This window comes from Mesorhizobium sp. DCY119, from assembly GCF_003590645.1.
Classification (GTDB): domain Bacteria; phylum Pseudomonadota; class Alphaproteobacteria; order Rhizobiales; family Rhizobiaceae; genus Mesorhizobium_M.
In genome coordinates, this window is the sequence record NZ_CP031834.1 from 2,546,387 (window position 1) to 2,603,594 (window position 57,208).

The 57,208-nt window shown below is 60.6% G+C and carries 49 protein-coding genes and 2 tRNA genes (2 of these 51 cut by a window edge); 33 read left to right on the plus strand and 18 right to left on the minus strand.

What is annotated here, in order from left to right:
* Window positions 1-1,087, plus strand: the 3' portion of a protein-coding gene (locus DZG07_RS12335) for an MFS transporter (protein WP_119817455.1). It extends 128 nt beyond the left edge of the window; only the last 1,087 of its 1,215 coding nucleotides appear in the window; its start codon lies beyond the left edge, outside the window; the stop codon is at window positions 1,085-1,087.
* On the opposite strand, the gene dgcA is transcribed toward DZG07_RS12335, so the two are convergent.
* A complete protein-coding gene (gene dgcA / locus DZG07_RS12340; protein WP_119821671.1) occupies window positions 1,058-2,041 on the minus strand; it encodes an N-acetyl-D-Glu racemase DgcA in 984 nt (327 codons plus the stop codon). The two genes, DZG07_RS12335 and dgcA, sit on opposite strands and share 30 nt — an antisense overlap.
* A gap of 78 nt (window positions 2,042-2,119) precedes the next feature.
* On the opposite strand from dgcA, the gene DZG07_RS12345 reads away from it, so the two are divergent.
* The 4 genes from DZG07_RS12345 to DZG07_RS12360 all read left to right on the plus strand — a co-directional run bounded on the left by DZG07_RS12345 (window position 2,120) and on the right by DZG07_RS12360 (window position 6,203).
* A complete protein-coding gene (locus tag DZG07_RS12345; RefSeq protein WP_119817457.1) occupies window positions 2,120-3,295 on the plus strand; it encodes an ABC transporter permease in 1,176 nt (391 codons plus the stop codon).
* 3 nt (window positions 3,296-3,298) lie between these two features.
* On the plus strand, window positions 3,299-4,123 hold the full coding sequence (locus tag DZG07_RS12350) for an ABC transporter ATP-binding protein (protein ID WP_162931610.1): 825 nt from the start codon (window positions 3,299-3,301) through the stop codon (window positions 4,121-4,123).
* Between the two features lie 14 nt (window positions 4,124-4,137).
* Window positions 4,138-5,511 (plus strand): MlaD family protein, encoded by a 1,374-nt coding sequence (locus tag DZG07_RS12355; RefSeq protein WP_091912682.1) that lies wholly within the window; start codon window positions 4,138-4,140, stop codon window positions 5,509-5,511.
* A 110-nt stretch (window positions 5,512-5,621) separates the two neighbouring features.
* On the plus strand, window positions 5,622-6,203 hold the full coding sequence (locus DZG07_RS12360) for an ABC-type transport auxiliary lipoprotein family protein (RefSeq protein WP_119817460.1): 582 nt from the start codon (window positions 5,622-5,624) through the stop codon (window positions 6,201-6,203).
* Between the two features lie 81 nt (window positions 6,204-6,284).
* Here the strand turns inward: DZG07_RS12360 and DZG07_RS12365 are convergent, their stop codons facing one another.
* The gene (locus DZG07_RS12365; RefSeq protein ID WP_119817463.1) at window positions 6,285-13,097 is read right to left on the minus strand and encodes a kinesin; all 6,813 of its coding nucleotides are present in this window, start codon (window positions 13,095-13,097) and stop codon (window positions 6,285-6,287) included.
* Window positions 13,098-13,374: 277 nt separating this feature from the next.
* Between DZG07_RS12365 and DZG07_RS12370 the strand changes: the two genes are divergently transcribed.
* From DZG07_RS12370 to DZG07_RS12380, 3 genes are all read left to right on the plus strand, one after another.
* Window positions 13,375-13,749: an Hpt domain-containing protein gene (locus DZG07_RS12370; RefSeq protein WP_091912872.1), complete on the plus strand. Its 375-nt coding sequence runs from the start codon at window positions 13,375-13,377 to the stop codon at window positions 13,747-13,749.
* A 110-nt stretch (window positions 13,750-13,859) separates the two neighbouring features.
* Window positions 13,860-14,180: a 2Fe-2S iron-sulfur cluster-binding protein gene (locus DZG07_RS12375; RefSeq protein WP_091912688.1), complete on the plus strand. Its 321-nt coding sequence runs from the start codon at window positions 13,860-13,862 to the stop codon at window positions 14,178-14,180.
* An 82-nt stretch (window positions 14,181-14,262) separates the two neighbouring features.
* Window positions 14,263-15,288 (plus strand): NAD(P)/FAD-dependent oxidoreductase, encoded by a 1,026-nt coding sequence (locus DZG07_RS12380; protein WP_119817466.1) that lies wholly within the window; start codon window positions 14,263-14,265, stop codon window positions 15,286-15,288.
* Window positions 15,289-15,295: 7 nt separating this feature from the next.
* Here the strand turns inward: DZG07_RS12380 and DZG07_RS12385 are convergent, their stop codons facing one another.
* A complete protein-coding gene (locus DZG07_RS12385) occupies window positions 15,296-15,928 on the minus strand; it encodes a DUF922 domain-containing protein (protein WP_119817468.1) in 633 nt (210 codons plus the stop codon).
* A gap of 126 nt (window positions 15,929-16,054) precedes the next feature.
* Between DZG07_RS12385 and folP the strand changes: the two genes are divergently transcribed.
* The gene (folP, locus tag DZG07_RS12390; protein ID WP_245429481.1) at window positions 16,055-16,900 is read left to right on the plus strand and encodes a dihydropteroate synthase; all 846 of its coding nucleotides are present in this window, start codon (window positions 16,055-16,057) and stop codon (window positions 16,898-16,900) included.
* Window positions 16,901-16,926: 26 nt separating this feature from the next.
* On the plus strand, window positions 16,927-17,442 hold the full coding sequence (gene folK / locus DZG07_RS12395) for a 2-amino-4-hydroxy-6-hydroxymethyldihydropteridine diphosphokinase (protein ID WP_119817471.1): 516 nt from the start codon (window positions 16,927-16,929) through the stop codon (window positions 17,440-17,442).
* Between the two features lie 13 nt (window positions 17,443-17,455).
* On the opposite strand, the gene DZG07_RS12400 is transcribed toward folK, so the two are convergent.
* Both DZG07_RS12400 and DZG07_RS12405 read right to left on the minus strand, forming a co-directional pair.
* Entirely contained in the window at window positions 17,456-18,004 is a 549-nt protein-coding gene (locus DZG07_RS12400) for a DUF924 family protein (protein WP_091912694.1), read from the minus strand.
* On the minus strand, window positions 18,004-19,854 hold the full coding sequence (locus DZG07_RS12405) for a monovalent cation:proton antiporter-2 (CPA2) family protein (RefSeq protein WP_091912695.1): 1,851 nt from the start codon (window positions 19,852-19,854) through the stop codon (window positions 18,004-18,006). Before DZG07_RS12405 ends, DZG07_RS12400 begins: the two co-directional genes overlap by 1 nt.
* A 309-nt stretch (window positions 19,855-20,163) precedes the next feature.
* Between DZG07_RS12405 and DZG07_RS12410 the strand changes: the two genes are divergently transcribed.
* Window positions 20,164-20,430: a hypothetical protein gene (locus DZG07_RS12410; RefSeq protein WP_091912697.1), complete on the plus strand. Its 267-nt coding sequence runs from the start codon at window positions 20,164-20,166 to the stop codon at window positions 20,428-20,430.
* A 61-nt stretch (window positions 20,431-20,491) separates the two neighbouring features.
* Here DZG07_RS12410 and DZG07_RS12415 read toward each other — a convergent pair whose 3' ends face one another.
* The 4 genes from DZG07_RS12415 to DZG07_RS12430 all read right to left on the minus strand — a co-directional run bounded on the left by DZG07_RS12415 (window position 20,492) and on the right by DZG07_RS12430 (window position 24,323).
* The gene (locus tag DZG07_RS12415; RefSeq protein ID WP_119817474.1) at window positions 20,492-21,046 is read right to left on the minus strand and encodes a hypothetical protein; all 555 of its coding nucleotides are present in this window, start codon (window positions 21,044-21,046) and stop codon (window positions 20,492-20,494) included.
* A 125-nt stretch (window positions 21,047-21,171) separates the two neighbouring features.
* Complete coding sequence (locus DZG07_RS12420) at window positions 21,172-22,263, minus strand: TIGR01620 family protein (protein WP_119817477.1); 1,092 nt, start codon at window positions 22,261-22,263, stop codon at window positions 21,172-21,174.
* Window positions 22,260-23,735, minus strand: coding sequence for a YcjX family protein (locus DZG07_RS12425; protein ID WP_119817480.1), 1,476 nt, complete (start codon window positions 23,733-23,735; stop codon window positions 22,260-22,262). Before DZG07_RS12425 ends, DZG07_RS12420 begins: the two co-directional genes overlap by 4 nt.
* 81 nt (window positions 23,736-23,816) lie before the next feature.
* Window positions 23,817-24,323 (minus strand): histidine phosphatase family protein, encoded by a 507-nt coding sequence (locus DZG07_RS12430; RefSeq protein ID WP_091912703.1) that lies wholly within the window; start codon window positions 24,321-24,323, stop codon window positions 23,817-23,819.
* Window positions 24,324-24,626: 303 nt separating this feature from the next.
* On the opposite strand from DZG07_RS12430, the gene dksA reads away from it, so the two are divergent.
* On the plus strand, window positions 24,627-25,043 hold the full coding sequence (gene dksA / locus DZG07_RS12435; protein WP_091912705.1) for an RNA polymerase-binding protein DksA: 417 nt from the start codon (window positions 24,627-24,629) through the stop codon (window positions 25,041-25,043).
* Between the two features lie 69 nt (window positions 25,044-25,112).
* Here dksA and DZG07_RS12440 read toward each other — a convergent pair whose 3' ends face one another.
* On the minus strand, window positions 25,113-25,907 hold the full coding sequence (locus DZG07_RS12440; RefSeq protein WP_119821677.1) for a flagellar biosynthetic protein FliO: 795 nt from the start codon (window positions 25,905-25,907) through the stop codon (window positions 25,113-25,115).
* 225 nt (window positions 25,908-26,132) lie between these two features.
* On the opposite strand from DZG07_RS12440, the gene DZG07_RS12445 reads away from it, so the two are divergent.
* The 5 genes from DZG07_RS12445 to DZG07_RS12465 all read left to right on the plus strand — a co-directional run bounded on the left by DZG07_RS12445 (window position 26,133) and on the right by DZG07_RS12465 (window position 34,233).
* Window positions 26,133-28,721, plus strand: a complete 2,589-nt coding sequence (locus DZG07_RS12445) for a PAS domain-containing sensor histidine kinase (RefSeq protein WP_119817483.1) — start codon at window positions 26,133-26,135, stop codon at window positions 28,719-28,721.
* A 144-nt stretch (window positions 28,722-28,865) separates the two neighbouring features.
* The gene (clpP, locus tag DZG07_RS12450; protein WP_091912709.1) at window positions 28,866-29,507 is read left to right on the plus strand and encodes an ATP-dependent Clp endopeptidase proteolytic subunit ClpP; all 642 of its coding nucleotides are present in this window, start codon (window positions 28,866-28,868) and stop codon (window positions 29,505-29,507) included.
* A 295-nt stretch (window positions 29,508-29,802) separates the two neighbouring features.
* Complete coding sequence (gene clpX / locus DZG07_RS12455) at window positions 29,803-31,077, plus strand: ATP-dependent Clp protease ATP-binding subunit ClpX (protein ID WP_091912880.1); 1,275 nt, start codon at window positions 29,803-29,805, stop codon at window positions 31,075-31,077.
* 279 nt (window positions 31,078-31,356) lie between these two features.
* A complete protein-coding gene (lon, locus tag DZG07_RS12460; protein ID WP_091912882.1) occupies window positions 31,357-33,771 on the plus strand; it encodes an endopeptidase La in 2,415 nt (804 codons plus the stop codon).
* Window positions 33,772-33,960: 189 nt separating this feature from the next.
* Window positions 33,961-34,233, plus strand: a complete 273-nt coding sequence (locus DZG07_RS12465; protein ID WP_091912711.1) for an HU family DNA-binding protein — start codon at window positions 33,961-33,963, stop codon at window positions 34,231-34,233.
* A gap of 184 nt (window positions 34,234-34,417) precedes the next feature.
* Here the strand turns inward: DZG07_RS12465 and DZG07_RS12470 are convergent.
* Window positions 34,418-34,493, minus strand: a tRNA-Val gene (locus DZG07_RS12470).
* Between the two features lie 213 nt (window positions 34,494-34,706).
* Here DZG07_RS12470 and DZG07_RS12475 point away from each other — a divergent pair.
* The 3 genes from DZG07_RS12475 (at window position 34,707) to DZG07_RS12485 (ending at window position 36,787) form a co-directional block, all read left to right on the plus strand.
* Window positions 34,707-34,783, plus strand: a tRNA-Asp gene (locus tag DZG07_RS12475).
* Window positions 34,784-35,115: 332 nt separating this feature from the next.
* Window positions 35,116-35,970 (plus strand): D-amino-acid transaminase, encoded by an 855-nt coding sequence (locus DZG07_RS12480; protein WP_091912713.1) that lies wholly within the window; start codon window positions 35,116-35,118, stop codon window positions 35,968-35,970.
* Window positions 35,971-36,097: 127 nt separating this feature from the next.
* Entirely contained in the window at window positions 36,098-36,787 is a 690-nt protein-coding gene (locus tag DZG07_RS12485) for an invasion associated locus B family protein (protein ID WP_244537819.1), read from the plus strand.
* Window positions 36,788-36,805: 18 nt separating this feature from the next.
* Here the strand turns inward: DZG07_RS12485 and DZG07_RS12490 are convergent, their stop codons facing one another.
* Together DZG07_RS12490 and DZG07_RS12495 are read right to left on the minus strand one after the other, a co-directional pair.
* Entirely contained in the window at window positions 36,806-38,083 is a 1,278-nt protein-coding gene (locus DZG07_RS12490) for a M23 family metallopeptidase (protein WP_119821679.1), read from the minus strand.
* Window positions 38,084-38,407: 324 nt separating this feature from the next.
* Window positions 38,408-38,875, minus strand: coding sequence for a peroxiredoxin (locus DZG07_RS12495; RefSeq protein ID WP_119821681.1), 468 nt, complete (start codon window positions 38,873-38,875; stop codon window positions 38,408-38,410).
* Between the two features lie 251 nt (window positions 38,876-39,126).
* Between DZG07_RS12495 and DZG07_RS12500 the strand changes: the two genes are divergently transcribed.
* The gene (locus DZG07_RS12500) at window positions 39,127-42,360 is read left to right on the plus strand and encodes a DUF3971 domain-containing protein (protein WP_245429482.1); all 3,234 of its coding nucleotides are present in this window, start codon (window positions 39,127-39,129) and stop codon (window positions 42,358-42,360) included.
* 20 nt (window positions 42,361-42,380) lie between these two features.
* On the opposite strand, the gene tyrS is transcribed toward DZG07_RS12500, so the two are convergent.
* Entirely contained in the window at window positions 42,381-43,634 is a 1,254-nt protein-coding gene (gene tyrS / locus DZG07_RS12505) for a tyrosine--tRNA ligase (protein WP_119817489.1), read from the minus strand.
* Window positions 43,635-43,739: 105 nt separating this feature from the next.
* Between tyrS and DZG07_RS12510 the strand changes: the two genes are divergently transcribed.
* Window positions 43,740-44,879, plus strand: a complete 1,140-nt coding sequence (locus tag DZG07_RS12510) for an anhydro-N-acetylmuramic acid kinase (protein ID WP_119817492.1) — start codon at window positions 43,740-43,742, stop codon at window positions 44,877-44,879.
* Window position 44,880: 1 nt separating this feature from the next.
* Here DZG07_RS12510 and DZG07_RS12515 read toward each other — a convergent pair whose 3' ends face one another.
* Complete coding sequence (locus DZG07_RS12515; RefSeq protein WP_119817495.1) at window positions 44,881-45,537, minus strand: FMN-binding negative transcriptional regulator; 657 nt, start codon at window positions 45,535-45,537, stop codon at window positions 44,881-44,883.
* An 18-nt stretch (window positions 45,538-45,555) separates the two neighbouring features.
* Window positions 45,556-46,230: an alpha/beta hydrolase gene (locus DZG07_RS12520; RefSeq protein WP_091912724.1), complete on the minus strand. Its 675-nt coding sequence runs from the start codon at window positions 46,228-46,230 to the stop codon at window positions 45,556-45,558.
* A 231-nt stretch (window positions 46,231-46,461) separates the two neighbouring features.
* Here DZG07_RS12520 and DZG07_RS12525 point away from each other — a divergent pair, with 231 nt between their 5' ends.
* The 9 genes from DZG07_RS12525 (at window position 46,462) to sufA (ending at window position 54,131) form a co-directional block, all read left to right on the plus strand.
* Window positions 46,462-47,625, plus strand: a complete 1,164-nt coding sequence (locus tag DZG07_RS12525) for a cysteine desulfurase family protein (protein ID WP_119817498.1) — start codon at window positions 46,462-46,464, stop codon at window positions 47,623-47,625.
* Between the two features lie 176 nt (window positions 47,626-47,801).
* On the plus strand, window positions 47,802-49,325 hold the full coding sequence (gene sufB, locus DZG07_RS12530; protein WP_091912726.1) for a Fe-S cluster assembly protein SufB: 1,524 nt from the start codon (window positions 47,802-47,804) through the stop codon (window positions 49,323-49,325).
* Between the two features lie 27 nt (window positions 49,326-49,352).
* A complete protein-coding gene (sufC, locus tag DZG07_RS12535; RefSeq protein WP_091912728.1) occupies window positions 49,353-50,108 on the plus strand; it encodes a Fe-S cluster assembly ATPase SufC in 756 nt (251 codons plus the stop codon).
* A 9-nt stretch (window positions 50,109-50,117) separates the two neighbouring features.
* The gene (sufD, locus tag DZG07_RS12540) at window positions 50,118-51,386 is read left to right on the plus strand and encodes a Fe-S cluster assembly protein SufD (protein ID WP_119817501.1); all 1,269 of its coding nucleotides are present in this window, start codon (window positions 50,118-50,120) and stop codon (window positions 51,384-51,386) included.
* A gap of 3 nt (window positions 51,387-51,389) precedes the next feature.
* Window positions 51,390-52,634, plus strand: a complete 1,245-nt coding sequence (locus DZG07_RS12545; RefSeq protein WP_119817504.1) for a cysteine desulfurase — start codon at window positions 51,390-51,392, stop codon at window positions 52,632-52,634.
* A gap of 2 nt (window positions 52,635-52,636) precedes the next feature.
* On the plus strand, window positions 52,637-53,035 hold the full coding sequence (locus DZG07_RS12550; RefSeq protein ID WP_197716906.1) for an SUF system Fe-S cluster assembly protein: 399 nt from the start codon (window positions 52,637-52,639) through the stop codon (window positions 53,033-53,035).
* A 67-nt stretch (window positions 53,036-53,102) separates the two neighbouring features.
* The gene (locus DZG07_RS12555; protein ID WP_119817507.1) at window positions 53,103-53,348 is read left to right on the plus strand and encodes a type II toxin-antitoxin system ParD family antitoxin; all 246 of its coding nucleotides are present in this window, start codon (window positions 53,103-53,105) and stop codon (window positions 53,346-53,348) included.
* Window positions 53,348-53,659, plus strand: a complete 312-nt coding sequence (locus DZG07_RS12560; protein ID WP_119817510.1) for a type II toxin-antitoxin system RelE/ParE family toxin — start codon at window positions 53,348-53,350, stop codon at window positions 53,657-53,659. The genes DZG07_RS12555 and DZG07_RS12560 overlap by 1 nt, the downstream gene beginning before the upstream one ends.
* Before the next feature lie 82 nt (window positions 53,660-53,741).
* On the plus strand, window positions 53,742-54,131 hold the full coding sequence (gene sufA / locus DZG07_RS12565) for a Fe-S cluster assembly scaffold SufA (protein ID WP_091912737.1): 390 nt from the start codon (window positions 53,742-53,744) through the stop codon (window positions 54,129-54,131).
* Window positions 54,132-54,136: 5 nt separating this feature from the next.
* Here sufA and DZG07_RS12570 read toward each other — a convergent pair whose 3' ends face one another.
* Complete coding sequence (locus DZG07_RS12570; RefSeq protein WP_119817513.1) at window positions 54,137-54,634, minus strand: GFA family protein; 498 nt, start codon at window positions 54,632-54,634, stop codon at window positions 54,137-54,139.
* Window positions 54,635-54,749: 115 nt separating this feature from the next.
* Between DZG07_RS12570 and DZG07_RS12575 the strand changes: the two genes are divergently transcribed.
* Complete coding sequence (locus tag DZG07_RS12575) at window positions 54,750-55,073, plus strand: TfoX/Sxy family protein (RefSeq protein ID WP_119817516.1); 324 nt, start codon at window positions 54,750-54,752, stop codon at window positions 55,071-55,073.
* Here DZG07_RS12575 and DZG07_RS12580 read toward each other — a convergent pair.
* A complete protein-coding gene (locus DZG07_RS12580; protein WP_119817519.1) occupies window positions 55,043-55,909 on the minus strand; it encodes a PfkB family carbohydrate kinase in 867 nt (288 codons plus the stop codon). The two genes, DZG07_RS12575 and DZG07_RS12580, sit on opposite strands and share 31 nt — an antisense overlap.
* A gap of 285 nt (window positions 55,910-56,194) precedes the next feature.
* On the opposite strand from DZG07_RS12580, the gene recA reads away from it, so the two are divergent.
* Window positions 56,195-57,208: the 5' portion of a recombinase RecA gene (gene recA / locus DZG07_RS12585; protein ID WP_091912745.1), read on the plus strand. 81 nt of this gene lie beyond the right edge of the window; only the first 1,014 of its 1,095 coding nucleotides appear in the window; its start codon is at window positions 56,195-56,197; its stop codon lies beyond the right edge, outside the window.

The window sequence follows — 57,208 nt, forward strand, 5'->3', positions numbered from 1 at the left end:
GGAGGCAAAAGGCTTCGACGCGGAGAAGATCGCCATCATCCTTGCCGCACCGATGTTCCTGCGCGTCGTCACCACGCCGTTCATCTCGGCCATGGCCGATGAGGCGAAGGATCGCGCCAATGTGCTGATCGTGATGGTTGCGGCGGCGCTGCTGATCTCGGCGGGCTATTTTTTGCCACCCACCTATGTGACCGTGCTCGGCGTTTCGCTTGCGCTGGCGGTGGCATGGACGCCGCATGCGCCTCTTACCGATTCATTGGCGCTTTCAGGCGTCAGGCGTTTCGGTTCTACCTATGCCAATATGCGAATCTGGGGCTCGGCGGCCTTTCTCGGCGCCAATCTTGCCGGTGGGGCGATCCTGTCGTTTACGGGTGCTGAGGCCGTGCCGGTGATGATTTCCATCGGGTTGGTTGGAATCCTGGCAGTATCGTTCATTGCTCCCCGTATCGGGCGGCCACGGCGCGCATCCCCGCTCTCTGCGGTCGATATTCAGGAATCGGCGCCAAAGCTTCTCAACCGCTATTTCGTGTTCTTCGTCGTTGGAGCCGGCATCATCGTTGCCAGCCACGGCTTTCTCTACAGCTTCATCTCCATTTATTGGAAATCGATCGGCATCAACGACACGGTGATCGGCTTGCTGTGGGCCTCTGCGGTTGTGGCCGAAGTCGGCATGTTCATGATCTTCACGCGCATCTTCGGCAGGATGCGGCCGCCGACGCTGCTTCTGATGGCGGGGTTGGCGGCGATTGTCCGCTGGCTTGCCTTTCCGCTGATCTGGCCGCTGGGGCTTGGCGTCGGCGGCTTCTTCGCCGTCCAGTCGCTTCATGCCTTTTCCACGGCTCTCATCCTGATCGGCGTGCAAAAGCTGATTGCCGAAACCGTGGCGGAGGAGCGCACCGGGGCCGCCCAGGGCATTGCCTTCTTCGCAAACGGCCTTTCGATGGCGACAGTGACGCTGGTTTCCGGACCGCTTTACGGACGCCTCGGCATTGGCGGCTTCTACGTTATGGCTGCGGTTGCGATGGTTGGACTGGTCTTCATAGCGCTTGCGGCAAAATCAGCCCCAGAGCGCCGCATCCGGCGGTGAGACCTCAGAACCCCGGTAAAGCAGTCCGGGCTCCCGGTCGCGCGCCAGAAGCAGGGGACCGTCGAGGTCGACGAAGTCTGCGCTCTGCGCCAGAAGCACAGCCGGCGCCATAGCCAGCGATGTTCCGACCATGCAGCCGACCATGATCGAGAAGCCCAGGTCCTTGGCGCGGTCGCGCAGCGCCAATGCAGCGGTCAGGCCGCCGGCCTTGTCGAGCTTGATGTTGATCGCGTCGTAGAGGCCGGCGAGTTTTTCGAGATCGTCGACGCCATGCACGCTCTCATCGGCGCATAGCGGGACGAGGTGAGGAACCTGGCGCAAAATGCCATCCTTGCCGACCGGTAATGGCTGCTCGATTAGCGCGATACCGAGTTTGGCTGCAGCGGCAAGGTTTTCGCGGATGTTCTCGTCCGTCCAGCCTTCATTGGCATCGAGGATGATTCGGCTGTTGGGTGCTGCTTCGGTGACGGCGCGAATGCGGGCAATGTCGTTGTCGCCGCCGATCTTGACCTTTAACAGCGGTCGGCCGGCATTCTCGCGCGCCTGCGCCGCCATGGCTTCGGGCGTTCCGAGAGACAAAGTGTAAGCGGTTTCGAGCGATGTCGGCGGGGTCTGAGAAAGCTCCCGCCACACCGGGTTGCCCGACGTCTTGGCCTCCAGATCCCACAGCGCGCAATCCACCGCATTGCGGGCGGCACCTGCCGGCATCGCATCGATAAGTGCCTTGCGACCCATGCCTGCCGCTATTGCGGGCGCGATTGCCTCAATAGCATCACGAACGCCTTCCATGGTCTCGCCATAACGCTTGTAGGGAACGCATTCGCCCCGCCCGACGAAACTACCATCCGATATCGTGCAGACGATGACTTCCGCTTCGGTCTTTGAACCGCGCGAGATTGTGAAGGTGCCGGCGATCGGAAATCGCTCGGCATTGACCGAAAGGACACGCGCCATATTTTTCTTCTCCGCCAGTCGGTGCAGCACAGTTCGAGAAAGTGACAGACTCTGAATGACGGGATAAGACAGGCCGCAATGTTGTTCAATGGCGGCAAGGAAACGAGCGCAATAGAGGAGGCCGGTCCCCGCATCACGGAGACGGGGAAAGGCGACGCATTGTCCTACGCCTTGTCCGGAGCCTGGACAACGCGCACCGTCGCCTTGATAGACGCCGATGTGCGAAAGATCGAAGCCCGGAAGGGCGCGGGCGCAATGACGCTCGATCTTTCCGGCATCGAAAGGATCGATACCGCCGGTGCCTGGCTGGTCGACCGGCTTATCAGATCGGCTGAGGCGCAAGGCACGAGCGCGAAGCTGGAAGGCGAGAGCGAAGTCGCGTCCATCCTGCTCGGGGCGATCCGCGAGGCCTCCGACAAGGCCGGTGACGATGCCGTAGCAACCCGCCCGAACTTTATCATCGCGATACTCGAAAACATCGGCCGCGGCGTCTACGCCATGCTGGACGATTTCCTTGCGGCGATGAGCATTCTCGGCTCGACGATCCGCGGCGCCCAGATGAAGCTCGGGCGCGGGCATGGCGTCAATCTGGCGGCGATCTTCAACCAGATCGATCGCATGGGCGTGGGCGCGATCCCCGTCGTGGTGCTGATGTCTGCCATTGTCGGCGCCATCGTCGCCCAGCAGGGCGCGTTCCAGCTTCGCTATTTCGGCGCCGACATCTTCGTCGTCGATCTGGTCGGCATCCTGGTCTTGCGCGAGCTGGGCGTGCTGATGACGGCGATCATGGTCGCTGGCCGCTCCGGCAGCGCGATTACCGCCGAAATCGGCTCCATGAAGATGCGCGAGGAAGTGGACGCGCTGAAGGTGATCGGCCTCAATCCGGTCGGCGTGCTGGTGTTTCCGCGCCTGGTCGCGCTCGTGATCGCCTTGCCGTGCCTGACGATCGCCGCGAATTTCGCGGCACTCGGCGGTGCCATTCTCGTGTCGTGGCTCTATTCCGATATTTCACCGGCCGCGTTCGTTGACCGGCTGCGTCTCAGCATCGACCTCAGCACCATTTTTGCCGGGCTGATCAAGGCGCCGTTCATGGCGATGATCATCGGCATTCTCGCGTCGGTCGAAGGTCTGAAAGTCGGCGGCAGCGCCGAATCGCTCGGCCAGCACGTAACTGCCTCTGTGGTGAAATCCATCTTCATCGTCGTCATTCTTGACGGGATGTTCGCGATCTTCTTTGCGGCCATCGATTTTTAAGGGATGGCGATGACGCGCGAAAACTCGACCAGGGAGAACGGGGACGCTGCGGCGCCGACCGACGATATCGTGCTGTCGGCGCGCGACATCACCGTCGGCTTCGGCGACAAGATCGTGCTTGAAAATCTGTCGCTCGACATAAGGCGCGGCGAGATTCTTGGCTTTGTCGGCGCTTCGGGCGCGGGCAAGTCGGTTCTGCTGCGCACCGTGCTGGGGCTGAACCAGAAGCGCTCAGGAACGATCAAGCTTTTCGGCGTCGACGTCGACAAGGCAAGCGATGCCGATCGCATGAAGCTGGACATGCGCATGGGCGTGCTGTTCCAGCAAGGCGCGCTGTTTTCGGCGCTTACGGTGCTGGAAAATGTACAGGTGCCGATGCGTGAATATCTCGACCTGCCGAAGCGGCTGATGGACGAACTGGCGCTGCTCAAGATCGAGCTTGTCGGCCTGCCGCGGGACGCAGCAGGCAAATTCCCGTCCGAACTTTCTGGCGGCATGATCAAGCGGGCAGCACTCGCGCGTGCATTGGCGCTGGACCCGGATCTCGTCTTCCTCGACGAGCCGACCTCCGGACTTGATCCTATTGGTGCTGCCGATTTCGACGAACTTGTCGCCAAATTGCGCGACACGATGGGCTTGACCGTCTACATGGTGACTCACGATCTCGACAGCCTGTTTGCGGTGTGTGACCGAATTGCCGTACTTGGCAAGAAAAGGGTTCTGGTGGAAGGGACGATCCAGAACATGCTTGAAAGCGACGAGCCGTGGGTCAAGTCTTACTTTCGAGGCAAGCGCGCACGGCAGATCGATATGGCTGCAAGGGCATAAAGTAAAAGGCGGGAATGGAAACCAGAGCCAACTACGTCGTCGTCGGAATTTTCACGCTTGTTGCGGTGCTCGCGGCCTTTGCATTCGTCTATTGGACGGCGGCGGTCGGCGATCGCGGCGAGACGTCGATGCTGCGCGTGCGCATTCCGGGTTCGGCTTCCGGGCTGGGCCGCGGAAGCCAGGTGCTGTTCAACGGCGTGAAGGTTGGCGACGTGCGGCGGGTGTTTCTCGATGTCGATAATCCAACGGTTGCCATTGCCGATACTGAAATCGATAGGGCAACGCCGATCACAAAGTCGACCCAGGCCGATATCGGTCTCGCCGGCCTTACCGGCCAGGCCAATATCGAGCTGAAGGGAGCGGACAAATCGGAAGCGAACCTGCTTGACGAGGCGGAAGCCTCTGGAAAGATGGCCGAAATCACCGCCAATCCTTCTGCGGTGACCAATCTGCTTCAGACGGCGCAGGATATCTTCAAGCGCGCCGACAATGTGCTGTCCCAGCTTGAGGGCTTCACCAGCGACGTGCGCGGTCCGTTGACCGATACGGTGAAAAACGCGCAGAAATTCTCGGACGCGCTCGGGCGCAACGCCGCTGGGGTCGACAAGTTTCTCGACAGCGTTTCCAAGCTCTCGGAAGAACTGGCCGGCGTTTCAGGCAAGCTGGACGGTACGCTCAAGGCTGCCGAAGACATACTGAAGGCCGTCGACAAGGACAAGGTTTCGTCCATTGTCGCCAATGTGGAGACCTTCACCAAGAGCCTTAGCGAGAACAGCAAGCAGTTCGACAAGATCATTGCTGGCGTCGACACTGCGGTCGCTTCGATCAATGATTTCGCGCAGAAGACCAGTGGCACGGTGGGCAAGGTCGACAAGATTCTGGAGGGCGTAGACCCGGCGACCGTACGCTCGGCACTCGGCAATATCGAGATGGCCAGCCGCGACGCGAAGACCGCGGCGGCGGACGTGTCGAAGGTGACCGAGAGGTTCAGCCGCCGCACCGACGATATCGACCAGATGATCAGCGATGCCGGCCAGTTGACGCAGCGCCTCAACGCCGCCTCCGTGCGCATCGACGGCGTCCTGGCCAAGGTCGACAGCCTGTTGGGCTCGGGTGAGGCTCAAGGCGTGATGGCTGATGCCAGCGCGACGCTGAAATCCTTCCGCCAGGTAGCCGACACGCTGAACGCACGCCTCGGCGTCATCACCGAAGGGCTCGCACGGTTTTCGGGGCAGGGATTGCGGGATGTCGACTCGCTGGTGCGCGACAGCCGCCGCTCCATCAATCGGATCGAGCAGGCCATCAGCGATCTGGAAAAGAATCCGCAGCGCATCATTACAGGTGGCGACGGGGCTGTCCGTCAGTACGACGGGCGGACACGACGTTGAGATCGGTGAGCGTATATGATGAAACAGTTCGCCGAAGGGAAGAAATCCGCCGATCGCGGCAAGGGTTGGGGAAATTTCGGACAGGATCTGCCGTGAAGACAGTTAAGCTGATGTCTGGTGCTGCCATTATCGCCGCGGCACTTTCGGGATGCGCGCTCCTGCCCGGGGGAGGCCCTGCGCCGCTTGATACCTATGAATTGTCCGCACCGGCCAGCCAAACGCAGAAAGCGCGCAACCGCACGCAAATTCTGATTGCCGAGCCATCGGCCCTGAAGGCGCTGGATGGCGAAAACATCGTCATAAAGCCGGCTCCCGGCGTGATCCAGTTTCTGAAAGGCGCGCAATGGGCCGATCGGCTGCCGAAGATCGTGCAGGCCCGGCTGGCTGAGACGTTCCAGCGTTCGGGCAGTTTTGCCGGCGTCGGATTGCCGGGCGAGGGACTGGCGATTGACTATCAGGTCATAGCCGAGGTTCGGGCCTTCGAAGTGCGCGTTGACGGTGGATCGCACGCCGAGGTCGAGCTTTTCGTGCGACTGCTCAACGACCGCAACGGCACTGTGCGGGCTTCGCGGATATTCGAGGCCAGCGCACCGGTTTCGGGTAGCGGCAACGACGCCTATGTCCGGGCATTGAACAGCGCTTTCGGCCAGGCCGCGAGCGATATCGTCAAATGGACCGATTCCGAGATCTGATCACCGGTATGCGGGTGTCTCAGGACAAATAAAAGGGCGGGAAATTCCCGCCCTTTTATTTGTCTGTATGCCTCTGTCGGCTTAGCGCAGCCGCCCGCCTGCATGGGCAAGCATGGTGTAGACCTTGCCGGTATCCGAAGACAGATAGGTCTGGGCCATGACGTTGTCACGATCGTTGCGCGAAACGTCCTTCAGTAGCTTTTCGAAGTCGTCGCAGTAACGGTCGACGGCGGCGCGAAACTCGGCGTCAGCCTGATATTTGCGGCGGATTTCGTCAAAAGTCTGCTGGCCCTTGAGCGTGTAGAGGCGACGCGTGAACACGTCGCGCTCGCCGCGCCTGTAGCGATCCCACAACTCGATCGACGCCTCATGATCGATCGCTCGCGCGATGTCGACCGAGAGCGAGTTCAGCGATTCCACCACATGGGCGGCTGAACGCGGGCTTGCTGCCGGACGCGAGGCGTTGGCGGTGCCTTCGGGGCGGGCCTCTTCACGCGATGCGCCGCTCAGCAGGTCACGGACCCAGCCGCCGGGTTGTGCACGCGAATTGCCTTCACGCGGACGCGGGGCCGGATCGGGCGTGCGTTCCATCTCCAGCGTCCCGCGCAGCGGCAGGTGAGGAGCAGGAGGCTGCGGCGCGGCCGGCGCCTGCGGGGCTGGGGCCGGCGCGCGACGCTGCGGTTCCGGTGCACGCGCCTGGGGTGCTGCTGCCGGGCGCTGTGCCGTACGGTCGGAAACGTCGACGGTACGGCCGGACTTCGCAACGATCTCGGAGAGTTCCTTGAGGGCGTTGATCTGTTCGGTAACAGCACGGCGCATGGCGGTGGTGGACTGCTTTGCTTCCTCGGGCATGTCGAGCACGCCCTTCTTGAGCTCGGCGCGGGTGTCGTCGAGCTCGCTCTTGATGGAGCTTGCCGTGCGGCGCATGTCCTCGGTGGCGTCGGCGAAGCGCTTCGTCGCGGACTCGACAACATCGGAAATCGCGATGCGGATCTTGTCGGTCGAGGCGAGGGTGCGATCCTCGGCCTTGTCCAGCGCCTTGCCGACGAGGTCTTCGAAGGAGCGCATGACCCGCTCGAGGTCTTCCGACTTCTTGACCAGACCAACCGCCAGATCCTCCAGCGACGACTGGCGCTCGAGCGTGTGCTCGAGATTGCTCTGGGCCGAGCTCAGCAGTTCCGAAGCGCTCGTCAGCAGGCGGCTGTGCTCGTCGAAGCGGGTGGCGATGGAAGCCACTTCCTTGAGCGTGTTGGACGACAGTTCCGTGAGGCGGGTGGTGTTGGAATCCACCAGCCGTGCCGAACTTGCGAAGGTCTGTGCGGCCTTCTCCGTCGTTGCGGCGAAGCTCTGCGTGCTGCCGGCCAGACGATCATCGACATTGGCGAGGTTTGTGGCTGCCCTTTCGATGAGATCGTTGAGCTGTGAACTGGACGCTCCAAGCCGGACGATAAGATCGGTGACGCCTTCGGATAGATTGTTGCGCGCGCCCTCGACCGCAGACAGGGTCTCGGCGGTGCGGTTGGCGAGCGCATTGACCAGAGCGGCGTTTTCGGAACGAAGACGATCCGTTGCCTTCTGGGTGGCCAGTTCGAGGCTCTTCTGCAGCTCGTCGCCGCTTTCGGAGAAGCGTTCGACAAGCGGGCGGGCGGTTTCGTCGAGGATCTTGGTGATCTCGGCGGAACGCTCGGCAAGCATCGTGTTCAGTTCGCGGGTGTTGGCGCCGATGGTGCGTGCGGCGTCGTTGGTGCTCTGGCCGATATGCTGGCCGACCGCGGTGAAGGTCTCGGCGATGACGTTAGCGCGGGAAACGAGTTGCGCCTCGGCCTGCGATATCTGCTCGTTGAGCTTCTGTCCGACATTTTCGGCGCTCGAAGCGAGGCGGATTTCGGCGTTAGCAACGTGCTCGTCCACCCGTGCGGCAACGGCTTCGACACCCGACGCAAGACGCTGATCCGCATTGGTGAGCGTTTCTTCGATGGCGCGTGCACGAGCGTCCAGTTCTACCGCGGTCTGCTTGGCCCGATCAGCAACACGCTGCTCGGTCTCGGCAAAGACGTTGGCGATCTCGGTCGCGTGCGTTCCGATCGCAGACGAAGACTCGCTGAGCCTTGCAGCAAGACGCTCGTCGGCGGTGTCGAACACACGGCCAATATCGGCGGCACGTCCGGCCAGGGTTTCGGCGGTCTCTCCGACGCGGGCGGCGAGGCGGGCGTCTGCTTCCTCGAAGTTGCGCACGATTTCGATAGCGCGCGAACCGAGCGTGGTTGCGCCATCGGAAATGCGGGAGATGAACTGCTGGTCGGCTGCATCGAAGATGCGGCCGAGCTCGGCAGCACGCGCGGCCAGTGCATCGGCCGATTCACCGATGCGCATGCTGAGGCGTTGGTCGGCGTCGTCGAAGTTGCGCAGGATGTCGCCAGCGCGAACCGCGAGCGAGCTCGCGGTCTCGACAGCGCGAGCCACCAGCTTCTGGTCCGCATCGTCGAAGGTCCGGACGATATCGCCGGCGCGCAGCGCCAACGTATCGGCGGTTTCCTCGGCGCGTGCGATCAGCGAAGACGACGTTTCCTGCGCACGGGCGGCGAGGCGGCCGTCGGCTTCCTCGAAGGCGCGGGTGATGTCGTCGGCGCGGGCAAGCAGCGCCGCCGAGGTCTGCTCGGCGCGATCCGCGATCTGGCGGTCGGCATCCGTGAAGGCCTTGCCGGCTTCTTCGTTCAGCGCGGCGGTGACTTCCAGAACCTTCTCGCGAAGTGCCCCGGCCACGAAGACGGCGCTCTTTTCCAACACGATACGAACATTGTCGATGCCGGTCGAAAGCGCACGCTCCATGGTGCCGGTGCGTTCCTCGATGACACCGGTCTGGCGGCGGAAGGCTTCCTCGATCTTCTCGACATCGGCAGACAGGGCATCGGCGATGTCGGCGCGCTTGCCGGCGATCGTCTCGATGTGACCGGAAACGGCTTCGTCGATCTCCCTGCGGGTTTCGGCGAGCCTGTTCAGATCGTCGTCAAGGGCGCGGGAAAGCATATCCCTGCCTTCCGAGAGCTTGCCGATGTGGGCGGCGATGATGCCGTCCACGTCCGCGCGGCTGTCGGTGACTTTCTGCAGGTCGGCTTCAAGCGCCTGCGAGAGGATGTTGCGGCCCTCGGCCAGCTTCTCGACCTGTCCGGCAACGATGTTGTCGATGTTCGAGCGGCTGTCGGCGAGCTTCTGCAGGTCGACTTCCAGGGCGCGGCGGAGAATGTCGCGGCCTTCGGCGAGCTTTTCCACCTGTCCGGCGACGAGACCGTCGATGCCTGAACGGCTCTCGGCGAGCTTCTGCAGATCCTCTTCCAGCGTGCGGGCCAGCATGGCGCGGCCCTCGGCCAGACGCTCGGTCTGGCTGGCAATGAGGTTTTCGATGCTCTCGATATCCTGCTCCAGGGCGCGGGTGAGCACGCTGCGGCCTTCGCCAAGCTTTTCAGCCTGTCCGGCGATGACGCCTTCGATGCTGGCCACATCGGCCTCAAGTGCGTTCGACAGAACCTTGCGGCCTTCCACGAGCTTTTCCACCTGTGCTGCGACGAGGCCCTCGATATTGGCCATATCCGCTTCCAGGGCGCGCGAGAGGATATCGCGGCCATGCGCGAGCTTCTCGACATGCGTCGACACGATGCCGTCCAGCCCCGAGCGCGTCTCAGCGAGCTTGTTGAGGTCCTCTTCAAGCGCGACGGTCAACTGCTGGCGGTGACCGCTGATCTTGTCAGCGTGCTGGGAGACCATGCGGTCGATGTTTGACAGATCGGCTTCCAGGGCGCGACGGAGAATGTCGCGGCCTTCGGCCAGCTTCTCGACCTGACCGGCGACCAGCCCGTCAATGCTGGAGCGGCTTTCGGCCAGCTTGCCGAGGTCGTCTTCCAAAGCACGCGTCAGATTTGCGCGACCCTCACCGAGCTTGTCTGCGTGGGCAGAGACCATATCGCCGATGGTCGTCAGGTCTTCCTGCAGCGCCCGCTTGAGGATATTGCGGCCCTCGGCCAGCTTCTCGACCTGACCCGCGACGAGGCCGTCAATGCTTGAGCGGCTTTCGGCCAGCTTGTTGAGGTCGTCCTCAAGAGCCCGGGTGAGGCGCAGGCGGCCTTCGTCCAATTTTTCGAGCTGCCCATCGATCAGGTTGTCGACGCTCGAACGGCTGTCGGCGATCCTGTTCAGATCGGCTTCGAGGGCACGGGAGAGAACGTCGCGTCCTTCGGCGAGCTTCTCGACCTGACTTGCCACGAGACCGTCTATGCTTGAGCGGCTATCGGCAAGCTTGGCAAGGTCGGCTTCCAGCGCGCGCTTGAGAATATCGCGGCCTTCGGCCAGCTTTTCCACCTGTCCGGCGACCAAACCGTCGATGCCGGAGCGGCTTTCGGCGAGCTTGTTGAGGTCGTCTTCAAGAGCGCGGGTGAGGCGCAGGCGGCCTTCGTCGAGCTTTTCGAGCTGGCCGTCGATGAGATTGTCGATGCTCGAGCGGCTGTCGGCGATTTTGCCCAGGTCCGATTCCAGAGCGCGGGAGAGAATGTCGCGGCCTTCGGCCAGCTTCTCGACCTGGCTGGAAACGAGATTGTCGATGTTGCTGCGGCTTTCAGCAAGCTTGGCAAGGTCGGCTTCCAGCGCGCGCTTGAGAATATCGCGGCCTTCGGCCAGCTTTTCCACCTGTCCGGCGACCAGTCCGTCGATGCCTGAGCGGCTTTCGGCGAGCTTGTTGAGGTCGTCTTCAAGGGCGCGGGTGAGGCGCGAACGGCCTTCGTCGAGCTTTTCGAGTTGCCCGTCGATGAGGTTGTCGATGCTTGAGCGGCTCTCGGCAAGTTTGCCGAGATCGGCTTCGAGGGCACGCGAAAGAATGCTGCGGCCTTCGCTCAGCTTGCCGACATGGAGGGCGACCATTTCGTCAATGCCGGCGCGGGTTTGGGTAAGTTTCTGCGAATCCTCCATGAGCGCGCGGGTGAGGCTTGCACGGCCTTCGGCCAGCCGTTCCAGATGATCGCCAAGGGATGCATCGATGGTGGCGCGGGATTCGTTGATCTTGCGCAAATCCTCATCGAGCGCCTGCGAGATCAGGGTGCGGCCCTCGGCCAGCTTCAGCACCTGGAGGCTGACGGCCTCCTCGATGCCTGCACGGCTTTCCTCGAACTTGGTCAGATCGCCACGAAGCGTTGTTGCGATGCGTTCGCCGCTCTCAGCAAACTTGCGCGACTGATTTTCGACGGCCTCGTCAATGCCGGCGCGGGCTTCGCTGAGCTTCTGGATGTCGGCGTCGAGTGCGTCGGAAACGACATTGCGAGCCGATTCCAGCCGGGTTGCGAAGTCGTCGGCGCGGGCTTCCAGCATGGAAGAGGTCGACATGACGATATCGGCCATTTCGGAGCCGATCCGCGCCCGGCCTTCGTCGATGACGGTCGAAAGGCTCTGCTTGCCTTCTGAGAAGGTGTTTGCGATCTCGCGTGCGCGGTCGACCAGCGTTTCGTTGATCTGCCGTGCGCGGGCTTCAAGGGCGGCATTGAGCTTCTGAGTGCCGGTGTCGAGCGCTTCGGCGCGCGTCTGGAACTCGCTGATGAGGACCTGGCCGCGTTCGGCCAGCGTGCGCTCGATGCCCTGGAGGCTCGCCTCGAAGTCGGCATTCAGCGTGCGGGCAGCGCCGCCCAGCAGGGAAACCATGCCGGAGGTGCGGTCGTCCAGCAGGTCAGAGAGCGACCGCGTCATGTCGTCGGTGCTCTGGGTAAGCTTGGCGATGCGCGTGTCGAGAAGGCTGGCGAAAGCCTCGCCGGACGTGGTGATGCGGTCGCCGATCGTGTCGAGGCGCTGGTCGATCGATTCGAAGATCGAAGCGCCGCTTTCATTGATGCGATCGATCAGCGTGTCGCCGGAATTGTTGATCGTCATCGACAGCTTGGTCGAGGCGTTCAGAATATTGTCGCGAATGACCTCGCTGGCGGAACCCAGTTCGTCGCGCAGTGTCTCATGCGCGCCGGTGATCGACGCGCGCACGCGTTCGGCGTGGGTCACCACGGCTTCACGCTCGCTGCCGAGCCCGTCGACGAGCGAGCGGATGCGGGCCTCATTCTCCGAATAGGAGCGTTCGATCTGGTTGACTTCGGTGTGGACCAGGGTTTCGAGTTCGACAGCGCGGGCCAGCGTGCGTTCGATACCTTCGCCCATGGCCGCCACTTCGCGGCGCACAGCCTGGCCAACGGTCATGACGCGATCCTGTGCCAGATTCTCCGGCTCGGCAAGGCGGAAAGCCACTTCCGTCATGGACTGGGCGGCAATGCGCATGTCCTGCGCGCGGCGGATCATGAGTGCGAACGCCCAGAAAAGGATTATCGGCGTAAAGGTGAGGACGCCGAGCAGAATAAGGTACGGGCGCGCCAGGACCTGATCGATCGATCGGATCTCAAGGATGCTTGGCGTAAACAGCATGTTGGCGAGAAGAAAGCCGCCACCGATCCACAGCAGCGAGAGAATTGCCACGACCCAATAGACGCCGTTCGACGAACGCCGGTTTATGCCGTGCATAACCGATCTGTAGTCGCGCTGCTGGTCGTCATTGGCCGGCGAAAAGCCGGAAGGGCGTCCGTTCGGCTGCTCGACCGGGCGAAGCTCGGCAGCGGGAGCAGCTGTCTTTTTAGAATTGGAATTGGAACTCGAGGGCTTCGAGGGCGCATTCTGTACAGCAGGCTGAGCGGCTTTTTCAGCCCGGCTCTCGCGTGCGAGCTCGTCAGCGGCTTGTGATATCTGCGCCTCCAGATCTTCCATCGAGGCTGCTATATCCAGCTCATCGGCGCCTGCCGATAGGTCGAAGTCGAGGGCTTCCTCGAGCTCTTTTGCGACTTCGCTGTCGAGGTTCTTCGTTGTCGAAGTTTTTTTCGCCATTTCGCCGTTACCCTGTACTACTGCCGCGAGGTCGCCAAATTTCGGCGCTTATATGCCCGCGTGCGAGGCTTATTATGGACCGCCCGTATCGTAGTGGCACAGCCGGGTAAAGGAAACTTGAATCCGGCCAGATACGTAAAACTTTAAACATAAGGTTAACGAAGCCACGATTTGGGCGGCTTTGCGACGGATTTCCGCGCTCTCGCACATTAACCCGTTATCCACATGATTACGCTAGCCTGGTTGATCTAGCCGGGTGCATGACAAGAAGGTTGAAATGGCACTGCATACATCCAACGCCGTCGCATTTTCGATGCCGGGCGGCGAAAGCTGCGGCTCAGCGCGGTCTCGCCCGGTCGATCTGGTTCATCTCGCCCGGCAAACGATGGGCGATCGTGCGCTCGAGCAGGAAGTGCTGGCATTGTTCGTGCAGCAGGCCTTGCAGGTTCGCGATCAGATTTCTGCTGCCAGCACAAATGAGCGTCTTCGTTTGGCCCACGGCCTGAAGGGTTCGGCGCGCGGCGTCGGTGCATTCGCCATTGCCGACTGTGCCACCGAGATCGAAAAGCAACCCGAAGATCGCAATGTTTTGAAGCGGTTGTCGGGGCTCATTGACGAAGTCCGCGAATTCGTCGCCGCCATAAACAGGTAGGCATTTTCTCCACTTGTTCTCGAATACGTCATGCGAGGCCGCTTTTGCGACGCAGTTGACTTGCGCGGCGGAGTGATTATCTCGGCTTGGTATTCATTTCAGGGGCTGTAATGACCAAGCTTTCCTTTCTCGCCTTCGATGGCACGCGCTTCGACGTGGAAGCCGAAAACGGCTCGACCGTCATGGAGAACGCCATCCGCAATGCGGTGCCGGGCATCGAGGCGGAATGCGGCGGCGCCTGTGCCTGCGCTACCTGCCACGTTTATGTCGATGAGGCCTGGACCGATATCGTCGGCGAGCCGGAGGCGATGGAAGAAGACATGCTCGACTTCGCCTATGACGTTCGGCCGAATTCGCGCCTGTCCTGCCAGATCAAGGTTCGCGATGAACTGGACGGCCTCGTGGTGCAGGTTCCTGAGCGCCAGGGATAATTCCGCTGTTACCGGCTAAGCGCATCCATTCCTGATATCCTGCTAGGGAAATTTTCAACACATCACAGTCGAGGGCAGGAATATGGAGAGCAGCAAGACGGACGTTCTGATCATCGGAGCAGGGCCGGTCGGGCTGTTCGCCGTGTTCGAACTCGGCCTGTTCGATATAAAATGCCGTCTGATCGACATTCTCGATCGGCCCGGCGGCCAATGCGCCGAACTTTATCCTGAAAAACCCATCTACGACATTCCTGCATGGCCTTCGATCTCGGCCCAAGGCCTCGTCGACAAGCTGATGGAGCAGATCGCTCCGTTCAAGCCGGAGTTCAGCTTCAACCGCATGGTTTCCGGGCTCGAAAAGCTCGAAGACGGCACGTTTCGCGTCACCACGGACGAAAACGAGGTGATCGAGGCCAAGGTTGTGGTGGTCGCCGCCGGTGGCGGCTCGTTCCAGCCAAAGCGGCCGCCGATACCGGGTATCGAAGCCTATGAAGGTACCAGCGTCTTCTATTCCGTCCGGCGCATGGAAGAATTCCGGGGCCATGATCTTGTCATCGTCGGCGGCGGCGATTCCGCGCTCGACTGGACGCTCAACCTGCAGCCTGTCGCCAAAAGCGTCACGCTGGTTCATCGCCGACCCGAGTTCCGCGCAGCGCCCGACAGCGTCAACAAGATGTACGCGATGCAGGAGATGAAGCAGCTTGATTTTCAGGTCGGGCAGGTGACGGGTCTGAAGGGCGGCGACGGGCAACTCTCATCCGCAACCATCAAAGAGCCCGATGGCGACGTCGAAATCCCTTGCACGCGCATGCTGCCGTTCTTCGGCCTGACGATGAAGCTCGGGCCGATCGCCGATTGGGGCCTCAATCTGCATGAAAACCTTATTCCGGTTGATACGGAGAAGTTCGAGACCTCGGTGCCGGGGATTTTCGCCGTTGGCGATATCAACTGGTATCCGGGCAAGCTGAAGCTGATTCTCTCCGGCTTTCACGAAGTGGCGCTGATGGCGCAGGCTGCCAAGAAGATCGTCAGCCCCGGCGAGCGCATCGTGTTCCAGTACACGACGTCGTCTTCCAGCCTGCAGAAGAAACTTGGCGTGGCCGACTAGGCTGCGTTCAGCCGGCGCGGCGTGCTGCTTCCATGCGCTCGAGGCGATATCCCAGAAGGCGCATGATGCGCCTTTCGAAATTCACGCTTTCAACCCGGTCGAATTGTTCCTGCGCCTTGTCGTGCTTTTCGAGAATCCTGGAACGGATCTCCTTAGCCTTGGCCAGAACCGTCTCGCAGTCCTTTTGCCGGCCCATCGCCTTCATGGCCCGTTCCATTTCGCGGGCGTAATTCTTGGCGATGACGACATGGCCTTCCTCATGCCGCTTGATGTCGGAAGCCAAAGTATCCCAGATCAGTCTGACATCCTGTTCCGCCTTGCGAGGGCGGCTCCATCTGGGAAGGATGATTTTTACCTTCAAGGTCACCTTCGCCTCGGCGAGCTGGCAAAAGCTTGAAGCGAACGTCGTTGTTCCCTTGGCGTAGCCGAGGCGTGTGGTGAATTCCATCTGCGTGGCGCCGGGGTGGCGCTTGTTGGAGGTTTTCACCTGTGGTCCGTGGCGGGCCAATTCGTTTTCGATCTGATCCAGCGTGTTACCGCCGACCGAAAAGTAGCTGTAGGTCTTCGAAAGGCTGACAGCGCCGGCGGGAATGGCCGAAGCGGCGATCAAGCCGAGGGCCAGCAGGATACGTTTGTTCATATTGCCTCTTGCTGTACCTTGCTTTACGCGCACTTTGGTGTGCAACCGAAATCGCCACCAAACCAGTCTTGCTGCAACAAGTGTTGATTTTTTGTGCCTTCGCCTGATGAAAAAGAGCAATCGACCGTGACGACACGATGGCAGCTGGCCCACGGCCGGCACCTCGACATCGGTGACAAGGCGCTGGTGATGGGGATTTTGAACGTCACGCCGGACAGTTTTTCGGATGGCGGCCTCTTCAATGCGCCTGACAGGGCCATCGAGCAGGCGCAGCGCATGGCGAGCGAAGGCGCATCGATCATCGATGTCGGCGGGGAATCGACCCGTCCCGGCGCGACGCCGGTGTCGCCGGCAGAGGAGCAGGCAAGGGTATTGCCGGTCATCGAGGCGCTTGCGAAGGCCGGCGATATGCTGATCTCGGTCGATACCTATCGCGAGGAGACGGCTAGGCTTGCGGTGGCTGCCGGCGCGCATATCGTCAACGATGTATGGGGCCTTCAGCGTGAACCGGGCATTGGCAAGCTTGCAGCCGAGACCGGAGCGGGGCTCGTCATCATGCATACCGGCCGGGAACGCGAGAAGAACCCCGACGTCATCGCCGACCAGTTCGAGTTTCTCGAGCGATCCTTGCAGATCGCAAATCAGGCTGGCGTGCGTGACGAACAGATATTGCTCGATCCGGGCTTCGGTTTTGCAAAGGACTCTGAAGAAAACCTGCAGCTCATGACGCGGTTCTCGGAACTTCATGCGCTCGGCTTTCCATGGCTGGTAGGCACGTCGCGCAAGCGGTTCGTGGGGTATGTCTCCGGCAAGGACTCCGAGGCCCGCGATGCGGCCACTGCGGCCACGAGCGTCGTCCTTCGCCTGAAAGGGGCGGCACTATTTCGGGTGCACAATGTCGCGATAAACGCCGATGCGCTTGCCGTCGCGGATGCTATCTTCGCTCGCGAAACTGCCAGATCTTTGCCTTAAGAATTCCGGTCAAGCCGAGGTTACGATTGTCTAATCCCAAAAAAGAGCGTGTTTATCTCAGCCTCGGCGGAAATCTCGGCGATCCGGCGAAAGCCATGGCCGCCGCTCTGCGCATGCTGGACGATGATCCACAGACCGAGGTTCGTGCCGTCTCGTCGCTCTACCGCACGCCGCCGTGGGGCAAGCTCGACCAGCCGGATTTCCTCAACGCAACGGCTGAGATCGCGACTGCGTTGCCGCCGCGCGAATTGCTCGAGCTTTGCCTGGAATCGGAACGGAAACTCAAGCGCGTTCGCGAAGAGCGCTGGGGCCCGCGTCTTGTCGACATCGACATATTGGTGTTCGGCGACCGCACGATCCACGAAGCCGGGCTTGAGGTTCCGCATCCCCGCATGCTGGAGCGCGCCTTCGTTCTCGTGCCGTTGTCGGAGATAGCGCCGGATTTTTCCGTTGGTGGCGTAAGCCTGGGTGAGCGCCTCAAACAGATCGATCGCGCCGGGATCGAGAGACTTCCCTCGGGCAGGGACTGGTGGCGGGGCTGAGGCTGCGCCTGCATCAGCCCGCAAATCCGCCGCTGTCGAGAAAAGCCTGCTCCTCCGGCGTCGTTTCGCGGCCGAGAGCCCGGTTGCGATGCGGAAAGCGCCCGAAACGCTGAATGATATCACGGTGTTCGATCGCGAATTTCATGAAAGACTCGGGCAGAAACCGCGCCAGTTCCACCGATCGATATTGATCGTCCAGATGCTCTGAGTGCTCGAAGGGCAAATAGAGGAAGACGCGCAGTTCCGGGTCGATGGCTTCGTCGTGGCCAAGCTCCACGGCCTTGCGGGCAAAATGCCGTGCGAGAGGGTCGGTCGCGAACATATGCGCCGTGCCGCGAAAGCAGTTGCGCGGGAACTGGTCGAGCAGGATCAGCAGTGCGAGGCAGCCTTCCGGCTGGTCGGCCCAGTGATCCAGTTCACGCCTTGCAGCGGCAAAATGCAGCTCGCGGAAGCGATCATGAAAAGAACTGTCGAACGTGGCGTCCTTGGTGAACCACTGGTCGGGGCCGGCCTTGCGCCAGAATTCGAGGATTTCGAGCGCGTTCCGGTCCAATTCCGCCATCAATTCTGACTTCCTTCTGCTGTAACCGATTGTCCGAGAACGGTTGCCGTTCCCTCGTCCATGGCTCGCCCAGGGCGTCGCGGCGGCGTGAGCGGTGCCGGCACCGGCATGTTGCCTTTCATGAAGCCGCGGCCGGCCTGCAGGCCGCCGGCAAGCTGCGCGTCGAGGCGAGCGGCGTCGCGCTGGCGCACGTCCTGGATGACTTCTGCCGCTTCTTCCTCGTCTACGCCCAGCTTTTCGAGCGTCGACTGGCCGAAGGCGAGGGCGGATTCGAAAGTCTCACGAAGCTGGTAGTCGACGCCGGCCTGTATCAGATCCATCGCAATGCCGCGGTCATAGGCCCGCGCCAGAACCGGCACGAGCGGGAATTCGGCGCGCATGTGCTCGGCGATGCGGACGGCAACATCGCCCTTGTCCACGCATATGAGAACGGCGCGGGCGCGGCCGGCACCTGCGGTGTGCAGAATATCCAGCCGGGTGCCATCGCCATAATAGACCTTGAAACCGAAAGTCGCGGCGGCCTGGATCATCTCGACATCGTTGTCGATGATGGAGACGTCGATGCCGCGCAGCAGCAATGGCTGGCTTGCTATCTGGCCAAAGCGCCCGAAGCCTATGACAAGCACGCTGCCTTGCAGATCTTCCGCCAGATCGACGCCATCCAGCGCCTGTTCCGTAGCTGGCGTGAGGTAACGCAAGGCGATTATCGCGAGCGGCGTCAGAACCATGGAAAGGATGATGACGGCAGTCAGCAGAGCGTTTGCCTGCCCGTCGATGATGCCCACGGCCATGGCTGAGGAGTAGAGAACGAACGCAAACTCGCCGCCCTGCGCCATGATCACCGCGCGCTCCAGCGCTACGCGATGGCTCGATTTCAGGAAACGAGCGACCAGATAGATGCCCAGCGCCTTAACGAGCATGTAGGCGACGACGTAGAAGGCCACGATCTGCCAGTTGGCGGCGACGATCCGCAAATCCAGCGACATGCCGACGGCGAGGAAGAACAGGCCGAGCAGGACACCGCGGAATGGCTCAATATCCGCTTCGAGCTGGTGGCGGAATGTCGATTCGGACAGCAGCACGCCGGCCAGGAAGGCGCCCATCGCCATCGAGAGACCGCCGAGTTGCATGGCAAGCGCAGAACCGAGGACGACAAGCAGGGCGGCTGCCGTCATCACTTCCCGGGCCTGCGAATCGGCGAGAATGCGAAACAGGGGGTTGAGCAGGTAGCGTCCCGCTATCACGAGGCCGAGGATCGACCCCAGGCCTATGCCGATATCAATCAGCCGGGTCGACCATGTCGTCTCCGCGTGCCCCGCCGCGACAGGCGCGAGAAACGCCACCGCAGCCAGAAGCGGGACGATGGCAAGGTCTTCCAGAAGCAGGATGGAGACCATGCGCTGCCCGTTGGGCGACGACATCTCGCCGCGCTCTTCCAATATCTGCATGACGATCGCGGTCGAGGTGAGCACGAAACCGGCTCCGGCGACGAAGGATACCGAAACCGAAAACCCGGTCAGGAGACCAACCCCGGTAAGCAGCATTGCGCATACGCCGACTTGAAGCACGCCGAGGCCGAATATCTGTTTTCGCAAGCCCCAAAGCCGCGATGGCTGCATTTCAAGCCCGATGATGAACAGGAACATCACCACGCCAAGCTCGGCGACGTGCAGGATGGCAGCCGAATCGGAAAAAATCTTGAGCCCGAAGGGGCCGATCGCAAGGCCGGCGGCAAGATAGCCGAGAATCGAGCCCAGGCCCAAGCGCTTGAAGATCGGAACGGCTATTACGCCGGCACCGAGCAATGCCACCACCTGAATGAGATCGCTGTTCGAAGCTTCCGCCGCCATAAACTGTCCTGATTGTTCGCGCCGGACGTTTGCACGGCGAAAGGGGGATCGATCGTCAGGATAGAAGCTTACGCCTCGCGCGAAAAGCCCGGAAAGGGAGGGGAACCCGACGATGTATGCCCATCATTCTTCGCAAGACAGGTAAGTCCACCAAAAAGCGCCTGGCTCATCGAATTTTCCTTCCAGGTTTTCGCGTTGCAGTTGCAAACCGTCACAAACGGACGCTAAAGCACGATTGGCTACTGGCCAAGCGGGGGGCTTGAGACATGCGGCTGTCATTTTTGCTGCTATTTCAAGGAGAGGACTACAATGAAGAAATTTTTGCTCGTCGCGGTCGGCATCGCGGCGCTGGCCGGCTCGGCCTGTTCCAAGGCACCGGAATGCACGTCTGAGGTGCTGGGCCAAAAGGCACAGGAGCTGACGACGGCACTGCAGGCCGCTATCACGAAGGACCCCGCAAAAGCTGCTGAACTGACCACAAAGGTGCAGGAGATCGGCACGAAATATCAGGGTTCCACGACCTCAGCCGATGCCTGCAAGGCCTATGACGAACTGATTGCAGTGATCAAGAGCTGATATTTTTTTGATTATTGCCGAAAGGCGGTCGTCGTGAGGCGGCCGCTTTTTTCGTTATCGGCTATTTTCGCGCGATCGTGCCGACGGCAGTTGCGTCGACGCGTTTCAAGCTCATGCCGATGACCGGCACCATCTGCTCATCGACGCGCACCGAAACGGTGACATTCATCGTGTTGTCATCGGGAATGCGCGCCTGCATCACGCCCTTGAGCTGGTTGCGGTTGAGCGCGAACACGACCTTGCGGCCATCGACGACATTGCCGGAGATGATATCCAGGCCTTTGCCGGCGGCGCCATCGAGGAAGGTGCCCTTGTAGCCCCTGCTGCCCTTGTGCTCGACGGTGGCCGACATTTTCTGCGTGAAGACGCCGACACGGCAGCCGCCATCCAGCGTCATCCCGACTTTGCCCGAAGGCGTCGAGCCGGTGAAGGTGCAGTTGAATTTCGTACCTTTGTATTTGCCGGCGACGATTTCGCCCGGGCCGACCCAGTCGCCTTCAACGCTCTGGAAGAACTTCTTGTCGCGCTGAGGTCCCTGAACGGTATCTGCGAAGCTTGGTGTTGCTGCGGCAAATGCCATGATCGGCAACACGGTGGACAGAACTGCGCGTTTCATCAAGGGACACCCGGAGACAAAGAAAACGTGGTTACGATTTCCTGAACCATGACCAAGATTGGTTAATGCTTCGTCACCTTGGGCATCCCATGCAATCGCTTCGAGGTCAATTTCGAAGTTCCCGATCAGTCTTCCGCTGTCGTCTTTTCCGTTTGTTTCTTTGTCGCAAACGAAGTCAGCGCCGATAGGAAGTCGCCCATTCCCGGTCGCTTTTGCGCGATGAAGGGCAGGGGGCGGGCGGTTTCCATCGCGGCGATGCCGATTCGCGCGGTCATCATGCCATTGACCACGCCTTCGCCCAGCTTGGCCGAAAGCCGCGCCGCGAGGCCGTGACCGACGATCTGCTGCACGAAACTGTCGCCGACGGCGATCGAACCCGTAACGGCCAGATGAGCCAGCACGCTGCGGGCAAGGCGAAAGAAGCCAAGCGTTCCCGGCCTGCCGCCGTAAAGCTCCGACAAGCGCCGAATGAGTCGGCCTGCCTCGAACACGACATAGGCGACATCGACCAGCGCACGGGGACTGACGGCGGTCACCAGCGATACGCGCTTGGCCGCATCGAGGATCAGCACCTTGGCGCGGGCGTCGAGCGGGCTCAGGATTTCGGTTTCGGCAAGCTTCACCAGATTGGCGCCGTCGATGATCTCGTCGCGCAGTTCGTCGAGCGCGCGCCGGCCGGCTGCGGTGTCGGGCTTGCCGGCCACGAATGCGGAAAGTTCCTCCACCACCGACCGTGCAGCCTTCGGATCATCGCGGGCAACCGCATCCAGCGCCTTCGTTTGCAGCTTTTGAACCGAAGCAAGACGCCGAAGCGCCAGCATTTCCCGCAGAAGCATGACGACGAGCGCGAGCGCGGCGATGACCGCCACGCCTGCCGCAAGCCAGCCCAGCCATTCGGCACGCTCGAACAGGTCTCGAATGAGCTGGTCGGTCCACAAGCCGACGGCGAGCGAAACCAGTATCCCCAGCGCGCCGAGGAAGATCGACGCGAGTTTTGAATGACGCTTTGGCGCGGATGCGGGCGGCGGCTCGCTCGCAATGATGTCGGGTTCGTCGAAGACGTCGATCTCTGCGGGCGTGACGATTGCTACATCCGTTTTCAACGCACGGGGTTTGCGTTGTGCTTCGGTGGCTGTGCGCTTTGAGGGCGGAGCAGCTTTTTCCTCGGCTGCTTCCGGTTCGATGCGGAAGGCGGCCGGCTTTCGGGGCGCGTTCATGCGAGATGGTCTCCGATCAGGAACTGCAGCGCCCGGTCCAGCCTTATATGCGGCAACGACAGGGTGACGCCCTCGGCAGTCTTTTCCAGCTTCGGCGGACGGAAGCGCACGAAGCGGATGGCGGGGTCGCCATTGGCCTGATTTCCGCTGGCGCCGCCGGCTTCAAAAACTGAATCCGCTTTTGCCGGCAAGTCACCGGGAAATATGGCTGTTTCGGTCTTGCCGTCGAATGTCTCGCCGCCGATGGTTTCGCCTTCGAGCGGCGTTCCAATGATGACTGGAAGCGTTTCGCGACCTTGCTTGACCGTGCCTTCGCGTGTCGCGCGCACTGCCGCCATGGCCAGCACATCCACTTCGGCGCCCGACAGATTGGCACGGGCGACGGCACGCTCCGTGAGGCGGCGCACGATTGCCTGCAGCCTGTCATGGCTTTCGTGGTGAAGGTGATCGGCCTTGGTGGCGGCGACGAGGATGCGGTCTATGCGCCGCGAAAACAGGTCAGTCAGGAAGCTGCCGCGTCCTGGGCGAAAGCAGGCAAGGATTTCGGTGACTGCGCGCTCAAGATCTGCGATTGCGCCTGGACCTGCGTTGAGCGCCTGCATGGCGTCGATCAGCACGATCTGACGGTCGAGCCTTGCGATGTGCTCACGAAAGAACGGCTTGATGACGTGGGTCTTGTAGGCCTCGTAGCGACGCTCCATCATGGCATGGAGCGAGCCGGGGCGGGGGCGGGCATTTTCGAGGCCGGGCAGGGGCGCGAAGGTCAGCGCCGGCGAGCCTTCGAGGTCGCCGGGCATGAGGAACCTGCCGGGCGGCAAGGTCGACAATGCCCGTTCGTCAAGTTTGCAGGCTTTCAGGTAGGCCGCGAAACTCTCGAACAGCTTTCGAGCCGTCATCTCGTCGGCATCGGCATTGGGGTCGATCGTTTCGGAAAGCTTTCGCCAGTCTTCCGACAGGTCGGTGCGAACCGGCAATGCCGCCATCTCGAATGCGTCGTGGGAGAATTCACTGTAGGATTTGCCGAGAAGCGGCAGATCCAAAAGCCATTCTCCGGGATAGTCGACGATATCGACTGACAGGCGACCCGCCGAAAACATCCGGTTCCAGCCGGAAGCGGATTCATATTCGATCGTCAGCCTCAGTTCCGAGATTGCACGCGTTGAGTCCGGCCATGTCCGCGCGTTCACCAGCGCATCGATATGATCCTCATACTGAAAGCGCGGCACGGCATCGTCGGGCTGCTCTTCCAGGAAAGCACGCGAAATGCGGCCGGACTTCTGCGCCTCGAACAGCGGCAGGCGTCCGCCCTGGATGAGGTTGTGCACGAATGCGGAGATGAAAACGGTCTTGCCGGCGCGTGAGAGGCCGGTGACGCCCACCCGCATAGACGGCGCGAACAGGCCTGTTGTCCGTTCCGCAATCGTGTCCAGCGCTATTCGCGCCTCGTCGGTGAAAGTGGTCAGAGACGCCAAAGGCCAAACCTCGTCTGTGGATGCCTCCCGATATAGGCAATGCGATTCCGATTTGAAGCGCCGGGAGGGATTTGGAGCGACTTACGCATCCGCCGGCGTTATGAACGCTTCGAGAAAACCCTTGCCGGGAGCGGCCTCGCAGAGACCTTCGTCGAACCGGATCACGGCAAGGCCGGAAGTCGGGAAACCGGCATGCAACGTGGCGCGAGCGTCTTCATCGCCGTCGGTGGCGACCGCCATGGCGAGATCTTCCATCATCGGATTATGGCCAATGACGAGGATCGAGCCAAGGCAGCCGTTTTCCCGGATGATCTTCAGGTAGCCTGCTGCATCCTCGCGATAGAGATCGTCGAAGAACAGAACTTTGCCGGTATCGGCATTGCCGGCGATGCCTTCCAGTGTCTGGCGGGCACGCGCCGCATTGGAGCACAGCGTCAGGTCCGGCACATAGTCGTGGGCGCGCATCGTTACCCCGGTCGTTTCGGCATCGGTAATGCCGGACGGATCAAGGGGGCGGTCGAAATCGCGCATTCCGGGCAAGGCCCATCCGGCTTTGGCGTGTCTGAGTAGATACAGCCTGCTCGCCACGCCAACCCTCCCTTGAACGGCTTTTTCGTGTTGCCGATTGCTTGAGAGGATTTAGCGACGGGCCATCAATTGCGCAACCGAATGATGAGAAAGCAGTTGTTTCTCGGTCTGTCGCAGTAGTGATCTACTGCTTTTGATATAGGCCGATTGTCTGAATTGCGTGATTTCAGGAAAGCCTCCGTGGCGCGAAACTTGACGGACGTTGCGACTGACAATTGCGTGAAGGGGATGTCGATTGCGCTTGTGCGGTTACCGGGCGGCGAATATATAGGCGCAAAAAAACGGGTAATGGGGTGAGTCGAAATGAACGAACTCGTTGATGCCGCTTACGTTCCCACGGAAGACGAACCGTTTATGAACGAGCGGCAGAAAGCCTACTTCCGTCTCAAACTTGTCACCTGGAAGAATGACATTTTGCGCGAAGCGCGTGAAACACTCGAAATTCTTCAACAGGAAAACGCCAATCACCCCGATCTTGCAGATCGCGCTTCGTCCGAAACGGACCGCGCTATCGAGCTCAGGGCGCGCGACAGGCAGCGGAAGCTTATTTCCAAAATAGACTCTGCACTTCAACGCATTGACGAAGGCACTTACGGTTTCTGCGAGGAGACCGGAGAGCCGATAGCGCTCAAGCGGCTTGATGCGCGTCCGATCGCCACTTTGTCGATCGAGGCGCAGGAGCGCCATGAACGGCGTGAAAAGGTCTATCGCGACGACTGATAGCGTTCGCGGCAAACAAAATGAAAAAGGCGGCTCAGGCCGCCTTTTTTCTTGTCTGAATCGGCAGACCTATCTTTTGTGGCTGGAGAGTTCGCCGAGCAGCTTGGTCATCTCATCGTCAAGCGACACTTCAGGCGCTTTGGGGCTTGCAGGCTTCGGGGCATCGTCGAGCGAGAACTCAAGCTCCTTCAGCAGGGATTCATCGAGCTCATCGCTCTGAACGGCCGGCTGGGATGGCACGACAGCCGGAGCCTGGTATCGCGAGGCAGCCTGGACTGGTGGTTCATGGCGCGGTGCGGGCGATGAAAGCGGCACGCGTGGCGGCTCCACTCTGGCAACAACCGGCGCCGGCGTCGGTGCCGGTGCGGGTCTTGGTGCAGGCGCCGGCGCGGGTCGAACAGCGGATGCGAGCGCCTGGGCGCGCGCAATCTGCGTTGGCTGAGGCGCATGGGCGGGCTCCGGCGGGCGAGGCTGCGGTGCCGGACGTGCCGGAATCTGCTGCTCAAGAGAGCGCGGTCTTGCCGGTGCTTCCTGCCCGCCGTCACCGGTGAGCGCAGGCCGCCGCTGCTGGGTCAGCCGGATATCGCGTTCTACGACGACGTCTGTGGGCCCGCCGATCAAAAGCAGGTGCTCGATATCGTCGCGGCGAACGAGAATCAGCCGCCGATGGCTGTCGACGGCGGTGGCGTCCATCACAGCCAGCCGCGTCTTGCGGTTGCGCCCGCCTGCAACGAACGTGCCGAACGTCATGCTGCGCACGAGCTTGATGATGATGAGGACGATGACGAGCAGAATGAGGGCGGCGAAGGTCCAGAGGATGGCTGCCGAATAGCCCGGCCCTGCAATGTTATCCAACCATTCCATCATCGACGTCCCCAGCTCATTTCGCCCGCGCGACACTAGACCGTGGACGGCAATATTCGCAAGTTGCCTTTCACGCTCCGGATGTTGGAAATGCCCTGGCTGACAACGAGCCCGGTTTTTCCCTGCGCTTTTTCAGGCTAGGCCTATGCGCGTTGGGAAGAATGTGATTCAACCGGTTCCACGCCCGCAGGGGGAATCTGGGGAAAACAGGCAAGAGACGGACGTATGGCCAAGGAAATGCGCGGCGATTTTTATCCCGTACCGATCGTCGACCAGAATACGCGCCCGGGCGCGATCACGCGCCTGATCGTCTTTATCGTCGTGCTTACGGGTGCGGCGATCGTCTTTGGCATTTTCCGCGAACGTCTGGGCGATCCCTTCCTTCTGGGCATGCTCGGCGTGCTGGCGATGATCGGCGTCGGCTATCTCTTCGCCACGGCCATCGGCTTCGTTCAGATCGCACCACGCTCCACGACCGACGAGCTGTCGAAGGCTTTCGTCGATTCCATGTCACAGGGCCTCATCGTCACGGACAACAAGGGCCGCGTTGTCTATGCCAACCGTGCCTATGCCGACATGACGGGTGCTGCAAATGCTCCCGACCTGAAGACGGTGGAGGGGTTGCTTTCGGATATCCCCGAGGCGTCGCCGACAATCTACCGCCTGGCTTCCGGGCTCCGGGACGGGCAGGCAGGCGATGGCGAATTTCGCCTGTCTCAGGCGGTGCGTCCCGGTGCTGAGCCTGGCGCGCGCTGGTACCGGGTGCAGGCGCGTACCTTCAAGGTGCCCGGTCAGCGCCAGCCGCTGCTGGCCTGGCAACTGGCTGATATCTCGACCGAGCGGGCCGAGCAGGAGCGTTTCTTTCTCGATCTGCAGAAGGCCATCGATCATCTCGATCATGCGCCCGCCGGGTTTTTCTCGGCCGACCAGGAAGGCCGCGTCACCTACATCAACGCAACGCTCGCCGAATGGCTCGGCATCGATCTGGCAAGCTTCACGCCAGGCGCAACCACGCTGCATGAGATCGTCGCCGGCGACGGCATGGCGCTCGTGCGGTCGGTGAAGGCCGACCCGGGCACGACCCGCAATGCGGTGATCGATCTCGATCTCGCAACCGTAACGGGCGAGGCGCTGCCGGTGCGCTTCATGCACCGCGTTTCGGCCAGCCGTGACGGCCTGAACGGCCCGACGCGCACCATCGTGCTGAACCGCATGCAGGGCGAGGATTCTTCGGCCGACCTGCGCGCCTCGGAGGTGCGGTTCACGAGGTTCTTCAACTCCACGCCGATGGCGATTGCCGGTGTCGACCAGGAAGGCCGCATCCTGCGTACCAACGCGCCGTTCCTGTCGCTGTTCTCAAGCGTGGTCGACCGGGATGCCGTGGACCGCCATGTCAGGCTCGACACCGTAATCCACGAACGCGACCGTCCCGCTCTGGCCGCAGCGCTTGAAAAGGCGCGGCAGCACCAGGTGGACATATCGCCCATAGAAACCGTTCTGCCGGACAATGAGGAGCGCCATATGCGCTTCTACGTCAATGCGGTTGCCGACGGCACCGGCGGAGAGGGTGCCGAGGAAGCGGCCATCGTCTATGCCGTCGAAACCACCGAGCAGAAGGCGCTCGAGGGCCAGATGGCGCAGAGCCAGAAGATGCAGGCTGTCGGCCAGCTTGCCGGCGGCATCGCGCATGACTTCAACAACGTGCTGACAGCCATCATCATGGCGTCGGACCTGCTGCTGACCAATCACCGGCCGTCCGATCCGTCCTTCCCCGACATCATGAACATCAAGCAGAACGCCAACCGCGCCGCATCGCTTGTGCGGCAGCTGCTGGCGTTCTCGCGCAAGCAGACGCTTCGGCCCGAAGTGTTGAACCTGACCGACGTGCTCGCCGACCTGCGCATGCTGCTTGCACGTCTTGTCGGCAACTCGGTCAAGCTCAAGGTCGATCACGGCCGCGATCTCTGGCCGGTGAAGGTCGATCTCGGTCAGTTCGAGCAGGTTGTCGTCAACCTAGCCGTCAATGCGCGTGACGCCATGCCGGACGGTGGCGATCTCACTGTGCGGACGAAGAACGTCACGGCAGAAGAGTGCAAGGCCTACAGCTATCGCGAACTGGTTCCGGCGGATTATGTCGTCGTCGAGGTCGAGGATACCGGCAGCGGCATCGCGCCGGACGTGCTGAAGAAGGTGTTCGAGCCGTTCTTCACAACGAAGGAAGTAGGCAAGGGGACCGGCCTTGGCCTCTCGATGGTCTACGGCATCATCAAGCAGACCGGCGGCTTCATCTATTGCGATTCAGAGGTCGGCAAGGGTTCGGTGTTCCGCATCTTCCTGCCGCGCCACATCGCCGAGGTGAAACCCGCGACCGACGCGGGCGGCCAGCCGACCGAAGCCGCCAGCGCACCTGCCGCGAAGGTGTCGGACGCTGCTCGCGATCTGTCCGGCTCCGCCACCGTGCTCCTGGTCGAGGACGAGGACGCGGTGCGCATGGGCGGCATGCGGGCGCTGACTTCGCGCGGCTACACGGTGCACGAAGCCTCATCCGGCGTCGAGGCGCTGGAGGTCTATCACGAGCTTGGCGGCAAGATCGACATCGTCGTCTCGGACGTTGTCATGCCCGAAATGGACGGTCCGACGCTGCTCGGCGAGTTGCGCAAGCTGCGGCCGGACATCAAGTTCATCTTCGTTTCGGGCTATGCCGAGGACGCATTTGCGCGAAATCTGCCGGCCGATGCGCAATTCGGATTCCTGCCAAAACCCTTCTCGTTGAAGCAGTTGGCGACCGTCGTGAAGGAAGTTCTCGAAAAATAGCGCGGAATGCCTGCAGACGGCACTTCAAGCTATTCGAACCCGCACTTGCGCAAAGGTGAGGCGGCATCCTATTTAACAAGAGACATTCAATAGCAGATTCTGCCCGTCCGGTGCCGGAATCCAATCCTGACAAAGGGACATTTAATGAGAAACCCCGTCGAAACCGCAATGAACCTCGTTCCGATGGTGGTCGAACAGACCAATCGCGGCGAGCGCGCCTATGACATCTTCTCGCGGCTTCTGAAGGAGCGCATTATCTTCATCACCGGTCCGGTCGAAGACGGCATGGCGACGCTGGTCTGCGCGCAGCTGCTCTTCCTGGAAGCGGAAAACCCGAAGAAAGAGATCAATCTCTACATCAACTCGCCGGGCGGCGTGGTCACCAGCGGCATGGCGATCTACGATACGATGCAGTTCATCAAGCCTGCCGTTTCGACGCTTTGCATCGGCCAGGCCGCTTCGATGGGCTCGCTGCTGCTGTGCGCCGGCCACAAGGACATGCGCTTTGCCACGCCCAACGCCCGCATCATGGTTCACCAGCCGTCAGGCGGCTTCCAGGGCCAGGCTTCGGACATCGAGCGCCATGCCCAGGATATCATCAAGCTGAAGCGCCGCCTCAACGAGGTCTACGTCAAGCACACCGGCAAAACCTACGAAGAGATCGAAAAGACGCTCGATCGCGATCATTTCATGACCGCCGACGAGGCCAAGGATTTCGGCCTTATCGACAAGGTGATCAGTTCGCGCGAAGTTGTGGAAGCACCGGAGTCAGCGGCGACGAAGTGACGCTTTGCCGCCAAGACTGTGGGAATGACATACTTTTGACTCGGCTTGCGGCATTTCGGTCACAATTAGCTGTTTCCTCGGCGAGAGCAACGACCTACGTTAAGCCTATGTTGAATTTCGGCGGCTTAACTTTCAGTGGGGGCGCCGCGAATCGATTGCCACGTTTTCTGACTTGTGTTTCGTATGGAATACGTTGGAAATGCTGGAATGCCAGCAGCGGTGGATTCCCGCGACCAACGGCGTAAGAGGTTCAGCCAGTCTATCGGCCGGGCAGTACTGAAAGGACTTGGACAAGATGAGCAAGGTCAGCAACGGCGGCGGCGATTCCAAGAATACGCTCTATTGCTCGTTCTGCGGCAAGAGCCAGCATGAAGTGCGCAAGCTGATCGCCGGCCCCACGGTTTTCATCTGCGACGAATGCGTCGAACTTTGCATGGACATCATCCGCGAGGAAAACAAAACCTCGATGGTGAAGTCGCGCGAAGGCGTGCCGACGCCGCAGGAAATCCTGAAGGTTCTGGACGACTACGTGATCGGGCAGCCCTACGCCAAGCGCGTGCTGTCGGTGGCCGTCCACAATCACTACAAGCGGCTCGCCCACGCATCGAAGAACAACGATGTCGAACTGGCGAAGTCGAACATCCTTCTGATCGGCCCGACCGGGTGTGGCAAGACGCTGCTCGCGCAGACGCTTGCCCGCATCATCGACGTGCCCTTCACCATGGCTGATGCGACGACGCTGACCGAGGCAGGCTATGTCGGTGAGGACGTCGAAAACATCATCCTGAAGCTGCTCCAGTCGGCCGACTACAATGTCGAGCGGGCCCAGCGCGGCATCGTCTATATCGATGAAATCGACAAGATTTCCCGCAAGTCGGACAATCCGTCGATCACCCGTGACGTTTCGGGCGAGGGTGTGCAGCAGGCGCTTCTGAAGATCATGGAAGGCACCGTTGCCTCCGTGCCGCCGCAGGGCGGCAGGAAGCACCCGCAGCAGGAGTTCCTGCAGGTTGATACCGCAAACATCCTGTTCATCTGCGGCGGCGCATTTGCCGGCCTCGACAAGATCATCTCGGATCGTGGCAGAAAGACCTCGATCGGCTTCGGCGCGATCGTGGCTTCGCCGGAGGATCGCCGCAGCGGCGAAGTGTTCCGCCTCGTCGAGCCGGAAGACCTCCTGAAGTTCGGTCTGATCCCGGAATTCGTCGGTCGTCTGCCGGTTCTGGCGACGCTGGAAGACCTGGATGAGCCTGCGCTGATCCAGATCCTGACCGAGCCGAAGAACGCGCTGGTCAAGCAGTATCAGCGCCTGTTCGAAATGGAGAATGTCGAGCTGACGTTCCACGAGAACGCGCTTTCTGCGATCGCCAAGCGTGCCATCGAGCGCAAGACCGGCGCCCGCGGCCTGCGTTCGATCATGGAAGCGATCCTGCTCGATACGATGTTCGAGCTTCCGGCGCTGGAAGGCGTTCAGGAAGTTGTGATCTCCGAGGAAGTGGTGACCGGCAGCGCCCGGCCGCTCTACATCTATTCGGAGCAGAAGGAAAAGAAGGGCAACGTCAGCGCCTAAGCGCGCTTTCGCTGCAAAATATCCAGCAAACGGCGCCGCGAGGCGCCGTTTCGCGTTTGGGGGATAGGGCAAACGTTGGATAGTGCGTCGTGAAGGTACACAGTCTCATTCTTTACCCTTGATCTTTGTTAGCCGCGCATCCAACTAACGGTGAGAGGTTGTGGGCTGTATTCCGTGCTAAAATCCCTGTACCAAACGGTGGATAGGCGGAACGGTCTGTGGCCGTTAATATGAGATTCGCGATTGGCCAATGGCGATCGCGAAATGAAAGGTTGGACAATGGCCAAGATATCCCGGTCTTCCGGCAACGCTGTTTACGCAGTCCTCCCGCTGCGCGACATCGTGGTGTTTCCGCACATGATCGTTCCGCTCTTCGTCGGGCGTGAAAAATCGATCAAGGCGCTGGAAGAGGTGATGGGCGCGGAGAAGCAGATTCTGCTTGCGACCCAGATGAATGCAGCCGACGACGATCCCGAAGCCGATGCGATCTATGAGGTCGGCACGCTCGCTAACGTTCTTCAGCTTCTGAAGCTGCCGGACGGCACGGTGAAAGTGCTGGTCGAAGGTACATCGCGCGCTCAGATCACCGCCTTTACCGATCGTGCCGACTTCCATGAGGCGAAGGCGGTAGCACTCGTTGAGCCCGAAGAGGAAGAAATCGAGGTCGAGGCGCTCGCCCGCTCGGTGGTTTCCGACTTCGAGAACTACGTCAAGCTCAACAAGAAGATTTCGCCCGAGGTGGTCGGTGCGGCCAGCCAGATCGACGACTATTCCAAGCTCGCCGATACGGTGGCTTCGCATCTCGCGATCAAGATCCCCGAGAAGCAGGAAATGCTCGGCACGCTCTCCGTGCGCGAGCGGCTTGAAAAGGCCATGGGCTTCATGGAAGCCGAAATTTCCGTGCTTCAGGTGGAAAAGCGCATCCGCTCGCGCGTCAAGCGCCAGATGGAGAAGACGCAGCGCGAGTACTACCTCAATGAGCAGATGAAGGCGATCCAGAAGGAACTCGGCGAAGGCGAAGATGGCCGCGACGAGGTTGCCGAGCTCGAGGCGCGTATCAAGAAGACCAAGCTCTCCAAGGAGGCCCGCGAAAAGGCGGATGCCGAGTTGAAGAAGCTCAAGTCGATGTCGCCGATGTCGGCCGAATCCACGGTCGTGCGGAACTATCTCGACTGGATCCTGTCGATTCCGTGGGGCAAGAACTCCAAGGTCAAGCAGGATCTGGGCTTCGCGCAGGACGTGCTCGATACGGATCACTTCGGTCTCGACAAGGTCAAGGACCGCATCGTCGAGTATCTTGCTGTCCAGAGCCGCCAGAAGAAGCTGAAGGGGCCGATCCTGTGCCTCGTTGGCCCTCCCGGCGTCGGCAAGACCTCTCTGGGCAAGTCGATCGCCAAGGCGACCGGACGTGAGTTCGTGCGCATGGCGCTCGGTGGCGTTCGTGACGAGGCTGAAATCCGCGGTCACCGCCGCACCTATATTGGCTCGATGCCCGGCAAGGTCATCCAGTCGATGAAGAAGGCGAAGAAGTCCAATCCGCTCTTCCTGCTCGATGAAATCGACAAGATGGGCCAGGATTTCCGCGGCGATCCGTCGTCAGCCTTGCTGGAGGTGCTCGATCCGGAGCAGAACTCGTCCTTCATGGACCACTATCTGGAGGTCGAATACGATCTCTCGAGTGTGATGTTCGTGACGACGGCGAATACGCTGAACATTCCTGCGCCCTTGATGGACCGCATGGAGATCATCCGTATCGCCGGCTACACCGAGGACGAGAAGGTCGAAATCGCCAAGCGGCACCTGATGCCGAAGGTGGTTCGCGACCATGCGCTTCAGCCGAAGGAGTTCTCGGTCACGGAAGACGCGATCCGGGCGATCATCCAGACCTACAGCCGTGAGGCCGGCGTGCGCAGTCTCGAGCGCGAGCTGATGAAGCTCGGGCGCAAGGCGGTCACCGAGATCATCAAGACCAAGAAGAAGTCGGTGAAGGTCACTGCCGAGAACCTGTCCGATTACCTCGGCGTGCCGCGCTTCCGGTTCGGCCAGGTCGAGGCGGACGATCAGGTCGGCGTGGTTACGGGTCTTGCCTGGACTGAGGTCGGCGGCGAATTGCTGACGATCGAAGGCGTCATGATGCCCGGCAAGGGCAAGATGACGGTCACGGGCAATCTGCGCGACGTGATGAAGGAATCGATCTCGGCGGCGGCATCCTATGTCCGCTCGCGGGCCATCGATTTCGGCATCGAGCCGCCGCTGTTCGACAAGCGTGACATCCACGTCCACGTTCCGGAAGGCGCGACCCCCAAGGACGGCCCGTCGGCCGGTGTGGGCATGGCGACCGCCATCGTCTCGGTCCTGACCGGTATTCCGGTGAAGGCCGATGTGGCGATGACCGGCGAGATCACGCTCAGGGGCAGGGTGCTGCCCATCGGCGGCCTGAAGGAAAAGCTGCTCGCGGCTCTTCGCGGCGGCATCAAGAAGGTGCTGATTCCGGAAGAAAACGCCAAGGATCTGGCGGAGATTCCGGACAATGTGAAGAGCGGAATGGAGATCATCCCGGTCAGCCGCGTCGGCGAAGTTCTGCGCCATGCATTGGTGCGGATGCCCGAGCCGATCGAATGGACGGAGCCGGTTGACGCTCCGGCAGCCAAGGCCGACGCGACCGACGATGCGGGCAAGACTCTCGCTCATTGAGCGCTGATGGCACGCATTTAGCCAGATGAAGTGAAAGCCGGGCCTCGCGCCCGGCTTTTTTCGTTGAAAAACCCCGGAAAACCAAGGATTCTTGGACTTTCTGGCTTGGTTGAGGGAACGGTTCTTTCTAAAGTCCGTTTCCTGCCGGTTGAGTCGTTAGTCCCGGTTTTCTCATGGAAGGAAATTTTAATGAACAAGAACGAATTGGTGTCTGCTGTCGCTGAGGCCGCTAACATTGCCAAGGGCGATGCGCAGTCCGCTGTTGAAGCGGTCTTCTCCGTGATCACCGGCGAGCTGAAGAAGGGTGGCGACGTTCGTCTGGTCGGCTTCGGAAATTTCACCGTGTCAAAACGCGCGGCATCCACCGGTCGCAATCCGCAGACCGGCGCCGAGGTCAAGATTCCTGCGCGCACCGTGCCGAAGTTCTCGGCCGGCAAGGGTCTCAAGGACGCCGTAAACTAAGCTTTCGACCAGGTGTCGAATATGGAAAAGCCGGGCCCCCCGCCCGGCTTTTTCTTTTGTTGCAGATTTGGCCAGAGCCGAGCTCAGCTGTGAGCAGCGCACCATGTAAAGATGGCCACGAAGATCGCGGCCCGCGCAAAGCGACATGTCGCTTTGCTTCGAGGGTATGCAATGATCGGAGGAATGGTGGGCGATGACAGGCTCGAACTGCCGACATCTTCGGTGTAAACGAAGCGCTCTACCAACTGAGCTAATCGCCCGACGCGAGCGGACGTTTAAGCGGTTCGTCTCTGAACCGCAAGGAGAATTCGCGGGTTTTTTGGTATTATCGTCCGGTTTCTTGGTTGTTGCGCTGCTTGTGAAAAAACCTTTAGCCGAGTGGCGAAATGCTGCACTGGAGCGCTTGACACTCACCACCGAACCCCTTAATTCCACGCCCAACGACGCGGCACGAACAAGTGTCTGCGTCTTGCGCGGGTGTAGCTCAGTTGGTTAGAGTGCCGGCCTGTCACGCCGGAGGTCGCGGGTTCGAGCCCCGTCACTCGCGCCATTTCTTGAACGGCTTCTAGTCGTTCAGAAATGTTTCCTTCCACAAATTCGGATACTTGTATTTGTGCCTACGGCAATAGTCGGGCACGGAATTGGTATGTGGATTATTGTGTTGAACCGACGGAACCAATTTCCTCGTGGTGCCCATTGTTCTAGCTTCCGGCCAGGTGTGTTGAGATTCAGGTGATGGCTGGCTGCAAATGGCGATTTTCTGCGCTTCCGGTGCTCACGTACCCAAACGTACGCTGCGCTCCGGTTCTCGAAATCACCATTTTCGCTGCGCCCTGACCTGAATCTCAACACACCTTAGTTCGAAACAGGAATGGACCGTCAATGGAACGGATAGTCTACGTAAACGGCGAATACGTCGGGGAAAGCGACGCCAAGATCTCGGTGTTCGACCGAGGCTTTCTGTTTGCCGACGGCGTCTACGAGGTTACCTCCGTGCTGGAGGGCAAGCTGATCGATTTCGACGGGCACTTGCGCCGTCTCCGCCGATCGCTGGCTGAACTGGGAATGGCGATGCCTTGCCCGGATGAGGAGCTCCTGAACATTCATCGCGAGCTCGTGGCGAAGAATGCGGTCGTTGAAGGGCTTGTCTATCTTCAGGTCACGCGCGGCGCTGCCGATCGCGATTTTGTCTTCCCGAAGGATGTTCCCCAGACATTGGTCCTGTTCACGCAGGCCAAATCCATCGTGGATAGCCCCATGGCGAAGCGCGGCGCCCGCGTGGTTTCCGTCGAGGACCTCAGATGGGGCCGGCGCGATATCAAGACAGTGCAGCTTCTCTACCCGTCAATGGCGAAGATGATCGCGCAGGAGAAGGGTGCAGACGATGCCTGGCTCGTCCAGGATGGGCTTGTGACCGAAGGCACCTCGAACAACGCCTATATCGTCACGCAGGACGGCACGATCGTGACGCGGGATCTGTCCAGCGACATTCTTGCCGGCATCACGCGCGCGGCTGTCCTGAAATGCGCGCGCGAACTGCAGATGAAAGTGGAAGAGCGGCCATTCTCGATCGCGGAAGCACTGGCAGCGCGCGAAGCCTTCACGACTTCGGCGACGGGCTTTGTCTGCCCGGTGGTGGAGATCGACGGAACCGCATTGAGCGACGGCAATCCCGGCGCTGTAGCGGTCAGGCTTCGCCAGGCCTACATCGAGGAAAGCCTCAAGGCAGCCGTTTGAGCCGTGCGTTGGCTAGCGCGTAGCGCCATTGAGCTTTGATTCGTCCGCGATGTCATGGTTGACCATGGTTTTCGCGCGACATTGAATGTAGGGGCAGAGGGGGCGGGCAGGGATTCGTGTCCACGGCATGGTGCCGCGGCACTTTTGCCGAGCCCTGATTCTCAAGGGGAGAGTTTCGGGTATGGGTGGACGTTTGAAAATCATCGCAGCATCGATCTTCGCGGCAAGTGCGGCCGCCATGGCGGCTCAGGCAGCCACAGGCGGGACCATATCGCCCGGCCAGCCAGCGCAGGTTGCTGAGGGCATCCCTGCCGGCCAGGGTGAGGTTCTGCTGGCGCAGAACGCGACCGCTCCAGCGGTCCCCTCAAACCTCCCTGGCGGTGCCTCCTCGTTGCAGGAAACCTATGAGGACTGGCAGGTAGCCTGCATGCAGCGGGGCGAAGGGAAATTCTGCTCGATGTCGCAGCAGCAGGCTCAGCAGAACGGGCAACGCATACTGGCAATCGAGATTAACAAGATTGATACCGGCAAGTCAGAAGGCATCCTGGCGCTTCCGTTTGGCCTCGCGCTGGATTCGGGCGTTACGGTTCAGGTAGATGAGAAGCCCGCCGGAAAGCCTCTGCGTTTTCGCACATGCATCCCGGCCGGGTGCCTTGTGCCGGTCAGCTTTGATGCTGCGATGGTCACCGCGCTACGGGGCGGAACGGCACTCAAACTCGCAGCGGTGGCAAGCGAGAACGGCCAGCCGGTGAATTTCTCGATTTCGCTGAAAGGCTTTGGCGCTGCCCTGGATCGGACAGCGGCGCTGGTAAAGTAGCTAGCGCCGTTTTCTCGCCTAGAGATACTGGCCGACCTTCTTGCCTAGCTTCAGAAAGCGCAGCGGATCGACGGCTTCGCCGTTGCGACGGACCTCGTAATGCAGGTGGGGGCCGGTGGAGCGGCCGCTCGTGCCGACTTCGCCGATCGTGTCGCCCGTGGCGATCTTCTGGCCTTCCTTGACGTCGATCCTGCTCAGATGAGCGTAGCGGGTCGAGAAGCCGCTGCCGTGATCAACCTCGACCATGCGGCCGTAACCGCCGTTCCAGCCGGCCTTAACGACGGTTCCTGCGGCGGTCGCGCGCGCATCTGATCCCATGGGTGCGCGAAAATCCATGCCGGAATGAAGGGCAGGGGTGCCAAGCAACGGGTCCCTGCGCACGCCGAAAGTGCTGGAAATCGACCGGCCAGGCGCGGGATTGGCCAAAGGCAGCCGCTGCGCTTCCTTCTTCACCTTGTCGAGCTTGTCCAGCGCCTCGTCCAGTTCCTTCACCTTGGTGTCGAACATACTGGGGTTGTCGACGGCAATCAGCGGACCGCCGACGTCGGTCTTGCCAAAATCTGCGTCAACGGGAAGACCGGCTGACTCGAGCGCGTCGGAGATAACGTCGGCGGTCTGGTAAGCATTTTCGGCCAGGGAATCTATGCGGGCAAGCTGCTCGCTTTCTATCGTGCGCAGCGACTGGTTGAGCGTGACGAACACCTTGTCGGCATGATCGGCGGACGAGTCTGCCTGGGCTGCCGAGTTGCGGGTGGACCATAAGGCGAACGGGTTCTTTGTGCTGCCGACTGCGGCGTAGGCCAGTTGCGTGTCGGCAGCCGGAGCGGCCAGTTCGGCGCGCGTTTCGGGTTTTGCCGGTGCGGAGCCGTCTGCAGGCGTTGCGCCTTTCACCACCGCTTCCGCACGATCCAGCAACGGGCCAAGCCTGCCGTGACGTTTGGTCAACTGGCTTTGACGCTCGATCAGCTCGGAAACCTTCGTTTCCATAAGCTGCTGGTCGAGCAATTGCCGGCTGGTTATGCGGTCCACTTGGGAGCGCAGGGCAGAGATTCGATCCTCATAGGCTTGCTGCATGCGCGCCTGCCGTGCGGTGGCGGCGCCAATGAGATCGTCGCGCAGCACCAGATAGGAAGTCGCGAGAAGATAGCCGACCGCCAGTGCCGCGAATGCCGAGCCGACAAAGGCCGCCATCCAGGGGCGCACCGTGAAATGCCTGATTTCGCTGCCGCGCGCGATGATGATCGTGTGCGGTTCCTTGCGCTTGCCGAATACCACTGCCTGATCGGATTGTTTCACGGAACCAACTTCCACGCCGGAGACCAACGACAGGTTGATTACACATTGTTAGGGTTAACAAAGCTTTTCGCGCGCTGATTTAACTGCGCAATCAGAAAGGAATTCGCTGTTCGGGAGGAATGCGCAAACAAAAAAACCCGCCATGTGGCGGGTTTCAATTTCGCTTTTCCATCCGCTTCTGGGGCTATCGCAGGAACATCCAGAGCAGGATGATGATCGGAATAGGGATGCCAAGCATCCACAGCAATACGCCGCGTAACATGTCTTCCTCCGCGTGGTTGATCGTTCAAAAATCAAACGTCGGAAGGTTGAAATTGTTCCACTCTACAGTGCGCGTGCAGCTTCCAGAACCTCGGCGGCATGGCCGGGTACTTTCACCTTGCGCCAAATCCTGGCGATGCGGCCATCGGCGCCAATCAGGAATGTGGAGCGCTCCACGCCCATATATTTGCGCCCATACATGCTTTTCTCGGTCCATACGCCGTATGCTTCGAGGGCTTTGCGTTCTTCGTCTGCGACGAGTTCGACGGCAAGTTTATGCTTGGTCTTGAACTTGTCGTGGCTCTTGACGCTGTCGGGCGACATGCCGAGCACGATTGCACCTGCCTTCTCGAAATCGGGCTTCAGCCCTGAAAAGTCGATCGACTCTGCCGTACAACCGGACGTGTCGTCCTTGGGGTAGAAGTAGAGCACCACTTTCTGACCACGAAGGCTTGTAAGGCTGAGTTTCCCGCCGCCATCTCGTGGCAGTTCGAAGTCCGGTGCATTGTCTCCTGTCGAGAGTTCAGTCATATCGGTGCCCTTGTTTGAGGTTACGCGCGAACCCACAGAGATATATTGTCGTTCTGGGATTCGTCCACGACTGAAACGCTGTCACGGGATACCGTGTGGATCACAAGGTACCAAAACACGAGAAGATACGGTTTCGGCGCCACGAAATCACGGACCTTAGCGCCTTTCCATCGGCGGAGGGCCAGGACTTCGGAAAGCCGCGCCAGGACATTGCCAGGCGTTGCGGAAGGTTCGCCCTAGCGGCCGGAGCTGTGCTGGCAACCGTGTTCGGGGTGCTTGCAGCGATCGTTTTCGTAATCGGCTATTCCGGAATGGGCAGCGAGAGGTTGCGTGCCGAAGCGGAGAAGGCGATCGAGACCTTTGCCGGCGTGGACGTCACTGCTTCGATGGGTCCCGCCGGCGTGTCCGTGGACGGCTCCCGTCTTGTCGCGCTGGAAGTTCGAGATGTCAGCGTAAAGGCGGCAGACGGAGCGCCGATCATCGATGCCGGTCTGGTGCGATTCGGGGTGCGTTTCCTGCCGCTGCTTTCGGGCAATATCCGGCTTGGGAGCGCCAGGATTTCCGACGCGCGGATTACAACGGCAGCAATGCCGATGGCCGACAGGGGTGACTGGACCAAAATCCTCAAGAACGATGACGGCCTGATTAATCCCGACAAGGTCGCCGAGGCGATATTCGGTCAGGTCAGTCGGGCGCTTGATGCATTGGAGGTCGGCTCGACGCGTCAGATACAACTGGAAAATGTCGAATTCGTCCTTCCGGAAGACGGCCGCGTGCGTATCGTGCGCGTAGCTGAAGCCTCATTGAGCGAAGGCGGGCCAGGCGAACTCACCTTCACGGCTGATGTCGAGATCGACGGTCGCGCGTTGGCGCTGACCGGAACGGCGACACGCGATACGGTTTCGCGCCGTATCACCGACCTCAACGCTCAGGTGAAGACGGCAGCCTTGGCGCAAGAGAACGGTAGTGATGTCGGTGACTTCAGCCTGACGATTTCCGGACAGCAGGGAATTGCAACCAATCCCAGCCAGTTGACGGCATCGCTCTCGCTCGATCGTGCAGTGCTTGACCTGGGCAAGGACGGAGCTTTCAACGGCGCGGTCGATGTTCAAGCGACTTTGTTGACGGGGTCGAACAAGATCGAAATCGATCGGCTTCGCGTCGCAACCGGACGGACCAATCTCGAATTTAACGGCGCCATAGGGCCGCGGCCGGCGACCGGCCTTGCCAGCGACAAGCCGGCCTACCGGTATGAACTCGTCAGCAGCTCGGCAACGCTAGCGCCCGGGGATTCGCCCGAGCCCGCGCTTGATGTGATCGCGAGCATCAACGGCACCTTTGACGCCGAGAAAAACCTGATAACCGCCGATCAGATCGCGGTCAAAAGCGGGTCTGGAGAGGTTCTCGGAACGGCCTCGCTGGAAATCCCCAGCGGCGGCAAGGCACCGGGTATTTCGCTGGCGTTGAACGTCCACGACATGCAGGTGTCCCACGTCAAGCAGATATGGCCCTGGTTTGCCGCGAAGGGCGCGAGAAGCTGGGTTCTGGATCATGTCTTCGGCGGGCGCGTCCTTGATGGCAGGCTTCAGTTCAAGGTTGTGCCGGATCGCCTCGGAAACGGTATTCCGCTTACAGCCGACGAGGTCTCGGGCAGGTTTGAGATCGAGGACACACGATTTGACACCACAGGCCTGATACCGCCCGTTCGCGATGCCATGGGCGTGGTGGATTTCCAGGGCAATGATGTCGATATCTCGCTGTCGTCGGGAACGGTTTTTCTCCCTAGCGGTCGGAGCGTCAGCGCCAGCGACGGCAAACTCAGGATCGAGAAAGCCAATCGACCGCCGCTTATCGGGGCGCTCGACATCAATGTCGCTGGCGAAGCCGCCGCAATCACCGAGCTCGCTTCCTACGACCCGATCAACGCCATGCGCTTCGTGGGCATGAAGCCGGACGAGTTCAGCGGCAAGGTGAGTGGCAACGTGAAGGCGGACATTCCGCTTTCCAAGGGCATCGATGCGAGCAAGCTCTTCTGGCATGTCGCGCTCGACTATGAGGATCTGTCGCTCGCCAGGCCGCTGGATGGCCAGCGCATCAGCGATGCGGACGGGACGATTGTTGTCGAGCCCGACAATGCCGTGATAACCGCCAAGGCAAAGCTGAACGGGATTCCCGCCGATATTTCCCTTATCGAACCGCTGCGGGCGGGAGGGCCGGAGCGTCAGCGCAAGGTTCAGTTGGTGCTTGACGATGCGACCCGCGAAAGCGTCATGCCGGAGCTTTCGACCCTGGTGTCGGGTACGATCAAGGTCAATCTCGATGCAACGACGGCGGGCAAGCAGAGTGTCACAGCGGATCTGACAAACACAAAACTCGACATTCCCTGGGTGGGGTGGTCGAAAGGTCCGGGGATCGCCGCCGACCTCAGTTTCACGCTGCAGAAATCCGACGGCAATTCGACGCTCTCCGACTTCAGGCTCGAGGGAAAATCGTTCGCGATCGGCGGTTCGATCGCGCTTGCCGGCGGCAGTTTCTCCTCTGCTCGCCTTACGACGGTGAAACTCAATCGCGACGACAATGTCGCGGTTTCGATCAAGCGTTCGGGCAAAAGCTATTCGGTCGACGTCAGCGGCAGCCAGATGGATGCCCGGTCATTGATCAAGCAATTCACCTCGGACGTCGGCTCAAGTCCGACAGGGAAAGCGGGCGGAGCAGGGGTTTCGGTAAATCTCGACGTCAAGGCGATTACCGGGTTTGGGGGTGAGCAACTCTCCAACGTCGCGGTCAACTATAGCGGCGCCGGGTCGAAGGTGAACGGCCTGACCGTGTCGGCGGTGACTGGCTCAGGAAGCGCGGTCTCGGTGCGCAATTCGTCGGATAGCGGCCAGCGCAGCCTGCAGATGCAATCGGCGGACGCCGGGGCGATCCTGCGTTTCATGAACATCTACGACAATATGCAAGGTGGGGCCATCAAGCTGGCGCTGTCGGCTGCCGGCGACGGCCCCATGCGCGGGCAGGTCGACACCAGTAACTTCTGGATCGTCAACGAGCCGAGGTTGGCATCGATCGTCTCGACCACGCCGCCCGGCGACGAGCGCAGCCTGAACCAGGCGGTGAAAAGCAATATCGACACGTCACGGGTGCAGTTCGAGCGCGGCTTTGCCCAGATCGAGAAAGGCCAGGGATATCTGAAGATCGGCAACGGCGTGCTTCGCGGGCCGCTGATCGGCACGACATTCCAGGGCACGCTCTATGACGAGCGCGGCAACATGGCGATGACCGGGACGTTCATGCCCGCTTACGGCTTGAACCGGATATTCGGTGAGATTCCGCTGTTTGGCGCGATCCTGGGCAATGGGCGCGACCGCGGCCTGATCGGCGTGACCTATCGGCTTTCCGGGAAAGCTAAATCGCCCAACATGCAGATCAATCCGCTCTCGGTCATCGCGCCGGGAATCTTCCGGTCGATCTTCGAGTTTCAGTGATCTTCGGTTGGTGCGGCCGGTCAGACGGGCCGCACCAGAATGTGCTTCTTCTTGCCGAGCGAAAGCTTCACGATACCTTCGGATGTGAGATCGGCGCTCGATATGATTTTCCGCTCATCGGAAACCGCAGCGTCATTCACGCGCACCGCACCGCCCTGAACGTGACGGCGGGCTTCGCCGTTGGAGCCGGCAAGGCCGGCTGTCACGAACAACGCAAGAATGCCGATACCCGCCTCAAGATCAGCCTTGCCGATCTCGACAGTCGGAAGCGCGTCGGCGAAGGCGCCTTCCTCGAAGGTCTTGCGTGCAGTTTCTTCCGCTTGCTGCGCAGCGTCGCGGCCATGCAGCATGGAGGTCACCTCGGTGGCCAGCACCTTCTTGGCGTTGTTGATCTCGGAGCCGCCAAGCTTTTCGAGACGCGCGATCTCATCCAATGGCAGCGTCGTGTAGAGCTTCAGGAAGCGGCCGACATCGGCATCTTCGGTGTTGCGCCAGTATTGCCAGAACTCGTAGGGGCTCAGCATGTCGGCATTCAGCCAGACCGCGCCATTCATCGACTTGCCCATCTTGGCGCCGGACGAAGTCGTCAGCAGCGGCGAGGTGAGCGCGTAGAGTTGGGGCGTGCGTAGCCGGTGACCGAGATCGATGCCGTTGACGATATTGCCCCACTGGTCCGAGCCGCCCATCTGCAGCTTGACGCCGTAGCGCTTGCTGAGCTCGACGAAATCGTAGGCCTGCAGGATCATGTAGTTGAATTCGAGGAACGACAGTGATTGCTCGCGGTCTAGCCGCTGCTTTACCGAGTCGAACGACAGCATGCGATTGACCGAGAAATGCTGGCCGACATCGCGCAGAAATTCGAGATAGTTCAACGGGAGGAGCCACTCGGCATTATTGACCATCAGCGCATCGCGCGGGCCGTCGCCAAAGGTCAGGTAGCTCGAAAAGACCTTCTTGATGCCGTCGATGTTGGACTGGATCGTCTCGGGCGTCATCAGCTTGCGCGCCTCGTCCTTGAAGGACGGGTCGCCGACCATGCCCGTGCCGCCGCCCATCAGCGCGACGGGGCGATGCCCGGTCTGCTGCATCCAGTACAGCATCATGATCTGGATCAGGCCGCCGGCATGAAGGCTCGATGCCGTCGGATCGAAGCCGATATAGGCCGAAACCGTTTCCGTGGCGAAAAGCTTGTCGAGGCCGGCATCATCTGATGTCTGGTGGATGAAGCCGCGCTCGGAAAGGATGCGCAGGAAATCGGATTTGAAGGCGGACATTTTTCTTTTCCCGAGAATTCCACGGCGCATACGAGGCTGCCGTGGCAAGAGTGATCGCGCGCGTTTAGCATCTGGCGGCAAGGAATCACAAGAACGGCGACCAAAATGACGAAACTATGCGCGATCGGCCTGATGAGCGGTACGTCGATGGATGGCATCGACATCGCCATGCTGCGGACCGACGGCGTCGACGAAATCGAGATAGGGCCGTCGCTGTTCGTTCCTTACGAAGCCGCTTTCAGGCGGCGCATCGAGAATTCGCTGGAAACGGCAAAGGCAATCGTGAAGCGCGAGGATCGGCCCGGCGATCTGGCAGAGCTGGAACGTGAAATCACGCTGCGGCACGCGCGCGCTGTCGAGACTTTTCTGGCGTCGCCGGCCGGTGCGTTGGGCAAACCGGATGTGATCGGCTTTCATGGCCAGACGGTGCTGCACAGGCCGCAAGTCGGCGTCACCGTGCAAGTGGGCGACGGTGCGCTTCTGGCGCGCGAGCTTGACATGCCGGTGGTCTACGACATGCGCGCCAACGACATGGCGCATGGCGGGCAGGGCGCGCCGCTGGTGCCCGCCTATCATGCCGCTCTGGCGCGAACGCTGCCGGAACCTTTTTCCGGGCGATATCCTGTCGTCTTCGTCAATGTCGGCGGCATTTCCAATATCACCTATGTGCCTGAGAAGGGTGATCCGGCCGCTTTCGATACCGGGCCCGGCAATACGCTGATCGACCAATGGGTTTCGCGCGAGGGCGGTGTGCCGTTCGATGCCGGTGGCGCGATTGCCAGCGAAGGTGGTGTCGTTGTTTCGGTGGTCGAGCGTTATCTGGAGGTGCCGTTCTTTGAGAAGGCGGGGCCAAAATCGCTCGACCGCAACGATTTCACGCTGGAATTCGCGAACGATCTGGAGTTGTCGGACGGCGCGCGCACGCTTGCAGCCGTGTCAGCCGAAGCCATTTTGAAATCAGCCGAGCATATGCCCGAAAAGCCGAAACTCTGGATCGTCTGCGGCGGCGGTCGCAAGAACCCGCATATCGTTGGCGACCTGCGCGCTGGGGCTGAACAGGCAGGTGCCGAGGTGATCGTTGCGGAAGACGCCGGGCTGGATGGTGATGCGACCGAGGCAGAAGCCTGGGCTTTCCTGGCGGTGCGTTCTCTGAATGGACTGCCGCTGACTTTTCCGACGACTACGGGCTGCCGGGAAGCGGTGAGCGGCGGGGTGCTGGCTGAACCGGCCGAAGCGCAAGCTTGATCTATTCGCCGTTCAGGCCGCCATATTGGCGCACCAGATGCGCCATTTCGGCCGTGCCGGGCGATCCTGCATCTGTTTCCAGCCCTTCTGCCACGCCGGCGCGATCTGCGACCGGGCGATTCTGGCTGACCTTCCATTTGCCTTCGATGCTGGTGATCTCGATCTCGAGGCCGACAATGCCTTTGATCTGCGACTGGATGAAGGCTTCGGGCGCGTCGGTCACCTTCCACGGCTGCGAGCGGGCGGCTTCGTGGCTGGCGGTCAGTTCCGCGATCTGGCCGGCGAGCCAGTCCTTGTCGTCCATCACGCGCACGCGGCCGCGGACCTGAACGATGGCGTAGTTCCAGGTCGGCACGACCTTTCCCGTTTCGCGCTTCGTTTCGTACCAGGACGGCGTGACATAGGTGTCCGCCCCCTGGAACACGACAAGCACCGGCGTGTCGGGATTATCGGCCAGCATGCGCCATTGAGGGTTTGCCTTGGCAAGGTGCGCCCGCAATCTGCCATGCGGCTGCACATCGCCATCGAGCAGGAACGGCAACGGGTTGGCGATTGGCCCTTCCTGCCCGTTCGAAACGAGCAGGCCGAGCGGATGCGCGCGAATCAATGAGTGCAGGACGTCCAGCCGCGTTTCGATGAAATGAGGAGGCTGGTACATCGGCGTTCGTCCTGTGTTTTATCTCAGCCGCTTGGGCCGTGGATCGGAAAGTTCGCCGGCGAGGCGCCGGTCGAGATAGTCCGAGCATTCCTCGAGCAGCAGTTCGGCATCGTTTGCGAAGAAATGGTTCGCGCCCGGCAGCGTCTTCTGCGTGATCGTGATGCCCTTCTGCGTATGCAGTTTGTCGACCAGGCCCTGAACGTCCTTCGGCGGGGCGACCTTGTCGGCATCACCATGAATGATAAGGCCGGATGATGGGCAAGGGGCCAGGAAGGAGAAATCATAGGTGTTGGGCTGCGGCGCGATCGAGATGAAACCTTCGATCTCAGGACGGCGCATCAGAAGCTGCATGCCGATCCAAGCGCCGAAGGAGTAGCCGGCAACCCAGCAGGTCTTCGAATCCGGGTGCAGGGCCTGGATCCAGTCGAGCGCTGCTGCGGCGTCCGACAACTCGCCGGTGCCGTGGTCGAACTCGCCCTGGCTGCGGCCGATGCCGCGGAAATTGAACCGAAGCGTGGTGAAATTCCGCTTCTGGAACATGTAGAAGAGGTCGTAGACGATCTTGTTGTTCATCGTGCCGCCGAACTGTGGGTGCGGATGCAGGATGATGGCGATCGGCGCGTTCTTTTCCTTCGACGGCTGGTAGCGTCCTTCCAGACGACCGGCCGGACCGGCGAAAATGACCTCAGGCATGAATGACTCCACTTAACTCGTGCAAAAACTTGACCGCCGCTTGGAACAATTCTGCCGCTGGCCTTGACGCAGGGCGGGCGTCTTCTTAGAAGCTAGTTTAGAACTGTTCAAAACTGGGTGGACTAGCCACCTATTTGACAATGCGGGTAAATAGGACGTCTGGCCTTGGAATTTCAAGGAAATAACGTTCAACCCGGCGGAATGGCTATTTAGAGGACCGATCGAGCGCAAATGGCTGCGTCACGCGCCTATCTCGACCACAATGCGAGCGCCCCGCTGTTGCCGGGCGCGCGCGAAGCCATGGTCGCGGCTCTCGGCATCACAGCCAATCCCTCTTCCGTCCATAGCGAGGGACGGGCGGCGCGGCGCATCGTCGAGGATGCGAGACGCGACGTTGCAGCGTTGGTCAACACCAAACCCGAGCATGTCGTCTTCACCTCGGGCGCGACCGAAGCGGCAACGACGCTTCTGACGCCGGACTGGCAGATGGGACGCGGTGCGGTTCGTATGTCGAAGGCCTACGTCTCGGCTGCCGATCATCCTTGCTTGCTCAATGGCGGACGGTTTGGCACCGAGCGCACGACCCAGATCGACGTCGACGGCGACGGAATTACGGATCTGGACGCTTTGAGGCAGGCGCTCGCAGATCACGACAAGGCCGAAGGCTTGCCACTGGTCGCGATCCACGCTGCCAACAACGAAACCGGCGTGATTCAGCCTCTCGGCAAGATCGCCGAGATCGTCAAGGCGGCCGGTGGCGGGTTCGTGGTCGATGCGGTTCAGGCTGCGGGGCGCATTCCGCTCGATCTGACCACGGGTTACGCTGACTACCTGATATTGTCGTCGCACAAGATCGGCGGGCCGAAGGGCGTTGGCGCATTCGTTGCTGCCTCGGACCTGATGATGCCGAAGCCGCTCGTTACCGGTGGCGGGCAGGAGCGAGGATTTCGGGCGGGCACGGAAAACCTTGCCGCGATTGCCGGTTTTGGTGCTGCAGCGCGCGAAGCGAAGGTTGCGCTCGCGGGGATCGATCAAGTTCGGGCACTGCGCGACGGCCTCGAAGCGTCGATCTTGTCGCTTGCGCCCGATGCAGAAATATTCGGACGCCGGAGCGAACGGCTTGCCAATACGATTTTCTTCGCTATTCCAGGCGTCAAATCGGAGACGGCACAAATCGCCTTCGATCTCGAGGGCGTGGCGCTGTCGGCAGGTTCAGCCTGTTCGTCGGGCAAAGTCGGCCCCAGCCATGTGCTGAAGGCCATGGGACACGATAACTCGGAAGGCGCGCTGCGTGTTTCGATCGGGCTAGCGACCACGCAGGCCGAGATCGAGCAATTCAGGGCGGCGCTGGCCGGAATTCTGGCGCGTCGCGCCGAAAAAACGAAAGCTGCCTGAAGGGCGGATGGAATTTGGCTTTCTGGGCCAACGAGTCGGTGCGTTTTGGAGCGTTTGTGACGCTTCCAACGGGTGAATTTCCCGGCAAGACGCACTATATGGAACTTACGCCGCACCAGCGGTGCCATAGTTTGAAAACTGTCGGGCCTTGACCCCGGCGTGGATGGAGAACGCTTATGCCTGCTGTGCAGGATACGATCGATCGGGTTCGTAAGATCGACGTTGACCAATATAAATATGGATTCGAGACCGAGATCGAGATGGACAAGGCACCCAAGGGCCTGTCCGAAGATACGATCCGTTTCATTTCGAAGAAGAAGGACGAGCCGCAATGGATGCTGGAATGGCGTCTTGAGGCTTTTCGCCGCTGGGTGACGCTCGAAGAGCCGACCTGGGCGCGCGTCCACTATCCGAAGATCGATTTCCAGGACATTCACTACTACGCCGCGCCGAAAAGCACGCCGGGGCCGACCTCGCTTGAGGAAGTCGATCCGGAACTGCTGAAGGTCTATGAAAAACTCGGAATCCCGCTCAAGGAGCAGGAAATTCTGGCTGGCGTCCAGAAGCCGCAGGCGGATGCCGACGGTCTCGATGAAGTCGGTGACAATGTCTACAAGTCCGGCCGCGTGGCGGTGGATGCGGTGTTCGATTCTGTTTCTGTGGTCACGACCTTCAAGAAGGAACTGGCGCAGGCCGGCGTTATCTTCTGCTCGATCTCGGAAGCGATCCGTGAGCACCCGGAATTGGTGAAGAAGTATCTCGGCACCGTGGTGCCGACGACGGACAACTACTACGCGACGCTGAATTCGGCTGTCTTCACCGACGGTTCCTTCGTGTTCGTGCCGAAGGGCGTTCGCTGCCCGATGGAGCTGTCGACCTATTTCCGCATCAACGAGAAGAACACCGGCCAGTTCGAGCGCACGCTGATCATCTGCGAGGATGGCGCATACGTTTCCTATCTGGAAGGCTGCACGGCCCCGCAGCGCGACGAGAACCAGTTGCACGCGGCCGTCGTCGAGCTTGTCGCGCTCGATGATGCCGAGATCAAATATTCGACCGTCCAGAACTGGTATCCCGGCGACGCGCAGGGCAAGGGCGGCATCTACAACTTCGTCACCAAGCGTGGCGATTGCCGCGGCAAGAACTCCAAGATTTCCTGGACTCAGGTCGAAACCGGTTCGGCGATCACGTGGAAGTATCCGAGCTGCATCCTGCGTGGCGACAATTCGCGCGGCGAATTCTACTCGATCGCCGTGTCGAACGGTTACCAGCAGGTCGATAGCGGCACCAAGATGCTGCATCTCGGCAAGAACACCTCGAGCCGCATCATCTCCAAGGGCATCGCCGCCGGCTTCAGCCAGAACACCTATCGTGGTCAGGTCTCAGCCCATCGCAAGGCCGAGAATGCGCGCAACTTCACCCAGTGCGACTCGCTGCTGATCGGCGAGGACTGTGGCGCGCATACGGTGCCGTACATCGAGGCGAAGAACTCGTCGGCTCAGTTCGAGCACGAGGCGACGACTTCGAAAATCTCAGAGGACCAGCTGTTTTACGTCATGCAGCGCGGCATTCCCCAGGAAGAGGCCATCGCGCTGATCGTCAACGGCTTCGTCAAGGAAGTCATCCAGGAACTGCCGATGGAGTTCGCGGTCGAAGCGCAGAAGCTCATCGGTATTTCGCTTGAGGGTTCGGTCGGCTGACCGGCATTGGAATTCAGGAAGAAAAATATGCTTGAGATCAAGAACCTGCATGCCCGGATCGCCGAGAGCGGCGTCGAAATCATCCGCGGGCTGAACCTTACCGTGAAGGCCGGCGAAGTCGCCGCCATCATGGGCCCGAACGGCTCGGGCAAGTCGACCTTGTCCTACATCCTTGCCGGCCGGCCCGACTATGAAGTCACCGAAGGCGAGATTTTGTACAACGGCGAGTCGATCCTCGAAATGGACCCCGCCGAGCGTGCCGCCGCCGGCATTTTCCTCGCATTCCAGTATCCGATGGAGATACCGGGCGTTGCGACCATGGAGTTCCTGAAGGTCGCTATGAACGCGCAGCGCAAGGCACGCGGCGAAGAGCCTTTGAAGATTCCGGAGCTGTTGAAGCGCGTCAAGGAAGAGGCAGGCCTGCTCAGCATGGACATGGCGATGCTGAAGCGTCCGCTGAATGTCGGCTTCTCCGGCGGCGAGAAGAAGCGTGCCGAAATTTTGCAGATGAAGCTGCTTCAGCCGAATCTCTGCGTACTCGACGAGACCGATTCCGGCCTCGACATCGATGCGCTGAAGATCGTTTCGGACGGCGTCAACGCGCTGCGTTCGCCCGACCGTGCCATCGTGGTCATCACCCACTACCAGCGGCTGCTCGAACACATCGTGCCGGACTCGGTTCACGTGCTTTACAAGGGCCAGGTCATCAAGTCGGGCGACAAGTCGCTGGCTTTCGAGTTGGAAGAGAACGGCTATGCCGGGATCATCGAAGAGGCGGCATAGGTGAGTGTCATGAATATGCACGCAACACCGCAGCGAACGGCAGCCGAAACGGCACTGATCGACGCGTTCGGCGAGCGCCTGTCGCTGCTGCCGGGCGATGGCGAGGTCATGGTCAAGCGCGACGACGCCATCGAGGCGCTGAAGGCCGGCCTGCCGACCAAGCGCATCGAATCCTGGCACTATACCGACCTGCGCCGTCTGCTGACTTCGGTTCCGGCGCATGACGAGACGGCCAAGGCAAAGGTCATTGCGCCGCTGCTCGAAGGCTCGACTGTGCTTTCAGCGCTGAACGGTACGACTGTAGGCAAATTTCCTTCCATCGAAGGCGTGACAGTCCAGTCGCTGGCCGAGAAGCTTACGGACGGCAGCTTTGCGCCGGCGCTCGATCCTTACGGCTTTGATGACGCGATCGGCGCGCTGAACACCGCATTTGTTGCCGACGGCTATTTCATCGACATCGCTGATGGCACCGAACTCGAAACGCCGCTTGAGTTGCAGAATGTGCAGGCCGGCGGACAGACGCATATGCGCTTCCCCGTACGTGTCGGCACTGGAGCCAAGGCGACGATCGTCGAGCGCCAGACCGGCGAGGGCGCCGCACTCGTCAGTTCGATCAGCCAGCTTCTGCTCGGCGATGATGCCGAAGTGCTGTGGCTGATCGTGCAGGAACAGCCGGATACCGCAACGCATCTGGCGCAGTTCAAGGCTCAGCTCGGCAAGAATTCGAAGCTGACGCTTTTTGTGATGAATGCCGGCGGCAAGCTGGTTCGCCAGGAAATCGTCGTAAACGCGGCGGGTGAGGGCGCGGTCTTCACCCTGCGCGGCATCAATCTGCTCGCCGGCGACACGCATACCGACGTCACCATGGTGCTCGACCATTCGGTGCCGCATACGAGTTCGACGGAAGTGATCCGCAATGTCGTCACCGGCAAGGCGCGCGGCGTGTTCCAGGGCCGCATCAACGTTGCTCAGTACGCGCAGAAGACCGACGCCAAGATGGCCTGCAACACGCTGCTTCTGTCCGATGACGGCGAGTTCTCGGCCAAGCCGGAACTCGAAATCTTCGCCGACGACGTGCAGTGCGGCCATGGCGCGACGGTCACCGAGATTGACCACAACCATCTTTTCTACCTGATGGCGCGCGGCATCGACGAGAAGACGGCGCGCGGTTTGCTGGTCAAGGCATTCGTCGCCGAAGTCATCGAGGAACTGGAAGTCGAGCCGGTTGTCGAGGCGCTGGAAGCGTTGCTCGACGGATGGTTCCAGACGCATGGGTGAAGCATGAACGCGCCGGGTAAAATCGCGGAATTCTACGACGTCGAGGCGATCCGGCGCGATTTTCCGATCCTGTCGCGCGAAGTCTATGGCAAGCCGCTGGTCTATCTCGACAATGGTGCGTCGGCGCAGAAGCCGCAGGTCATGCTCGATGCGGTCCAGCACGCCTATGCCAATGAATATGCCAATGTCCATCGTGGCCTGCATTTTTTGTCGAACGCCGCGACCGATGCCTATGAAAAGGCTCGCGAAACGGTGCGCCGCTTTCTGAATGCCGGCAGTGCGGAAGAGATCGTCTTTACATCGAATACGACCTCGGCGATCAACACGGTCGCCTATGGTTTCGGCATGCCCAACATCGGCAAGGATGACGAGATCGTCATCTCGATCATGGAGCACCATTCCAACATCGTGCCGTGGCACTTCATTCGCGAGCGGCAAGGCGCAAAGCTCGTCTGGGTGCCGGTCGACGATGAGGGCGTGTTCCATATCGAGGAATTCGAAAAGCGGCTGACCGATCGCACCAAGCTGGTCGCGATCACGCAGATGTCCAACGCGCTCGGTACCGTTACGCCGATCAAGGAGATCGTGCGGATTGCGCATGCGCGCGGCATTCCGGTGCTGGTCGATGGCAGCCAGAGTGCTGTTCATATGCCCATCGACGTTCAGGATCTGGACTGCGATTTCTTCGTCTTCACCGGCCACAAGGTCTATGGGCCGAGCGGCATCGGCGTGCTCTACGGCAAGAGCGATATGCTGGAGCGCATGCGGCCCTTCCAGGGCGGCGGCGAGATGATCACCGAGGTGACGGAAGACAATGTCACCTACAACGATCCGCCGCACCGTTTCGAGGCCGGCACGCCCCCGATCGTCCAGGCGATCGGTCTGGGCGCATCGCTCGAATATATGGAAAAGGTCGGCCGCGAGGCGATTGCCGCGCATGAGGCCGATCTGAAGAATTACGCCCATGAGCGCCTGCGTTCGATCAACTCGCTACGCATCTTCGGCGAGGCGCCGGGCAAGGGCGCGATCGTGTCGTTTGAACTGCAGGGCATTCACGCGCATGATGTGTCGATGGTCATCGACCGGGCAGGGGTGGCGGTGCGCGCCGGCACGCATTGCGCGCAGCCGCTGTTGAAACGCTTTGGTGTAACCTCCACATGCAGGGCATCCTTCGGTATGTATAATACACGTGCCGAAGTGGACGCTTTGGCGGAAGCGCTTGAAAAAGCACGGAAATTCTTCGGGTGATGATGATGGAAGATGCAAACGCAACGACCGAAGTGAAGCTCGCGGACGAGAAGGGCAACCGGCTCGTTTCGGCTTCTGCCATTCCCGCCGAAGAGCTGGCGCGGCTGACCGATGACATCGTCTCGGCGCTGAAGACGGTGTACGACCCGGAAATTCCGGCCGACATCTATGAACTTGGCCTCATCTACAAGATCGACATCGAAGATGATCGCTCGGTCAAGATCGATATGACGCTGACGGCGCCAGGCTGCCCGGTGGCGGGCGAAATGCCGGGCTGGGTGCAGAATGCGGTCGGCGCGGTGGAAGGTGTTTCCGATGTCGAGGTCAACATGACCTTCGATCCGCCCTGGACGCCCGACCGCATGTCGGAAGAGGCGCAGGTCGCGGTCGGGTGGTATTGAGTACGTCGATAACAAAAATTGCGCCATTTCTGTTGTCTGGTATGATGACTCTGAAAAGGAGAGCATCATGAATGTTTCACTCGGAGAACGCTGGGAAAGCTTTGTAGCCACGGCCGTTGAAGAGGGAAGATACGGTTCTGCCAGCGAAGTGGTTCGAGAGGGTTTACGACTCGTAGAAGAGCGCGAGGCGAAGCTTTTCGCGCTCCGGCAAACCGTCGAGGCCGCAATAAGCCGTGGTGGCAGTCACAGCGAAGACGATGTCAAACGGGCGCTGGATGCGAAGCTGGATAGCTGGGCGGCAGAACGGCCCTGATGCGGGAACTCCGCTTTTCCAGTGAAGCGCTCGACAATCTTTTGGACATCGCAATCTACATCGCGACGACCACCGGCAGCCGCTTCCTGGCCGAGGCATTCGTTGGCGAGTTACGACAAAAGTGCGCCGGGCTGGCGTCGCTTCCGGGCACGTTGGGGCGAGAGCGAACCGAGTTGAAGCCGGGCCTGCGCAGTTTCGCCTTCAAGGGCTATGTTATCTTTTTCCGGTACAGAGATGACATCTTCGAAGTGGTGACGGTGCTTGAAGGCCATCGTGATTTCATCGCGTACTACCGGGACGACGATATCTGATTGCGACTTGCCAACCGGACTTCGATCGACCATCTATAGTGTATCCGGCAGGCCTTGAACCTGCATGGGCATGGAGAACGAAATGGGACGCTTTGCCGTCATAAGCATGACCGAAAAGGCCGCTTCTCGCGTCAACGAGATCGTGGCGACCCGTGAAGGTGCGCAGGGCATTCGCCTCGGCATCAAGAAGGGCGGCTGTGCGGGTATGGAATATACGGTCGATCTGGTGACCGAGCCGAACCCCAAGGACGATCACATCGAGCGTGACGGCGCCCATGTCTATGTTGCGCCGGAAGCAGCGCTTTTCCTTTTCGGCACGGTGATGGATTTCGAAGTGACGCAGCTTCGCACCGGCTTCACCTTCACCAATCCGAACCAGAGTTCGGCCTGCGGCTGCGGCGAATCGGTTGAACTGAAGCCCGCCGATCTCAAGCAGCTTGCCGAGGCGAGAGCATCAGCCGGCGCTGCCTGAGCGCTCTAATCAACCCACATACCGGTCCTTTTGTGCCAATCGGCGATCGACTCCTCGGGATAGACGTCGAATGTCTTGTCACCCTTGGCGATATTCGGCTCAACCCAGTTCGCCTTGTATTTCAGCATCAGGTGCGTGCGCTGTGGCGGGGTGGGCAGGTCGGTGTCGATCACTGACGCGAAGGGGTGGACAAGCTCCGGCCATGTTGGATCGTAGAGCCACAGGGTTGATCCGCACTTCTTGCAGAAATTGCGCTCCCCGCTGGAAATCTCACAGACCGGATGCTCGTCATCCTCGATCCTGGCACGATAGACGCCGATGTGGCGCTTGCCTGTAACCTTCATCGTTTCATTGTCAGCGCCGAGATTGATGGCATAACCGCCGCCGCCCTGCTGTTTGCGGCAGATCGAGCAGTAGCAGAGTTGGTAGGGGGCAGGGGTATGGCTCTCGACTTCGAAATGAACGGCACCGCAGTGGCACGAGCCTTTGAGCAGAACGGGCATTGGGCAACTCCTGGAAATAGATCGCTTCGGCATATCATGTTCAGGCATTAAAACCTGTCAGCAGAGCTTTGGTTGCCGTCATGACAAGTGCCGGGCCGCATGACATGATCGCGCCATGGACGATGAACGCATTCGCGAACTTTTCGACGGGCTTGGGCCGGTTTCGATCCGCCGTTTGTTTGGCGGCAAGGGCGTCTATTTCGATGGCGTCATCATCGCCGTCGAAATCCGTGGCGAATTCCGGCTGAAGGCGGATGCACAAAGCGCCCTCGATTTCGAGGCTGCCGGCTGCACGCAATGGACCTACACCGGATCGAGGCACGGCAAGACGGTCGCCATGCCTTACTGGAGCATCCCTGAAGACGCCCTTGATGATCCCGAAGAGATGACGGTCTGGGCACGCAGGGCCTATGAGGCGGGCTTGCGCGCTGGCAAGTGAGTGCCCGCTTCGCGAACTGCACCTATTCCAGAGAGCGCCTCGCGCATCGGCAGCCCGCGCATCAGAGCGACTATGGTGGCTCCTGCCAATGTCTCGAGCGAATACTCGGGATCGAGCGATCGGATCGAAAAGAGCGTTTCCCGGTCGAAACCGACAGTTGTTCCATCGTCTTCCATGATGATGCCGCATGCGAGGCCGCGTTCGCGCAGCCTCTCCACAGTCGATGCAATCTCGTCCTGCGTGCCACCGCTTGAAAGCGCAACGGCGCCTTCGCGCTTCGTGTAAAGGCATGCGAGTTGGGGCAGAAGATTCGCAAAGCGCAGGATCTTGGTCGAACATGCCGCCATCGCGAACAGTGGCTTGCCGGCGGCGAGCACAGCCAGCCTTTCGAGGGCAGCGGCGGGCAGGTCCGCGTCGCAGACAATTGCGTCGGACCGTGCCAACACCTCCCGCATCTTCGAGCGCCGCATCTGTTTCGGAAAGACGAGGTCGTAAAGCGCCGTGTCGTCGAGCCCGGCAATGAGGCGGTGGTCGCTGTCCAGCAAGACCGTGCGGCTCGGTGTCTTGCGGTCCAGGAAAACCACGGAAAGGTCTTCAATGCCTTCTGCGGCAATGGCGCGGGATACCGTTTCGCCCGCAATATCTCCACCCCTGATCGAGATCAGCGAAGCGGAGCCGCCAAGCTGCACAGCCATGCGCGCGGCATTGAACGCGTCGCCGCTGACAACTTCGCGCATCACGCCGGGATTGAATTCGCCCTGTGCGAATGAGTCGGTGGCCTGGCCATGCCGGACTATATGCGCGCCGCCTATGGCCAGAATTCTGGAAGACTTCATCGCGCATCCTGTTAAAATGAAAACCCGGTGGCGAGCTTATCGCGCGGGCACGGGCTTTGGACAATCCGCAGCAGCGAATCGCCAAGGCTGCGCGTCAGGCACGCAAGCGCGCGAACGCAATCGCAGCCATTTGTGCGGCTCTATAGTACAAAAATAGAACATGTGTGGAAATATGTTACTTATCAACCACTTGAGGCCTCTTGCCAAATGAGAACAAAAGAGGTACATGTTGATGACAAAACCGGGTTGCCCGGCCTTTCATTGACGTCCAAGGGGTAATGTATCATGGCTCAGAATTCGTTGCGGCTTGTAGAGGACAAAACGGTGGACAAATCAAAGGCTCTGGATGCCGCGCTGTCGCAGATCGAGCGCGCTTTCGGAAAAGGTTCGATCATGCGCCTCGGCGCAAATGAGAAGATCGTCGAGATAGAGACGGTTTCGACCGGCTCTCTCGGTCTGGATATCGCACTCGGTGTCGGCGGCCTGCCGCGCGGCCGCATTATCGAAATCTACGGTCCGGAAAGCTCGGGCAAGACGACGATGGCGCTGCATACGGTTGCCGAGGCGCAGAAGAAGGGTGGCATTTGCGCATTCGTTGATGCCGAGCATGCCCTTGATCCGGTCTATGCCCGCAAGCTTGGGGTCGATCTCGAAAATCTCCTGATCTCGCAGCCGGATACCGGTGAGCAGGCCCTGGAGATTTGCGACACGCTGGTGCGGTCGGGTGCTGTCGATGTTCTGGTTGTCGATTCTGTTGCGGCACTCACGCCGCGGGCCGAAATCGAAGGCGAGATGGGCGATTCCCTGCCAGGTCTGCAGGCGCGCCTGATGAGCCAGGCGCTGCGCAAGCTTACGGCTTCCATCTCGCGTTCCAACACGATGGTCATCTTCATCAACCAGATCCGCATGAAGATCGGCGTGATGTTCGGTTCGCCCGAGACGACGACCGGCGGTAACGCGTTGAAGTTCTATGCTTCAGTTCGCCTCGACATTCGCCGCATCGGCTCGGTCAAGGATCGCGACGAGGTCGTCGGCAACCAGACCCGCGTCAAGGTGGTGAAGAACAAGCTGGCGCCGCCCTTCAAGGTGGTCGAGTTCGATATCATGTATGGTGAGGGCGTTTCCAAGACCGGCGAGCTTGTCGATCTCGGCGTGAAGGCCGGCGTGGTCGAAAAGTCGGGCGCCTGGTTCTCCTACAATTCGCAGCGTCTTGGTCAGGGCCGTGAAAACGCAAAGCTGTTTCTGCGCGACAATCCCGATACCGCTCGCGAGATCGAACTGCTCTTGAGGCAGAATGCA

Excerpts from the sequence above, each read along its gene's own strand:
- DZG07_RS12350 (WP_162931610.1), top strand. The coding sequence starts at position 3,299 with ATGGCGATGACGCGCGAAAACTCGACCAGGGAGAACGGGGACGCTGCG.
- DZG07_RS12560 (WP_119817510.1), top strand. The coding sequence starts at position 53,348 with ATGCGGGAACTCCGCTTTTCCAGTGAAGCGCTCGACAATCTTTTGGAC.
- DZG07_RS12575 (WP_119817516.1), top strand. The coding sequence starts at position 54,750 with ATGGACGATGAACGCATTCGCGAACTTTTCGACGGGCTTGGGCCGGTT.
- DZG07_RS12570 (WP_119817513.1), bottom strand. The coding sequence starts at position 54,634 with ATGCCCGTTCTGCTCAAAGGCTCGTGCCACTGCGGTGCCGTTCATTTC.
- DZG07_RS12520 (WP_091912724.1), bottom strand. The coding sequence starts at position 46,230 with ATGCCTGAGGTCATTTTCGCCGGTCCGGCCGGTCGTCTGGAAGGACGC.
- DZG07_RS12355 (WP_091912682.1), top strand. The coding sequence starts at position 4,138 with ATGGAAACCAGAGCCAACTACGTCGTCGTCGGAATTTTCACGCTTGTT.
- tyrS (WP_119817489.1), bottom strand. The coding sequence starts at position 43,634 with ATGTCCGCCTTCAAATCCGATTTCCTGCGCATCCTTTCCGAGCGCGGC.
- DZG07_RS12515 (WP_119817495.1), bottom strand. The coding sequence starts at position 45,537 with ATGTACCAGCCTCCTCATTTCATCGAAACGCGGCTGGACGTCCTGCAC.
- DZG07_RS12415 (WP_119817474.1), bottom strand. The coding sequence starts at position 21,046 with ATGAAACGCGCAGTTCTGTCCACCGTGTTGCCGATCATGGCATTTGCC.
- DZG07_RS12465 (WP_091912711.1), top strand. The coding sequence starts at position 33,961 with ATGAACAAGAACGAATTGGTGTCTGCTGTCGCTGAGGCCGCTAACATT.
- DZG07_RS12365 (WP_119817463.1), bottom strand. The coding sequence starts at position 13,097 with ATGGCGAAAAAAACTTCGACAACGAAGAACCTCGACAGCGAAGTCGCA.
- DZG07_RS12370 (WP_091912872.1), top strand. The coding sequence starts at position 13,375 with ATGGCACTGCATACATCCAACGCCGTCGCATTTTCGATGCCGGGCGGC.
- sufC (WP_091912728.1), top strand. The coding sequence starts at position 49,353 with ATGCTTGAGATCAAGAACCTGCATGCCCGGATCGCCGAGAGCGGCGTC.
- lon (WP_091912882.1), top strand. The coding sequence starts at position 31,357 with ATGGCCAAGATATCCCGGTCTTCCGGCAACGCTGTTTACGCAGTCCTC.
- DZG07_RS12380 (WP_119817466.1), top strand. The coding sequence starts at position 14,263 with ATGGAGAGCAGCAAGACGGACGTTCTGATCATCGGAGCAGGGCCGGTC.
- DZG07_RS12375 (WP_091912688.1), top strand. The coding sequence starts at position 13,860 with ATGACCAAGCTTTCCTTTCTCGCCTTCGATGGCACGCGCTTCGACGTG.
- DZG07_RS12445 (WP_119817483.1), top strand. The coding sequence starts at position 26,133 with ATGGCCAAGGAAATGCGCGGCGATTTTTATCCCGTACCGATCGTCGAC.
- DZG07_RS12385 (WP_119817468.1), bottom strand. The coding sequence starts at position 15,928 with ATGAACAAACGTATCCTGCTGGCCCTCGGCTTGATCGCCGCTTCGGCC.
- DZG07_RS12480 (WP_091912713.1), top strand. The coding sequence starts at position 35,116 with ATGGAACGGATAGTCTACGTAAACGGCGAATACGTCGGGGAAAGCGAC.
- sufB (WP_091912726.1), top strand. The coding sequence starts at position 47,802 with ATGCCTGCTGTGCAGGATACGATCGATCGGGTTCGTAAGATCGACGTT.
- clpP (WP_091912709.1), top strand. The coding sequence starts at position 28,866 with ATGAGAAACCCCGTCGAAACCGCAATGAACCTCGTTCCGATGGTGGTC.
- DZG07_RS12555 (WP_119817507.1), top strand. The coding sequence starts at position 53,103 with ATGAATGTTTCACTCGGAGAACGCTGGGAAAGCTTTGTAGCCACGGCC.
- DZG07_RS12440 (WP_119821677.1), bottom strand. The coding sequence starts at position 25,907 with ATGGAATGGTTGGATAACATTGCAGGGCCGGGCTATTCGGCAGCCATC.
- DZG07_RS12580 (WP_119817519.1), bottom strand. The coding sequence starts at position 55,909 with ATGAAGTCTTCCAGAATTCTGGCCATAGGCGGCGCGCATATAGTCCGG.
- DZG07_RS12420 (WP_119817477.1), bottom strand. The coding sequence starts at position 22,263 with ATGAACGCGCCCCGAAAGCCGGCCGCCTTCCGCATCGAACCGGAAGCA.
- clpX (WP_091912880.1), top strand. The coding sequence starts at position 29,803 with ATGAGCAAGGTCAGCAACGGCGGCGGCGATTCCAAGAATACGCTCTAT.
- DZG07_RS12525 (WP_119817498.1), top strand. The coding sequence starts at position 46,462 with ATGGCTGCGTCACGCGCCTATCTCGACCACAATGCGAGCGCCCCGCTG.
- DZG07_RS12545 (WP_119817504.1), top strand. The coding sequence starts at position 51,390 with ATGAACGCGCCGGGTAAAATCGCGGAATTCTACGACGTCGAGGCGATC.
- sufD (WP_119817501.1), top strand. The coding sequence starts at position 50,118 with ATGAATATGCACGCAACACCGCAGCGAACGGCAGCCGAAACGGCACTG.
- DZG07_RS12410 (WP_091912697.1), top strand. The coding sequence starts at position 20,164 with ATGAAGAAATTTTTGCTCGTCGCGGTCGGCATCGCGGCGCTGGCCGGC.
- DZG07_RS12510 (WP_119817492.1), top strand. The coding sequence starts at position 43,740 with ATGACGAAACTATGCGCGATCGGCCTGATGAGCGGTACGTCGATGGAT.
- dksA (WP_091912705.1), top strand. The coding sequence starts at position 24,627 with ATGAACGAACTCGTTGATGCCGCTTACGTTCCCACGGAAGACGAACCG.
- DZG07_RS12405 (WP_091912695.1), bottom strand. The coding sequence starts at position 19,854 with ATGGCGGCGGAAGCTTCGAACAGCGATCTCATTCAGGTGGTGGCATTG.
- DZG07_RS12400 (WP_091912694.1), bottom strand. The coding sequence starts at position 18,004 with ATGGCGGAATTGGACCGGAACGCGCTCGAAATCCTCGAATTCTGGCGC.
- DZG07_RS12345 (WP_119817457.1), top strand. The coding sequence starts at position 2,120 with ATGTTGTTCAATGGCGGCAAGGAAACGAGCGCAATAGAGGAGGCCGGT.
- DZG07_RS12360 (WP_119817460.1), top strand. The coding sequence starts at position 5,622 with ATGTCTGGTGCTGCCATTATCGCCGCGGCACTTTCGGGATGCGCGCTC.
- DZG07_RS12495 (WP_119821681.1), bottom strand. The coding sequence starts at position 38,875 with ATGACTGAACTCTCGACAGGAGACAATGCACCGGACTTCGAACTGCCA.
- dgcA (WP_119821671.1), bottom strand. The coding sequence starts at position 2,041 with ATGGCGCGTGTCCTTTCGGTCAATGCCGAGCGATTTCCGATCGCCGGC.
- DZG07_RS12485 (WP_244537819.1), top strand. The coding sequence starts at position 36,098 with ATGGTGCCGCGGCACTTTTGCCGAGCCCTGATTCTCAAGGGGAGAGTT.
- DZG07_RS12550 (WP_197716906.1), top strand. The coding sequence starts at position 52,637 with ATGATGGAAGATGCAAACGCAACGACCGAAGTGAAGCTCGCGGACGAG.
- sufA (WP_091912737.1), top strand. The coding sequence starts at position 53,742 with ATGGGACGCTTTGCCGTCATAAGCATGACCGAAAAGGCCGCTTCTCGC.